This is a genomic window from Beijerinckia sp. 28-YEA-48, assembly GCF_900104955.1.
GTDB lineage: Bacteria > Pseudomonadota > Alphaproteobacteria > Rhizobiales > Beijerinckiaceae > Terripilifer.
On sequence record NZ_FNSI01000001.1, the window covers coordinates 4,216,944 to 4,273,816 of the forward strand.

At 61.2% G+C, this 56,873-nt stretch carries 53 protein-coding genes and 1 riboswitch (2 of these 54 cut by a window edge); of the genes, 20 read left to right on the forward strand and 33 right to left on the reverse strand.

The window, feature by feature from the left end; all coding sequences use genetic code 11:
* The 3 genes from BLW50_RS19750 to BLW50_RS19760 form a co-directional block, all read left to right on the forward strand.
* Window positions 1-451, forward strand: partial view of a hypothetical protein gene (locus tag BLW50_RS19750; RefSeq protein ID WP_090705706.1) — the final stretch only. Its footprint begins 497 nt before the window's first position; only the last 451 of its 948 coding nucleotides appear in the window; its start codon lies beyond the left edge, outside the window; it ends in the stop codon at window positions 449-451.
* 62 nt (window positions 452-513) lie between these two features.
* Entirely contained in the window at window positions 514-1,713 is a 1,200-nt protein-coding gene (locus BLW50_RS19755) for an MFS transporter (protein WP_244544321.1), read from the forward strand.
* Between the two features lie 212 nt (window positions 1,714-1,925).
* Complete coding sequence (locus tag BLW50_RS19760) at window positions 1,926-3,938, forward strand: carbohydrate porin (RefSeq protein ID WP_090705709.1); 2,013 nt, start codon at window positions 1,926-1,928, stop codon at window positions 3,936-3,938.
* A 7-nt stretch (window positions 3,939-3,945) separates the two neighbouring features.
* On the opposite strand, the gene BLW50_RS19765 is transcribed toward BLW50_RS19760, so the two are convergent.
* From BLW50_RS19765 to BLW50_RS19795, 7 genes are all read right to left on the reverse strand, one after another.
* Window positions 3,946-4,893: a DUF5996 family protein gene (locus BLW50_RS19765; protein ID WP_090705712.1), complete on the reverse strand. Its 948-nt coding sequence runs from the start codon at window positions 4,891-4,893 to the stop codon at window positions 3,946-3,948.
* A 105-nt stretch (window positions 4,894-4,998) separates the two neighbouring features.
* The gene (locus BLW50_RS19770) at window positions 4,999-5,508 is read right to left on the reverse strand and encodes an OsmC family protein (RefSeq protein ID WP_090705715.1); all 510 of its coding nucleotides are present in this window, start codon (window positions 5,506-5,508) and stop codon (window positions 4,999-5,001) included.
* Between the two features lie 17 nt (window positions 5,509-5,525).
* The gene (locus BLW50_RS19775; RefSeq protein WP_090705717.1) at window positions 5,526-6,308 is read right to left on the reverse strand and encodes an ABC transporter ATP-binding protein; all 783 of its coding nucleotides are present in this window, start codon (window positions 6,306-6,308) and stop codon (window positions 5,526-5,528) included.
* A 4-nt stretch (window positions 6,309-6,312) separates the two neighbouring features.
* Window positions 6,313-7,095, reverse strand: coding sequence for an ABC transporter permease (locus tag BLW50_RS19780; RefSeq protein WP_244544481.1), 783 nt, complete (start codon window positions 7,093-7,095; stop codon window positions 6,313-6,315).
* 72 nt (window positions 7,096-7,167) lie between these two features.
* Entirely contained in the window at window positions 7,168-8,148 is a 981-nt protein-coding gene (locus BLW50_RS19785) for an aliphatic sulfonate ABC transporter substrate-binding protein (protein ID WP_090705722.1), read from the reverse strand.
* Window positions 8,149-8,176: 28 nt separating this feature from the next.
* A riboswitch (SAM riboswitch) is annotated at window positions 8,177-8,255 on the reverse strand.
* Window positions 8,256-8,333: 78 nt separating this feature from the next.
* Window positions 8,334-9,296, reverse strand: coding sequence for a bifunctional helix-turn-helix domain-containing protein/methylated-DNA--[protein]-cysteine S-methyltransferase (locus BLW50_RS19790; RefSeq protein ID WP_090705724.1), 963 nt, complete (start codon window positions 9,294-9,296; stop codon window positions 8,334-8,336).
* Window positions 9,297-9,375: 79 nt separating this feature from the next.
* Window positions 9,376-9,873, reverse strand: coding sequence for a DUF2244 domain-containing protein (locus BLW50_RS19795; RefSeq protein WP_244544322.1), 498 nt, complete (start codon window positions 9,871-9,873; stop codon window positions 9,376-9,378).
* A gap of 41 nt (window positions 9,874-9,914) precedes the next feature.
* Between BLW50_RS19795 and nth the strand changes: the two genes are divergently transcribed.
* Window positions 9,915-10,670, forward strand: coding sequence for an endonuclease III (gene nth, locus BLW50_RS19800; protein ID WP_090705726.1), 756 nt, complete (start codon window positions 9,915-9,917; stop codon window positions 10,668-10,670).
* Between the two features lie 65 nt (window positions 10,671-10,735).
* On the opposite strand, the gene BLW50_RS19805 is transcribed toward nth, so the two are convergent.
* Window positions 10,736-11,545 carry an undecaprenyl-diphosphate phosphatase gene (locus BLW50_RS19805; protein ID WP_090709410.1) on the reverse strand — a complete coding sequence of 270 codons (810 nt, stop codon included), beginning with the start codon at window positions 11,543-11,545 and terminating at the stop codon, window positions 10,736-10,738.
* A 273-nt stretch (window positions 11,546-11,818) separates the two neighbouring features.
* Here BLW50_RS19805 and BLW50_RS19810 point away from each other — a divergent pair, with 273 nt between their 5' ends.
* The 4 genes from BLW50_RS19810 to BLW50_RS19825 all read left to right on the forward strand — a co-directional run bounded on the left by BLW50_RS19810 (window position 11,819) and on the right by BLW50_RS19825 (window position 15,619).
* On the forward strand, window positions 11,819-12,511 hold the full coding sequence (locus BLW50_RS19810) for a glutathione S-transferase family protein (protein ID WP_090709413.1): 693 nt from the start codon (window positions 11,819-11,821) through the stop codon (window positions 12,509-12,511).
* Window positions 12,409-13,650 (forward strand): tRNA epoxyqueuosine(34) reductase QueG, encoded by a 1,242-nt coding sequence (queG, locus tag BLW50_RS19815; protein WP_090709415.1) that lies wholly within the window; start codon window positions 12,409-12,411, stop codon window positions 13,648-13,650. Before BLW50_RS19810 ends, queG begins: the two co-directional genes overlap by 103 nt.
* Window positions 13,651-13,743: 93 nt before the next feature.
* The gene (locus BLW50_RS19820; RefSeq protein WP_090705729.1) at window positions 13,744-14,622 is read left to right on the forward strand and encodes an SDR family oxidoreductase; all 879 of its coding nucleotides are present in this window, start codon (window positions 13,744-13,746) and stop codon (window positions 14,620-14,622) included.
* Between the two features lie 10 nt (window positions 14,623-14,632).
* Window positions 14,633-15,619: a glutathione S-transferase family protein gene (locus BLW50_RS19825; protein ID WP_090705732.1), complete on the forward strand. Its 987-nt coding sequence runs from the start codon at window positions 14,633-14,635 to the stop codon at window positions 15,617-15,619.
* 57 nt (window positions 15,620-15,676) lie between these two features.
* Here the strand turns inward: BLW50_RS19825 and BLW50_RS19830 are convergent, their stop codons facing one another.
* From BLW50_RS19830 to BLW50_RS19850, 5 genes are all read right to left on the reverse strand, one after another.
* The gene (locus tag BLW50_RS19830) at window positions 15,677-16,594 is read right to left on the reverse strand and encodes a l-ornithine N(alpha)-acyltransferase (RefSeq protein ID WP_090705734.1); all 918 of its coding nucleotides are present in this window, start codon (window positions 16,592-16,594) and stop codon (window positions 15,677-15,679) included.
* Between the two features lie 136 nt (window positions 16,595-16,730).
* Window positions 16,731-18,452, reverse strand: a complete 1,722-nt coding sequence (locus BLW50_RS19835) for an ATP-binding protein (RefSeq protein WP_244544323.1) — start codon at window positions 18,450-18,452, stop codon at window positions 16,731-16,733.
* A gap of 96 nt (window positions 18,453-18,548) precedes the next feature.
* The gene (locus tag BLW50_RS19840) at window positions 18,549-19,739 is read right to left on the reverse strand and encodes an ABC transporter substrate-binding protein (protein WP_090705740.1); all 1,191 of its coding nucleotides are present in this window, start codon (window positions 19,737-19,739) and stop codon (window positions 18,549-18,551) included.
* A 216-nt stretch (window positions 19,740-19,955) separates the two neighbouring features.
* Window positions 19,956-20,531, reverse strand: coding sequence for a hypothetical protein (locus tag BLW50_RS19845; RefSeq protein WP_090705743.1), 576 nt, complete (start codon window positions 20,529-20,531; stop codon window positions 19,956-19,958).
* Complete coding sequence (locus tag BLW50_RS19850; protein WP_090705745.1) at window positions 20,528-21,184, reverse strand: hypothetical protein; 657 nt, start codon at window positions 21,182-21,184, stop codon at window positions 20,528-20,530. The genes BLW50_RS19845 and BLW50_RS19850 overlap by 4 nt, the downstream gene beginning before the upstream one ends.
* 79 nt (window positions 21,185-21,263) lie before the next feature.
* On the opposite strand from BLW50_RS19850, the gene BLW50_RS19855 reads away from it, so the two are divergent.
* Together BLW50_RS19855 and BLW50_RS19860 are read left to right on the forward strand one after the other, a co-directional pair.
* On the forward strand, window positions 21,264-22,490 hold the full coding sequence (locus tag BLW50_RS19855; RefSeq protein ID WP_139267685.1) for an NAD(P)/FAD-dependent oxidoreductase: 1,227 nt from the start codon (window positions 21,264-21,266) through the stop codon (window positions 22,488-22,490).
* Window positions 22,487-22,957, forward strand: a complete 471-nt coding sequence (locus BLW50_RS19860) for a flavodoxin domain-containing protein (RefSeq protein ID WP_090705749.1) — start codon at window positions 22,487-22,489, stop codon at window positions 22,955-22,957. Before BLW50_RS19855 ends, BLW50_RS19860 begins: the two co-directional genes overlap by 4 nt.
* On the opposite strand, the gene BLW50_RS19865 is transcribed toward BLW50_RS19860, so the two are convergent.
* Window positions 22,958-23,422: a MarR family winged helix-turn-helix transcriptional regulator gene (locus BLW50_RS19865; protein ID WP_090705751.1), complete on the reverse strand. Its 465-nt coding sequence runs from the start codon at window positions 23,420-23,422 to the stop codon at window positions 22,958-22,960. It abuts the gene before it with no gap.
* 116 nt (window positions 23,423-23,538) lie between these two features.
* Here BLW50_RS19865 and BLW50_RS19870 point away from each other — a divergent pair, with 116 nt between their 5' ends.
* The 4 genes from BLW50_RS19870 (at window position 23,539) to BLW50_RS19885 (ending at window position 27,981) form a co-directional block, all read left to right on the forward strand.
* Window positions 23,539-24,531: a TAXI family TRAP transporter solute-binding subunit gene (locus tag BLW50_RS19870; protein ID WP_170850260.1), complete on the forward strand. Its 993-nt coding sequence runs from the start codon at window positions 23,539-23,541 to the stop codon at window positions 24,529-24,531.
* Between the two features lie 153 nt (window positions 24,532-24,684).
* On the forward strand, window positions 24,685-25,422 hold the full coding sequence (locus BLW50_RS19875; RefSeq protein ID WP_139267686.1) for a hypothetical protein: 738 nt from the start codon (window positions 24,685-24,687) through the stop codon (window positions 25,420-25,422).
* Between the two features lie 7 nt (window positions 25,423-25,429).
* Complete coding sequence (locus tag BLW50_RS19880) at window positions 25,430-25,918, forward strand: hypothetical protein (RefSeq protein WP_090705757.1); 489 nt, start codon at window positions 25,430-25,432, stop codon at window positions 25,916-25,918.
* 47 nt (window positions 25,919-25,965) lie between these two features.
* A complete protein-coding gene (locus tag BLW50_RS19885; protein ID WP_090705759.1) occupies window positions 25,966-27,981 on the forward strand; it encodes a TonB-dependent receptor in 2,016 nt (671 codons plus the stop codon).
* 71 nt (window positions 27,982-28,052) lie between these two features.
* Here the strand turns inward: BLW50_RS19885 and BLW50_RS30745 are convergent, their stop codons facing one another.
* On the reverse strand, window positions 28,053-28,481 hold the full coding sequence (locus BLW50_RS30745; protein WP_170850261.1) for a hypothetical protein: 429 nt from the start codon (window positions 28,479-28,481) through the stop codon (window positions 28,053-28,055).
* Between the two features lie 282 nt (window positions 28,482-28,763).
* Here BLW50_RS30745 and BLW50_RS19890 point away from each other — a divergent pair, with 282 nt between their 5' ends.
* Window positions 28,764-29,822 (forward strand): alcohol dehydrogenase, encoded by a 1,059-nt coding sequence (locus BLW50_RS19890; RefSeq protein WP_170850262.1) that lies wholly within the window; start codon window positions 28,764-28,766, stop codon window positions 29,820-29,822.
* A gap of 39 nt (window positions 29,823-29,861) precedes the next feature.
* On the opposite strand, the gene BLW50_RS19895 is transcribed toward BLW50_RS19890, so the two are convergent.
* The 4 genes from BLW50_RS19895 to BLW50_RS19910 are packed head-to-tail and all read right to left on the reverse strand — an operon-like array spanning window position 29,862 to window position 33,310.
* On the reverse strand, window positions 29,862-30,611 hold the full coding sequence (locus BLW50_RS19895) for an ABC transporter ATP-binding protein (protein ID WP_090705764.1): 750 nt from the start codon (window positions 30,609-30,611) through the stop codon (window positions 29,862-29,864).
* Complete coding sequence (locus BLW50_RS19900) at window positions 30,604-31,461, reverse strand: ABC transporter permease (RefSeq protein ID WP_244544324.1); 858 nt, start codon at window positions 31,459-31,461, stop codon at window positions 30,604-30,606. Before BLW50_RS19900 ends, BLW50_RS19895 begins: the two co-directional genes overlap by 8 nt.
* Window positions 31,458-32,417, reverse strand: a complete 960-nt coding sequence (locus BLW50_RS19905; RefSeq protein WP_090705766.1) for an ABC transporter substrate-binding protein — start codon at window positions 32,415-32,417, stop codon at window positions 31,458-31,460. The genes BLW50_RS19900 and BLW50_RS19905 overlap by 4 nt, the downstream gene beginning before the upstream one ends.
* Window positions 32,414-33,310: an IclR family transcriptional regulator gene (locus BLW50_RS19910; RefSeq protein ID WP_090705768.1), complete on the reverse strand. Its 897-nt coding sequence runs from the start codon at window positions 33,308-33,310 to the stop codon at window positions 32,414-32,416. The genes BLW50_RS19905 and BLW50_RS19910 overlap by 4 nt, the downstream gene beginning before the upstream one ends.
* Before the next feature lie 27 nt (window positions 33,311-33,337).
* On the opposite strand from BLW50_RS19910, the gene BLW50_RS19915 reads away from it, so the two are divergent.
* Complete coding sequence (locus BLW50_RS19915) at window positions 33,338-34,471, forward strand: iron-containing alcohol dehydrogenase (protein WP_090705770.1); 1,134 nt, start codon at window positions 33,338-33,340, stop codon at window positions 34,469-34,471.
* Window positions 34,472-34,522: 51 nt separating this feature from the next.
* Here the strand turns inward: BLW50_RS19915 and BLW50_RS19920 are convergent, their stop codons facing one another.
* From BLW50_RS19920 to BLW50_RS19960, 9 genes are all read right to left on the reverse strand, one after another.
* Window positions 34,523-36,061: a YifB family Mg chelatase-like AAA ATPase gene (locus BLW50_RS19920; RefSeq protein ID WP_090705772.1), complete on the reverse strand. Its 1,539-nt coding sequence runs from the start codon at window positions 36,059-36,061 to the stop codon at window positions 34,523-34,525.
* 105 nt (window positions 36,062-36,166) lie between these two features.
* Window positions 36,167-36,940: an aldolase/citrate lyase family protein gene (locus tag BLW50_RS19925; RefSeq protein ID WP_090705774.1), complete on the reverse strand. Its 774-nt coding sequence runs from the start codon at window positions 36,938-36,940 to the stop codon at window positions 36,167-36,169.
* A 7-nt stretch (window positions 36,941-36,947) separates the two neighbouring features.
* Window positions 36,948-37,730, reverse strand: coding sequence for a 2-oxo-hept-4-ene-1,7-dioate hydratase (gene hpaH / locus BLW50_RS19930; protein ID WP_090705776.1), 783 nt, complete (start codon window positions 37,728-37,730; stop codon window positions 36,948-36,950).
* A 57-nt stretch (window positions 37,731-37,787) separates the two neighbouring features.
* A complete protein-coding gene (locus tag BLW50_RS19935) occupies window positions 37,788-38,174 on the reverse strand; it encodes a RidA family protein (protein WP_090705778.1) in 387 nt (128 codons plus the stop codon).
* Between the two features lie 3 nt (window positions 38,175-38,177).
* A complete protein-coding gene (locus BLW50_RS19940; protein WP_090705780.1) occupies window positions 38,178-39,215 on the reverse strand; it encodes an AraC family transcriptional regulator in 1,038 nt (345 codons plus the stop codon).
* A gap of 8 nt (window positions 39,216-39,223) precedes the next feature.
* Complete coding sequence (nbaC, locus tag BLW50_RS19945; protein ID WP_090709420.1) at window positions 39,224-39,766, reverse strand: 3-hydroxyanthranilate 3,4-dioxygenase; 543 nt, start codon at window positions 39,764-39,766, stop codon at window positions 39,224-39,226.
* A gap of 20 nt (window positions 39,767-39,786) precedes the next feature.
* Window positions 39,787-40,308: a flavin reductase family protein gene (locus BLW50_RS19950; protein WP_090705781.1), complete on the reverse strand. Its 522-nt coding sequence runs from the start codon at window positions 40,306-40,308 to the stop codon at window positions 39,787-39,789.
* 4 nt (window positions 40,309-40,312) lie between these two features.
* Window positions 40,313-41,878, reverse strand: a complete 1,566-nt coding sequence (locus tag BLW50_RS19955; RefSeq protein ID WP_090705782.1) for a 4-hydroxyphenylacetate 3-hydroxylase N-terminal domain-containing protein — start codon at window positions 41,876-41,878, stop codon at window positions 40,313-40,315.
* A gap of 329 nt (window positions 41,879-42,207) precedes the next feature.
* A complete protein-coding gene (locus BLW50_RS19960; RefSeq protein WP_090705784.1) occupies window positions 42,208-43,818 on the reverse strand; it encodes a GMC family oxidoreductase in 1,611 nt (536 codons plus the stop codon).
* Between BLW50_RS19960 and BLW50_RS30465 the strand changes: the two genes are divergently transcribed.
* The 4 genes from BLW50_RS30465 (at window position 43,817) to nadA (ending at window position 47,473) form a co-directional block, all read left to right on the forward strand.
* Window positions 43,817-44,008, forward strand: a complete 192-nt coding sequence (locus tag BLW50_RS30465) for a hypothetical protein (RefSeq protein ID WP_139267687.1) — start codon at window positions 43,817-43,819, stop codon at window positions 44,006-44,008. The genes BLW50_RS19960 and BLW50_RS30465 overlap by 2 nt on opposite strands.
* A 130-nt stretch (window positions 44,009-44,138) precedes the next feature.
* Entirely contained in the window at window positions 44,139-45,059 is a 921-nt protein-coding gene (gene rocF / locus BLW50_RS19970) for an arginase (protein ID WP_090709422.1), read from the forward strand.
* A 3-nt stretch (window positions 45,060-45,062) separates the two neighbouring features.
* Window positions 45,063-46,109, forward strand: a complete 1,047-nt coding sequence (locus tag BLW50_RS19975) for an ornithine cyclodeaminase (RefSeq protein ID WP_090705788.1) — start codon at window positions 45,063-45,065, stop codon at window positions 46,107-46,109.
* Between the two features lie 284 nt (window positions 46,110-46,393).
* A complete protein-coding gene (gene nadA / locus BLW50_RS19980; RefSeq protein ID WP_090705791.1) occupies window positions 46,394-47,473 on the forward strand; it encodes a quinolinate synthase NadA in 1,080 nt (359 codons plus the stop codon).
* 176 nt (window positions 47,474-47,649) lie between these two features.
* Here the strand turns inward: nadA and BLW50_RS19985 are convergent, their stop codons facing one another.
* The 5 genes from BLW50_RS19985 to BLW50_RS20005 form a co-directional block, all read right to left on the reverse strand.
* Window positions 47,650-50,988: an error-prone DNA polymerase gene (locus tag BLW50_RS19985; protein WP_090705793.1), complete on the reverse strand. Its 3,339-nt coding sequence runs from the start codon at window positions 50,986-50,988 to the stop codon at window positions 47,650-47,652.
* Complete coding sequence (locus BLW50_RS19990) at window positions 50,985-52,478, reverse strand: Y-family DNA polymerase (protein WP_244544325.1); 1,494 nt, start codon at window positions 52,476-52,478, stop codon at window positions 50,985-50,987. Before BLW50_RS19990 ends, BLW50_RS19985 begins: the two co-directional genes overlap by 4 nt.
* Entirely contained in the window at window positions 52,447-53,268 is an 822-nt protein-coding gene (locus BLW50_RS30855) for an ImuA family protein (protein WP_139267688.1), read from the reverse strand. Before BLW50_RS30855 ends, BLW50_RS19990 begins: the two co-directional genes overlap by 32 nt.
* Before the next feature lie 145 nt (window positions 53,269-53,413).
* On the reverse strand, window positions 53,414-54,325 hold the full coding sequence (locus tag BLW50_RS20000; protein WP_090705797.1) for a transglutaminase-like domain-containing protein: 912 nt from the start codon (window positions 54,323-54,325) through the stop codon (window positions 53,414-53,416).
* A 98-nt stretch (window positions 54,326-54,423) separates the two neighbouring features.
* A protein-coding gene (locus BLW50_RS20005; protein ID WP_210186104.1) for a PAS domain S-box protein crosses the window boundary here: on the reverse strand, window positions 54,424-56,873 show its 3' portion. The gene runs 391 nt beyond the window's last position; the window shows 2,450 of its 2,841 coding nt (coding positions 392-2,841); its start codon lies beyond the right edge, outside the window; the stop codon is at window positions 54,424-54,426.

Below are 56,873 nucleotides of genomic sequence, written 5' to 3' on the forward strand. Positions count from 1 at the left end.
TGGCGTCTGCGAATTCAAACAGGCGGATTGCCGGGGCTATGTCGCCGGCGTCTGGGGACCGGCGGGCAATTCGATTGGGCCAAACGAAACCCGTGAAATCGAAAAGATCCGCAGCAGAGCCGAGAGCAATGCGCGTAGCAATTTCCGCGCCCTGATCGCCGCGCAGGGGCGCGACAAGGCGATGGTGAAAGCCGTCGCCGCCGAACAGGCCGGCTTCTCGTCACGCCGCGCCGAGCGCTGCGCCGACTATGACCGCGAGGAGGTGCACGGCTTCTGCGCCTCGCGCGTGACCGAAGCCTGGGCCGTCACGCTGCGGGCCAAGCTCAATCCGGCGACCTTCCAGCGGGACGATGAGTCCGGCGAGAAACGGGCGCCGACGCGGCCACGGCCGAAACGCGCCGCCGCACCGCCGCCTGGCGAACAAGCGCCGGCCGAGCCTGCCATCAGGTAAGAAGCATCACCTGACAGATCCGCGCATTTCGCGATGCAGATGCGGTGAAAGGATATGGGAGCGTGATCGAGGAAACGTCGCCGGCAGAACTGCGCAGGCGCACATCCACCTCGATCTTGCTGGGCGGCACGCAAATGCTGGCCTGGGGCTCAAGCTATTACCTGCCCGCGATCATCGCCGCGCCGGTGGCGCGCGATCTCGGATTGCCCCAGCCTTGGTTCTTCGGCGCCTTTTCCGTCGCGCTTCTGGTCTCCGCCCTGCTCAGCCCGGCCGCCGGGCGCTGGGTCGACCGGCACGGCGGCTTTGGCATTCTGTGTTTCTCCAACGTGGTGTTTGCCGCCGGCCTGCTGCTGCTCGCCAGCGCCCACGGCCCGATCATGCTGTTCCTCGCCTGGGCCATTCTCGGCGTCGGCATCACCATCGGTCTCTACGAAACCACGTTCGCGGCGCTCGCCGGCGTCTATGGCCTGGCGGCGCGTGGACCGATCACCATGGTGAGCGTGCTGGGCGGCTTGGCCAGTACGGTGAGCTGGCCAGCCACCGCCTGGATAGAGGCGCACTACGGCTGGCGCACTGCCTGCCTTGTCTGGGCCGTTCTCCATATGACGGTCGGACTGGGCTTGCATCTCCTGTTCGCGCCGCGCGGCGTGCGCAATACCCCGCCTGACAGTACGTCAGACACGGTCGGACAGAGTGCGGCAGCACCGAAATTGACCGAACGGCGCATGGCTCTGCTCGCCTTCATCTTCGCGGCAGTCTGGTTCATCACTACGGCGATGGCCTCGCATTTGCCGGGCCTGTTGCAGATCGCCGGTGTCTCGGCGACCGCGGCGATAATCGCCTCGGCCCTCGTCGGGCCGGCCCAGGTGTTCGCCCGCCTGATGGAATATGGCTTCGCCCGCCATCTGCATCCGATGTTCTCGGCCCGCATCGCCGCGCTCGGTCATCCCCTTGCCGCCGTCGTTCTCCTGGCCTTGGGGCCGATCGCCGCCATCCCCTGCGCCATGCTGCACGGTTTCGGTAATGGCATTCTAACGACGGCGAAAGGCACGCTGCCGCTGGCGATCTTCGGATCGCATCACTATGGCTTCCGCCAGGGCCTCCTGAGCATTCCGGCGCGCCTGACCCAGGCCTTGGCGCCGCTCGCCTTCGGCTTCATGATCGAAATGTGGGGGCTTTCGGCGTTGATCGTTTCGACCGTACTCAGCCTTCTGATCCTCGCCGCATTGCTCGTACTCCGCACGGACGAAACGACACACTGAGCCTGTCCTATACTCTCGTATAGGGGCACCACCCTTAAAGACACTGTCTTGCGTCGCCTCCCGCTGGTACCTGACCGACATCGGTCGGGGGCTCCGTCCGCCAGCGAAATTAATCGGTCGCGACGCCTGCATCCCTTTTGGTGGTGTCTGGGCGTGCAGAGTGTATCTTAGGCTACACTCTGTGTATTATGGTACAAATACGTCTGGGTTTTATGATGACTTGCCAGCCTGTTCAGCCTCTCCGTCCCTCTGTCCAGAGCGCGTCCCGCCATCGCCGCATCGGCGCAGGCATTTCTCTGCTGCTCGCCATCACGCCTGTATCCGTAGCTCATGCGGCGGATATCGAGGTAAAGCCTGTGAAAAAGGCGGCGCCCGCACCCGCGCGCTGGAATGGATTCTATATCGGCGGCCACTTCGGCTATGGCGGCGGCAGCCTAGGCAAGAACGTCAACGCCATTCCCAACCAGGCCGTCATCGGACCACCGACCGTCACCGGCTTAGTCGGCGGTTTGCAGGCCGGCTACAACTTTCAGCTTCCCAGCAATTGGGTTGCCGGCGTGGAAGCCGACGTGACCTTCCCGAGCCCGTCGGACGTACCGCGCACCAAGCCGACCTTGTTCAATACGACGCTCGACGCGATGGGCACGCTGCGTGGCCGCCTCGGCTATGCCTTCGGCCCGTTCCTGCCCTATGTGACGGGCGGATTGGCTTATGGCCGCTCCAAGCTTGATATCCTCACGCCCGGCGGCGATCTGATCTCCGCCAATCATCTCTGGCATGTCGGCTGGACGGCCGGCGCCGGCATCGAAATGGCGCTCAACGGCCCGTGGAGCGCAAGGCTCGAATATAGCTATACGGATCTTGGACCCCGCACCTATCGCATTGGCGGCGTGGCGTTCCCGACCGTCCGGCCGCAAGTGCAGACGGTGAAGTTCGGCCTCAACTATCAATTCGGTGACGGCAGCACGCCGCCAACCGAAGTCTCGCCAGACTGGAATGTCCACGGCCAGACCACGTTCATCATGCAAGCCTATCCGCGCATCCGTTCGGCTTACGCAGGCCAGAACAGCCTTCCCGCCGTGGGTCAAGGCCGCGAGACCTGGACCGCCAGCGCCTTTCTCGGCCTGCGTTTGTGGAACGGTGGCGAATTCTATTTCAATCCGGAACTCGCCCAGGGGTTTGGTTTGAACTCCACCCTCGGCATCGCCGGCTTCCCCAATGGCGAAGCGCAGAAGGGCGGCGCTGTCTATGCGAAGATTCGTCCGCAGCGCTATTACCTGCGCCAGACCTTCGGCCTTGGTGGCGAACAGGAAGAGGTCGAAGATGGCCCGCTGCAACTGGCCGGCAAGCGCGACATCGATCGCATCACCGTCATCGTCGGTCGTTTCGCCGTCGGCGATTTCTTCGACGGCAACAGCTATGCCAAGGACCCACGCGCCGACTTCATGAACTGGGCGATGTGGTCATCGGGCGCATACGATTTCCCCGCCGATTTGCCCGGCATGACCCGAGGCGCGGTGGTCGAGTTGAATCGCAAGGACTGGGCCGTGCGCGCCGGGTTCTTTCAAGTGCCGCAAGGACCCAATAGCGACGACCTCATCTTCAAGGGCGGCGCTGGCGGCGTCGTCGAATTCGAGGGGCGCTACAGCCTGTACGATAAGCCCGGCAAGCTGCGCCTCGGCACCTTCCTGACGCGCGGGCGCACGGCCGACTACAATCAGGCCATCGATATCGCGGCGCTCAATCCGGCGTTCAACATCAACGATGTCGCGGCGAACACACGCCGCAACCGCGACAAATACGGCGTCTATGCCAATCTCGAACAGGCGATCACCGATGACGTCGGCTTCTTCGCCCGCGCCAGCTGGAACGACGGACGCTCGGAAATCCTGTCCTTCACCGACATCGACCGCAGCGTCTCAGCCGGCTTCTCGATCAAGGGCGCCTCCTGGGGGCGCCCCAATGACACGATCGGCATCGGCGGCGCCATCAATGGCCTATCAAAGGCGCATCAGAACTTCCTCGCCGCCGGCGGCTATGGCCTGTTGATCGGCGATGGCCGTCTCAACTACGGCACCGAGAAGATTCTTGAGACCTTCTATTCGGTGAAGGTGAACAAGTGGGCGACCGTGACGTTCGACTATCAGTTCATCTCGAACCCCGCTTACAACACGGCACGCGGACCCGCTTCCGTGTTTTCGATGCGCGCCCACGCGGAGTTTTAAACGAGGCCTACAAGGCGCGCGGATGACCGGGACGGCCGAGACTGCACTCCAAGGCCGCGCGATCCCATTTGCCGAGATCAGCCGCTGCATCATAGGTGCTGCGCAGGAACGCCATGAGCGCGGCCTGCGGATCGCCGGCGGTGCGCACTGCGTCATAGGGTAGGATGAACTCGCCGAGGTCTTTCGAGAAGAAGGCCTCGCGTGGTTCCACGGAAGCCGCGCCAAAGCCCGCGGGCGCCGGATAGGCATAGGAATAGAAAGCCGGATAATCGATAGGACCGCCGCCCGGCCAAAAGCCAGCACTCGACACTTCATGCGAATAGGCTTCGCGTGTGACCGCGTCGGACAGATAGGGCACGCCACCAGGATGCGGCGGCGCCTTCCGGCCAGAGAAGCGCGTCACCGCCAGGTCGAAACTACCCCAAAAGAAATGCACCGGGCTGACCTTGCCGATGAAGCTGGTGCGGAAACGGGCAAGTACCTCCTGCGTCGACAACAAGATGCGCCAGAAGCGATGCGCATAATCGCGATCGTAGGCGGCGTGAATGCGATCCTGATCGAAGGGAATGCAATCGGCCAACTCGCACGGCATGGTGCGAATATCCATGGCGAGCCCGAGCTCGGAGAAGGCGACCTCGACCTCTTCGTAAAATTCCGCGACCGATTTTGGCGCCAGCATGATCTGACGGCTATGGCCGTCGCTCGTGCGCACCCATAGTAGATGATCGATGAAATCGAAGTCGATCTGAAATTCGCGCGGACCAGGAATGGGCGACGTCGTCAAACCGCGCGCCGTCACATAAAGCGGCACATGCCAGGAGTGGTTCTGCCATGGCGTATACGCCAGGCGGATCTTGCCGATGACCTGGCTCCACAAATGCAGCGTTTCGCAACTGCTCTTCCAGGCGGCATAGGGTAGCTCGGGCCAGTGTTCTGCATTGGCGGCAAGCGACATATCGCTCTCCTTCCGTTCCCGAAGGAAGCCCGCATAATAGCGGGCCCGCGCACTCTGACAGGAGGCGCGGTCACCATCAAGACCAGGACCAGACCTGTGAGGCGTTCAGGCGCGCGCGACGTTGAGCGTCAGTTTCGGCGGCTTGCTCAGGGTCTGGAAGATGACGCAATAGCGCTCGGTGAGCTTGATCAGGGCGTCGATCTTGTCTTGCGGTGCATCGGTGTCGAGATCGAACGACAGTCTGATCTCACGGAAACCAACTGGCGCATCCTTGGCAACGCCGAGCGTGCCGCGAAAATCGAGATCGCCTTCGGCCTTAACCACGCCAGCCTTCAGAGGGATCTCCAGCGCGGTGGCGACCGCCTTCAAGGTGACGCCGGCGCAGGCGACGAGCGCCTCGAGCAGCATGTCGCCTGAACACAGTTCAGCGCCGGAGCCGCCGGTGGCCGGATGCAGGCCAACGACCGCTAAGGCGCGGCCGGTCTCGACCTTACACGCGATCTTCGATTCATCGATCGAGCCTTGCGCCTTCAGCGTGATCAAAGCTGTGTCGGGCGCGTCCTTATACCTGTCTTTGTAGGGCGCCTGCATGGCGCGGAGCGAGGCGGAATCCATGAATGAGCTCCCTAAAATTACCAGGATGCACCCGACGGTGCGGGCATATGCGTTGGTGTGGCATGAAGACTTGCGAGTGAGCCGTCAAGCGCGGCCAGAATGGCGCGCTTGGCCTCGGCAAAATCGTGCGACAGACGATCGCGCGGGCGCGGCGGGTTGATGGCGATATCTTTGAACACCCGGCCAGGACGCGGCTGCATGACGATGGCGCGATCGGCCAGGGCGGCCGCCTCTTCGACGTCGTGGGTGACGAGCAGCAGGGTCGGCCGATGCGCTTCCCACAAGGCCAGCAGATGATCTTGTAGGGACGCACGCGTCAGCGCATCGAGCGCCGAGAAGGGCTCGTCCATGAGTAGCACTTTCGGACGCGCTACCAGCGCACGCACGATAGCAACGCGCTGGGCCTGGCCGCCGGACAGTTCGCGCGGCCAGCGCGGGCCATAGCCGGCTAGGCCGACGCGCAGCAGCGCTTCATCAACGCGCGCATCGCGTTGTGCCTTGGGTAGATGTTCGATGCCGAAGGCGATGTTCTGCGCCACGGTCAGCCAAGGCAGCAGCCGCGGCTCTTGAAAGACGATGCCAACATCGGGATGCGGCGCGACGATGATATCGCCATCGACGGCGACACGACCGCCGCTCGCCTGTTCGAGACCGCTTGCCAAGCGTAGCAATGTGGTCTTGCCGCAGCCAGAGCCGCCGACCAAAGCGACGATCTCGCCGGGCGCAACGCCCATGGTGACATCGGACAAAGCCTGCGTGCCGTTGGCGTAGATTTTGGAGAGGCGATCGAGGGTGAGCATGCGCTTACACCGTCCTCGCGAAGGAATCCTGCCAGGTCAGCAGTGGTTTCGCCGCTAACACGAGCAACCAATCGAGCACTTTGCCGAGCACGGCGAAGCAGAGAATGGCGGCTAGAATCTGTGCTGGCTTACCGAGCTGCTGGCCATCGACGAGCAGATAGCCGAGCCCTTCGGACGCGCCCATGATCTCGGCAGCAACCACGAACATAAAGCCCAGGCCGAGGCCTGAACGCAGCGCCACGATATAGTCAGGCAGGATGGCTGGCAGCAGAATGCGGCGCGCCAATTGCCAGCGCGACAGACGAAAGGCACGGCCGACCTCGACGATCTTGCGATCGACGTTGGCGATGGCGCCCATGACGCCGAGATAGACCGGAAAGAACACGCCGAGCGCGATCAGCGCGATCTTGGAACTCTCGAAAATGCCGAGCCACAGAATGAACAACGGCACCCAGGCGAGCGAAGGAATGGCGCGCAGCGCCTGCAAGGTCGGATCGAGAAAACGCCTGATGGTAGCGGACGAACCGGTCAGAGCGCCCAGCAGGGTTCCCGCCGCCGCGCCAAGGCCGAATCCAAGCGCGACGCGCAGCAAAGTGGCGGTGACATGAATGGCGAGTTCGCCGCTCGCCGCCAATTCCCAGAGCGCGGAGAAGACGCGGCTCGGCGGTGGTAGCAGACGTGCTTCGAAAATGCCGAAACGCGCGGCGATCTCATAGAGAACCGCCGCGCCGACAGGGAGAACGAGACCAAACAGCCAGCGCGGGCTCGGCACCAATGTGCGTTCCACCGGCGCCGACTCGATCTTTTCAAGCGCTCCTGCTTCGCTCAAAGCCAGCACTCCTCCCCCGAATTTTAACCCCTATTGTCCCTTCGGCGCAAAGCTGGTGTCGACCAGGGAGGCGACAGCGGCCTTCACATCGACATCGGGCTTGATGACGCCGGCCTTCTGCAACGCGAGGCCCGCTTCCTGGATCGTCTCGGCGACCTTGCCATCAATGGCGGCGTTGGTGAGATCGGTCCGCTCAAGCTGTTTGGCGATCACGGCTTCCGACAGTTTGGTCTCGGCCACGAGCAACTTGGTCAGTTCGACCTTGTTCTGCAACGCCCACTGGCGCGCTTCCTCATAGACTTGATTGACGCGGCGCACGATGCCGGGGTGCTGCTTGGCGAACTCCTCGCGGGTGTTGAGCACACCCCAGGTGTTGGCGGCGGCATTGCGATAGAACAGTTTCGCGCCGTCTTCGACTTCCGCTTGAGCCATGATGGGATCGAGACCCGCCCACGCATCGACATCCTTGCGGATGAGTGCGGTCTTGCCATCGGGATGCTGCAACAGCACGAGGCGCACGTCCTTTTCCGTCAGCCCGGCGCTGTCGAGCGCACGCACCAGGAAGATGTGCGGATCAGTGCCGCGCGTCACCGCGACCGACTTGCCCTTGAGGTCGGCGATCCTGGTGATGCCGGTGTCGGGCCTGGTGACCAAAGCCGTCCATTCGGGCCGTGAATAGAGGCCGATCGACTTGATGGGATTGCCGTTGATCTTGCCGATCAGAGCGGCCGCGCCGGCGGTCGAACCAAAATCGAGCGAACCGGCGTTGAGAAATTCAAGCGCCTTATTGGAGCCGGCGGAGAAGACCCAGCGGATGGCGATGCCATCGGCGGCGAATTCCTTCTCCAGCAGTTTCTTTTCTTTCAGCACCAGGGAGAGCGGGCTGTAGGTCGCCCAATCGACACGAATCTCCTTGAGCTGCTGCGCAAAGGCCGGCGCGGCCAGCGTCAAAAGAGCCGCGGCCGACAAAACGAGACGACGGGAAAGCTTGGTCGGTGAAAGTGTGGTCATGGCGGTCCTCACAATTGCGCGGACGCGTCCATCAGACCGACCGGCGCTTTAGCTGCATTTTTAACCGCGCCCGCAAGCTGCAAGCTCAAATCGGCGCGTGGATGTTTTATGAGACGAAACGTTCGTTATGTCAAACAAGACATCCAGATATCGGAATAGAATATTTTCACTTATATATTTTGTTCTTATACGATGGAGCCCGCCTGGCCGGCTTCCCAGCCGATGATCGCCCGCTTGCGCGCCAGGCCCCAATGATAACCGGTGAGCGCCCCGCTCGAGCCGAGGACACGGTGGCAAGGCACGACGAAGGAGATCGGATTGCGCCCGACCGCCGCACCGACCGCCCGCGCCGCCTTCGGCTTCTCGAGATGACGGGCGATCGAGCCATAGGTGGTGGCCCGACCGAGTGGGATGCGCAGGAGGGTTTCCCACACCCGCACTTCGAAATCCGTGCCGATCAAGACCACCCGCAGCGGCCGGTCGGCCCGCCATTCAGTGGGATCGAAGGCGCGGCGGACATAAGCGGCGGCCGCCGCATCGTCACGCACATAGGTGGCATTGGGCCAGCGGCGCTGCATGTCGGCGAGTGCGCCCTCGCGGCCGCCCGACGGCTTGCCGTCGGTCCCGGCCGTGCCGGGCCCCGCTTTCTGGTCGACCCAGCCCAGACCCGCCAGACCACGCGGGGTGAACACGGCCAGGGCCTCGCCAAACGGCGAGGTGTGGAAGCCAAAGGTCAGCACCAGCCCCTCGCCACGGGATTTGTATTCGCCAGGCGACATCGCCTCGTGGGTGACGAACAGATCGTGCAGGCGGCCGGGACCGGACAGGCCAACCTCGTAAGCCGTGTCGAGCACCGAGGCCTGATCGAGCAGCAGCCGGCGCGCATGATCGATGGTCAGCGCCTGCAGGAAGGCCATCGGCGTCAGACCGGCCCAACGCTTGAACAGATGGGCGAAATGCGAGGCCGACATGCCGAGATGGCCGGCAATATCCTCGACCGAGGGCTGCGCCTTCCAATGCAGGGTCAGATATTCGATAGCGGCGCGCACGCGGTTGTAATCATTGGACTCCGGCTCGATCTGCACGCTGCCAGGGGCGCGTAGATCGATCGGGCGGGCCGCAATCGGGAGATCGCGTTGCAGGGTCATGATTTAGGTCCTTATGTCAGGCCGTAACATGGCCCGCCGCCAGCGCCCCCGCCACCCGAAAACCGCGATGCTTCGATTTTCAATTGTAGCGCGGCCCGCGCTTGGCCTCCGCCAGGGCGCGCGCCAATTCGTCGGCATATTGCTGGCGCGCCTCCGGCCCGAGCCAGATGGCGACCTCGATGCGCCGGCCGCGCGTCACCAAGGCGATGCGTTCGAGACCAAAATCCTCGTCTTCCTGCCGTTCCAGCCGCACCCACAGCGGATTGAGCCGCCATTCAAGGCGCTGGCCGCGATGGCTGACCCGCTCGATATGCAGGAGCACCGGCGTGACGGTGACATCCTCATAGGCGCGGGCGGCACGGAAATTGGCGCGGAAGGCCAGATAGAAGATCAGGACATCGACGCCCATGAAGCCAGCGACCGGCCAGGCGCCCATGATGACGAACGGCAGGGTGACGCAGAAGGAAAACACTGCGAAGACCATCAGCAAGCGGTGGAAGCCGCGCCGATCGAGCGAACGATGCGGTACGGTGCGGCGTGCGAAAATCTGTGTGTCGCTGGCATGGATCGCGGTCACAACGCTCGCGGCCTCCAATTCCCCTCTAGTATAGGCTGATCATGCCCGCGAAAAAGCCCCTCTCCGCAGCGCCGAAACGACGCCCCTCGAAAGCTCCGGTCGCTAAACCGGCAGGCAAACCAATGGTCCTTGGCAAGAGACCCGCAAAAATTGGCAAAAAGCCGGTCAGCGCTGCGATCATTCACAAAATTTTTGAGCGGCTTCACGACGCCAATCCAGAGCCCAAGGGCGAGCTGGATTATGTGAATGTCTACACTCTGCTGGTCGCCGTCGTCCTGTCCGCCCAGGCCACCGACGTGGGCGTCAACCGCGCCACACGCGGCCTCTTCGCCGTCGCCGACACGCCGCAGAAAATGCTCGATCTCGGCGAAGAGAAAGTGCGCGACTACATTAAGACGATCGGCCTTTATCGCAACAAGGCGAAAAACGTCATCCTGCTCTCGCAGCAATTGATCGATCATCATGGCGGGGAAGTGCCGCGCACGCGCGAAGAGCTGGAGACCCTAGCCGGCGTCGGTCGCAAAACGGCAAACGTGGTGCTCAACATCGCCTGGGGCGAAGAGACCATCGCCGTCGACACCCATCTCTTCCGCCTGTCCAATCGGCTGCGCCTGGCGCCGGGCAAGACGCCGCTTGAGGTTGAACTCGGACTCGAGAAAGTCGTGCCGAAGGAATTTAGGCGCCATGCGCATCACTGGCTGATCCTGCACGGGCGCTATATCTGCAAGGCCATCAGACCGGAGTGCGAGAAATGCGTCGTCGCCGATCTGTGCACGTCAGGTGATAAAAGGATTTAAGTCCAGCGCGAGTTAAAGCTCTTAGACTGAGGGTAAATCGCGTTTCGATCGAAACGCGATTTGCTTTAGCGTACCGGCACGAAGTAAAGGCCGATCCAGCCGACAATGCCGACGATGATGCGCCACCAGGCAAAGACCTTGAAGCCGTGGCGCGACACGTAATTCAAGAAGCCACGCACGACGAGCAGCGCTGAGAAAAACGCGGCGACGAAGCCGATGACGATGAGCGCGACATCGTTGAAATCCAGCAGCTTGTAGTTCTTGAACAGATCATAGGCGAAAGCGCCGGCCATGGTCGGCATGGCGAGGAAGAAGGAGAACTCCGCCGCTGCGCGCTTCTCGGCGCCCATCAGCATCGAACCGACGATGGTGGCGCCGGAGCGCGACACGCCAGGCACCATGGCAAGGCATTGGAAAAAACCGATCTTCAGGCACATCAGCGGCGGGAAATCCATCACATCGGTGAACTTGCTTTTCAGCGGCATGTCTTCAACCGCCAGAAGAACAAGACCGCCGGCGATCAACGTGGTGCAAACGATCATCGGATTGAACAGCACATCCTTGATAAAGTTGTGCAACGCCGCGCCGATGATGGCGGCGGGCAGAAAGGCGATGAGAATGCCGATGACGAAGGAGCGGGCTCTGGGATCGCTGGGCAGCGCCAGCAGGATCGACCACAGCTTTTTAAAATAGACGATGAGGATGGCAAGGATGGCGCCGAGCTGCACCAGAACCTCGAATGTCTTGCCCTTCGACTCGAAGCCAAGGAAATGGCCGATCAGCAGCAAATGGCCGGTCGAGGACACGGGCAGGAATTCGGTGAAGCCTTCCACCACACCAAGGATCAGCGCCTTGATGGCTTCAATCGTTGACATCAGGAAAGCCCCGGCGCGGAATCGAATGGTCTGCGGCCGCACGCCTGTTAAGTCCGCGAATCGCAGGCGCCGTCGCTTAAGTCTCTATAGTTGAAGCAGCCGTCATACCAAAGCTGTGGCCCAGGCTCTTACCTCAGCTTTAGTCAAAGCCCTGACGGTTAACCGGAACTTAACCTAGGGCCTGTGCATTGCAAATAATGACTGGCCTTGCGCCTATAGACTCCTGCATAGATTTCCCCCGTGCCGGCGTCACGGATCAAATCATTGTTGCTCATGCCCGTTTTGTTTCATCATCCGCTTTGTCCTCATTCGCGTTTCATCCGCATCGCGCTCGCCGAATATGGGCTTGAGCCGGAGTTGATCGAAGAACGAGCTTTCGAGCGCAGGAATGAATTCCTCATGATCAATCCGGCGGCTGAAACGCCGGTGCTAGTCGAGCCAAATCAATTGGTCGTCCCGGGGGTCGGCAATATCGCCGAATATCTCGATGAGACCCATGGCGCGAGCCTCGGCGCGCATCGGCTGTTGCCCCAGGATACCGCCGGCCGGGTCGAAGTGCGCCGGTTGATGGACTGGTTCAACGGTAAATTCTTTGCCGAAGTGTCGAATTTCCTAGTCACCGAGAAGGTCTACAAGCGCTATATGACCGCCGCGGCCGGCGGCGGCGCGCCCGATATGGACGCCGTGCGCGCTGGACGGGCCAACATCCGCTATCATATGGCCTATATCGGCTGGCTGACCTCTAAACGAAAATGGCTGGCCGGCGATATGATGACCTATGCCGACCTGGCGGCGGCAGCGCATCTTTCCTGCGCGGATTATTTGGGCGACGTGCCATGGGCGGAAGACGACACGGCGAAGGAATGGTATGCGCGGATCAAGTCGCGACCGTCGTTCCGCGCCCTGCTGAACGACCGGGTGCCGGGCATGGCGCCGGGAGCGGCTTACGCCAACCTCGATTTCTGAGTCCGTCCTTCATCGACGCGCTGCGCCAACGCGCGGCCGAGTTGGGCTTCGATCAATGTCGCATCGCCGCGCCTGACGCCATTCCACAAGCCCCGGCGCGCCTGCAGCAATGGCTTGGTGAGGGCGCCCATGGCGAGATGGACTGGATGGCGGAAACCGCCGAGCGCCGCAGCGACCCGCGCGCATTGTGGAGCGAAGTGCGCAGCGTCATCGTGCTCGCCGTCAATTATGGCCCCGACACCGATCCCCTGGCGTCGCTCGATCAGAAATCGCAAGCGACAATCTCGGTCTATGCGCGCAATCGCGACTATCATGAACACATCAAGGGCCGGCTCAAAATGCTGGCGCAGTTTCTCATCAGCCGCGCCGATGCCGAAGCGGATGTGAAGGTGTTCGTCGACACCGCGCCGGTGATGGAAAAGCCGCTGGCAGCCGCGGCCGGTATCGGCTGGCAAGGCAAGCACACCAATCTGGTGTCGCGCGATCATGGCTCGTGGCTGTTTCTCGGCACGATCTTCACGACCTTGCCGTTGCCGATCGATCCGCCTGAAAGCGATCACTGCGGCTCATGCCGGGCCTGTCTCGACATCTGCCCGACCAAGGCTTTTCCCGCGCCCTATCGGCTCGATGCGCGGCGCTGCATTTCCTATCTGACCATCGAGCACAAGGGATCGATCGATCCGCAGTTGCGCACGGCCATGGGCAATCGCATCTATGGCTGCGATGACTGTCTGGCAGCTTGCCCCTGGAACAAATTCGCGGAAGTGGCGCGCGAAGCAAAATTCCAAGCGCGCGATGATCTGGTGGCGCCGCCGCTGACTGAGCTCGCCGCACTTGACGATGCGGCCTTTCGCACCAAGTTCTCCGGTAGCCCGATCAAGCGCATCGGCCGCGACCGCTTTGTCCGCAATGTGATGATCGCCATCGGCAATTCTGCCGACGCGGCACTCGTGCCCGTGGCGCGAGCGCGACTCGACGATGCGTCGCCACTGGTGCGCGCCATGGCGGTGTGGGCACTGCAGCAATTACTGCCCTCACACCAGTTTGCCGCATTGCATCAGCAGGTGGCCGCGCGGGAGTTAGACCCGGTCGTGCTTGCGGAATGGGCAGCGAATGCTACAAGTCGGACCATGAGCTAGGCTGCAACGAGTCAGCTCACTTGCAATGGCGACCCATGTCTGGCGAACATGGCGCTCTATTAGATATTTATTGCGCGGAGACTTTCGATTGCGATGAACCTTTTTGTGTTCGGCCTCGGTTATTCAGCACTGCATTACATTCTCAAGCATCGGCCTGACTACGACAGCATTGCAGGCACAGTTACCCGGCCCGAGAAGAAGGCCGAATTCGTCGCCACAGGGATCAAGACCTATCTCTTCTCCGCCGATGTGGTGGAGGATGGAATCGCCCAGGCCCTCAGCGAGGCCGATGTCATCCTCGTTTCCATCCCGCCGGGCGAAGCCGGCGATCCGGTGCTGACCAAGTTCGCTTTGTCGCTGACGCGCACGAAGCGTCTGCGCAAAATCATCTATCTGTCGACCGTCGGCGTCTATGGCGATCGCCGTGGCGAATGGGTCGACGAAGATACAGCCCCGCTCACCACCAACACCCGCAGCCTGATGCGGCTTGCGGCGGAAAATCTCTGGCGCGCCTTGGCACGCGAAGGCAACCGCAGCCTTTATGTCCTGCGTCTCGCCGGCATCTACGGGCCCCGCCGCAACCCGCTTGTGCAATTGCGTGACGGCAAGGCCAAGCGCCTCGTCAAGAAAGACCAGGTCTTCAACCGTATCCATGTCGACGACATCGTCCAGGCGATCGCCAAATGTGTCGCGCGCGACAGGGCCGGTGAAGATCTCGTGCTCAACATCGCCGACGGACATCCCGCGCCGCCGCAAGACGTGGTGACCTACGCTGCGAGCCTGATGCAGGTCGAACCACCGCCATTGATCGACTATGAGACGGCCGACTTGTCTGAAATGACGCGCAGTTTCTACGCCGAGTGCAAACGCATCTCCATCGAAGCGGCGCGATTCGAGCTTGGATTCGAGCCGATCCATCCTACTTATCGTGAAGGCTTGCAACGCCTGTGGGAAGCTGGCGAAGGTAGGTAGGAGAAACGCGATGGGCATGCTGATCGACGGCAAATGGGAAGACCAACCGCTTGTGGCGTCCGACAAGGGACGCTTCGTGCGCCGCGACAGTTCCTTCCGCAGCTGGATCACCGCCGATGGCAGTGCCCCGAAAGGCAGCCCCAATCCCTTGTCCGGATATAAAGCCGAGCGCGGGCGCTATCATCTCTATGTCGGCTATGCCTGCCCCTGGGCGCAACGCACGTTGATCATGCGGGCGCTGAAAGGCTTGGAAGACATCATCTCCGTCTCGGTGGTGCATTGGCTGATGCTAGAGAACGGCTGGACGTTCGCTAAAGCCGACGGCGTGATCGCCGATCCGGTCGGACATGCGGATTTTCTCTATCAGGTCTATCAGCGCGCCGACTCGGCCTACACCGGACGCGTGACCATTCCCGTGCTCTGGGATCTCAAAACCGGAACCATCGTCAACAACGAATCCTCCGAGATCATTCGGATGCTGGGCAACGCCTTCGACGGCATCGGCGCGACACCGGGCGATTACTATCCACAACATCTGCGCGCCGATATCGATGCGGTCAACGATCGCATCTACAACACGCTGAACAATGGCGTCTATCGCGCCGGTTTCGCCACCACGCAGGCAGCTTATGAAGAAGCGGTGATCCCGCTGTTCGAAACCCTCGATTTCGTCGAAGCGCGTCTCGCCCAGCACCGCTATCTCTGCGGCGATGTGTTGACCGAAGCCGACATCCGCCTGCTGACAACTCTGCTGCGCTTCGATGCGATCTATTACTCGCATTTCAAATGCAACAAGCGCCGGATTGCCGACTATCCCAACATCTGGGGATTTACGCGGGATCTGGTGCAGCGGCCGAAGATTGCTTCAACCTTCCGGCTCGATCATTGTAAGAAACACTATTACGGCAGCCAGCTGCAAGTGAACCCCACCGGCATCGTGCCGATCGGCCCGGAGATCGACTTCGCCGCGCCGCATGACCGCGATCGTTTCGGCTAGCTCGGTGTCATACCGGACGCCGCAAGCGATCCGGTACAAGACGGAGGCTGCGGATGATTACGCCGCGATCTCATTGACTGGCGGGTGGCCGCCGCCGAAGTGATCGATATAGCGATCATCGATATTGGCAACCGGCAGAACGATGAGAACATCGGTGGTGCCGAACTGATGATCGATGACGGCACCGTCGCCGATCATCGCGCCAAGCCGCAGATAGCCTTTGATCAAGGTCGGCAGAGCTGCCAAGGCGCGACGCGGCGAGATGGCGTCATCGGCAAGCATCGCCATGTCGACGCGGCGGTCATCAAGCGCGCGCACCATCCAATCCTCTGGAACGCTCGCCTTATGATGCAGCAACGACAAGGGCGCGGCGATCTCGGCGGGATTGACCGTATCGAAAGAGGCACAGCCGATCATCACATCGATATTGTGATGGCTGACGTACATCCAGATGCCGCGCCATAGCAGTTCAAGGGTACGGCGAGCGCGATATTCCGGCAACACGCAGGAGCGGCCGAGCTCAAGAAAATGCTTGCCGGCGTGACGCGCCAGCAAAGGCGCCACATCGAATTCCTGAGCGCTATAGAAACCGCCATCGCTCTTGCGCGCATTCTGGCGCAGCAGGCGGTAGGTGCCGACGACTTTCGGCTTGATGCGGCCATAAGTTGATTTCGCCGCGTGATCGACGACGATGAGGTGATCGCAGGTGACATCGAAAGGACAGACGTCGCGGCGGCGCAGTTGCGTCGTGCGGTCGGGCTGCGCCGAGCCCTGATCGAAGAAAACCCGATAGCGCAGACGCTGCGCCTTGCGGATTTCCTTCTTCGTCACGGCGAATTTCAATTCCAGCGAACCGACCCGCGCCAGGGATTCCGGCAAGCCATGCAGATCGCGCACGACGCGACGTTGAACGGCGAACGCACTGACAAAACCGGCGAAACGCTGCCCGCCGGCACGTTCAGTTGTCGGTTTCATTGCAAAACCCCGATCCCATGATTCGCCCCATAGCACTAAAAGCCATTCAGATCGGAAGAAATTATGACGAATTTCCGTCGTTCCTGTTACAGCGACAAAATAGCAGGCGTTTAAGCAGCTCAATTAAGCCACTGGACTAAGCCATTTGCCGCTTCGGCAGAATGGCCGCTTGCAAGTGATCCGGATCGATCGGTTTAGTCAGGAAATCGTCAATTCCCGCGTCAAGCGCGGCACGACGATCCTCTTCGAAAGCGTTCGCGGTCAGCGCCACGATGCGCGTCGGCAACACGCCTGCTTCGCGTTCAAGCCGCCTAATCCAGCGCGATGCATCGATGCCATCAAGACCCGGCATGCGAATGTCCATCAAGATGACGTCGAAGCGCGGGCGATCACCACGCAATGTCCGGCTGACAATATCGACAGCTTCGATGCCATCGACCGCATGAATGGTTTTCGCGCCGAAACGTTCAAGATGTTTGCGCGCCACCAGCGCGTTAATCTCATTGTCTTCGACCAGCAGCACATTCAGTTCGAGTCGTGGCTTGGCGCCAGGCTCGACCATGTTCGTGGGCATGCTGCCGGCCATTTCACCGCGCAGCCGAGCAATCAGCGAAGCCGTGCGAACCGGTTTGACCAGCCAGCCATCGAAACCGGCCAACGTGTTCTGAGCCGTCGCGCGACGTTCGAACGGCGAGAACAAGATCAGGCTACGTTCAACACCGGCGACGCGCGTCGCTTCCGCGATCTGGCGCAAAACATCTTCACCCAGCGCGCAATCGATGATCGCTACATCTGGCGCGGGCTTCTGCGCCAGAACGGAGCGAACCTCGCCGATCGTCTCGGCCCGCAAAGTTTCCGCGCCAACCGCCGCCAGACGTTCGCCAAGATAACTCGTTTCAAACGGGGCGCGTCCGACGATCAACACGCGACGGCCCCACAGCGGCGGCGTATCGGCCTTGTCCTGACCAGACGCCGCCGGCAGATCGACATCGAAGGTGAAGACCGAGCCGTGGCTGCCGGTGCTTTCAAGTCGCAGATCACCCTGCATATGATCGATGATGCGACGCGAAATGGCGAGGCCAAGACCGGAGCCGCCATGGCGACGCGTGGCCGAACCATCGCCCTGTTCGAAATCCTCGAAAATGGTCTCCTGCTGATCTGGCCCGATGCCAGGCCCCGTATCGGCGACCGAGAAGATCACGCGATCGCCGGATTTCTTGGCAACGCGAATGCCGACGCCGCCGGTCTCGGTGAATTTCACCGCATTGCCAGCGAGATTGATGAGCACCTGCCGCAGCCGCGCCGCATCGCCGATCAGCCGGCGCGGCACGTCCGTTTCGATCACAGCGGCGATGCCGACGCCCTTGTCCTGCGCGCGCGGCGCCAACAGTTCGGTGACGCCTTCAACCAGAGTCACGATGTCAAAGGGTTCGTTGGCCAGTTCCAACCGGCCGGCTTCGATGCGCGAGAAATCGAGGATTTCCTCGATCAGATTGGCCAGCGCCGTGCCCGAGGTGTGGATCGCTTCGACATAAGCGCGCTGTTCGGCCACCAGCGGTCCATGGCGCAACAGATCGGCCATGCCAAGGATGCCATTGAGGGGCGTCCGGATTTCGTGGCTGACGGTGGCAAGAAAGCGAGACTTGGCTTCATTGGCGGCCTCGGCCCGATGACGGGCCGCGGCCGCTTCCTTCAGGGCCCACAGCTCGTCCTGCAGCTTTTCAAACCGGGCTTCGTCCAGCGATTTATCGGGCGGTTTGCGGCGGCTAAGAGCGGCATGGATGGCCCAGCCGACCGCCGCCCCCAACAGGGCGGCGAGGACGCCGAGAACGCCGACGACAAACACCGAGACAACCAATCCGAGCCCCCAACGCCACATGGCCTGGATAAGGCCACCCAGGGCAGGCTGGATTGCCCTGGTTGAAAAATCGTTGCTCGGATACCGACTTAACCCTTACTTCAGAGCCGGGCAACCGCCCTGGTCGATCGGCCGGAACACGTCATCGCCCTTGAGCAGGCCAACGGTTTTGGTCAGATCCCATTCTCCTTTTGATTCCGCAGGAGATTTGATCTGAGTCAGGGCGACACTGTGGACCATGCGGCCGTCAGGACGCAGGTAACCATCATTGGTGAATATGTCACGGACCGGCAGCTCGCGCATCTTCTCGATGACCTTCTGGGTGTCGGTGGTGTTCGCCGCCTCGACCGCCTTCAGATAATGTTTAACGGCGGAATAGACGCCAACCTGGAACGAACCCGGGAAAACCTTGCGCCGTTCGATGAACTTGGCGATCCAGGCCTTCGTCTCAGCATCGTCGCGATTGACCCAGGCGGAGACGTTATAGGCGCCCTGCCCGACTTCTAGGCCCATGGCCTTGACCGACAGCGGGCTGTCGAGGCCGAAGCCGACCACCTTGGCCTTCAGGCCGAACTCGCGGATCGCTTTCAGACCGTTGATCGTATCGTCGCCGCCATTGTTGAGGGCGATGACATCAGCGCCGGAATTCTGCGCCTGCAGAACGAAGGACGAGAAATCCTGGGTGCTGAGCGGATGTTTGACGGCCCCGACGATCTCGACGCCGGCCTTGGTCAGCGACGGACGAAGCCCGGCTTCCAGCGCCGCGCCAAAGGCATAGTCAGCGCTGATGAAATACCATTTCTTGCCCAGTTGCGGCACGGCGGCGGCGATCGAGGCGCTGAGCTGATAGGTGTCATAGACCCAATGCACGCTATTGCCGGGCGCACAGGCCTTGCCGGTGAAGTCGGCGGAGCCGGCACCGGCCAGCATGACCATCTTGTTCTTTTGCTTGGTCACATCGAGGACGGCGAAAGCGACGGCGGAATTCACCAGTTCGGCGATGACGTCGACCTTGTCGACGTCATACCAGCGGTTAGCAATGGAGACCCCGGTATCGGGCTTGTTCTGATGATCGCCGGCCAGAACCTCGATCGGCTTGCCATTGATCTTGCCGCCGAACTCCTCGACCGCCATGCGCACCGCTTCAACGGACCCCATGCCGGCGCCTGATTCATAGACGCCGGAAAGATCGGACATCACGCCGATGCGCACTTTATCGCCCGCGATCTGCGCTTGCGCCGCGCCGGCAGCCACCAGCAACGCCAATGCCGAAACCACAGTCCTCATAACGTCTCCCCCTCGTCCAACCGTCGCTGACGGATCGCAATATCAGTTTCACTGATCTTACCGGCGTTTGGCAATGGGTGGATTGTGATCGGGCGTTGACAGCGCTTGAAGGGGACGCTGCCCAACGCGGGCATTCTCGCCGACGTCAGGCCAGGCTTAAGGAAAGGGTAGGACGTCCGACGCCCTGCCCCTAATCTTTGAATTGCGTCGTATCGTTTACGCGTCGTCGTCCTGCGCGAGCGCTTCGGCGATGGCCCGCCAGCGAAACGCGGCGAGGTCCACGGCCGAATGGCTATGGCCGCATCGCGAACAGGTGCGCCGAGTGGTTTCGCCGTTGTGGCGCTCGCAGGCTGTGAGATAGCCAGCCTGAGACGCGTGCTCGCTGGCACTCCAGCTATGGCGATCCACTTCGGCACTGCAGTTATCGCAGTACCAGACCACGGTTTCCGATCCTGGTTCGCGCGCCTTGTAGCGAAGCTGGTTGCCCGGCTCCTTCGTCAGCACGCGATGCGCGGTGCCGCCTGGCACATAGACGAAATCTCCAGGCACCAGATCGAAATAGCGAACGGGGCCAGCTTGAAAGACGACCTGCGCGCGGCCGCTTGCCTGGGCGATCACGGTATCTTTCTCGCACACGAGAAAGAACGGCTGGTCGACAGAATTATTGCTCAAGGTCAGTTGCGGATCGACTTCCGGCCTGAGCATGGGAAATTCGTCGAAGGATTCAAGCTTCGATGCCTCGCGGAAAATGTTGAAGGCATTCTTGCGACGGGTTGTGACGGACTTGCTCATGAGCGGGTGACCTCCGCAAGCGCGCGCCGCGCGTCCGATGCGATCTTCGTCCTGCGCATGTAATTCGCCCACCCCCAGATATGCAGCGGAAATGGCGGATTGTCGTGCCCGCATGACTTGCACTTGCGCGTGCTCTGGGAGCTGTTGAGCATCATCGCCGCGTCGTTCGAGCCTTTCAGGCTCGGAAGCGGCAGAAGATCGCCTCGGCTCTCTTCTTCGGAAAGACCGCCATCGAATTCGTACTTAAACAATTCGGTGGCGCATTTTTCGCACTGGAACGTCATACCTTCCGGCTGCTCGCCGCTTTCGAGCTGGCGCTGGGTGATAACGAGAACAGCAAAGAATGCCTGATCGGAATCGCCGCCGACGCCATGGCTCTTGTGACCGACGAAGACATCGCCAGACCGCACACGTCCTGTTGAACCAAACGACACGGCCACTTCATCGACGACGTTGGTATGAACGAAATAGCCGATAGGCGTGGCTTTCCCGTCGCTCGCCAAAGCAGCCACGCAGGGCACGATGTCGCCAGCGCCAAGATAAGGAAAGAGCGGCAGCAATTGCGTGTTGCCTTGGCGGGCCGCCTCAAATGCGTTGACCTTCATGGGAATCTTCGCCGCTGGATCAAAGCGGACTTCTGATGCTGTCGACATGAGCAACCTCCCTTGCCATGATGACTAAATTCTGTCAGTTTGACCAAATTCTGTCAATCTGCTTTTGCGTGATCGCATCATGGTCCAGGATGTTCGAGCCGTTGTTATCGTGGGAGGCGGCCAAGCTGGCGCTCAGACAGCCAAGGCGCTGCGCGAGCACGGTTATGACGGCGCGCTGACGCTGATCGGCGCCGAGAAGCATCTTCCTTATGAGCGACCGAACTTGTCCAAGGCCTGCCTGCTCGATCCTTCGGCCATACCGCCGATCGTTATCGATGCGGCGTTCTGCCAAGAGCGAGAGATCGAGCTGATGACTGGGCGACAGGCACTTTCGATCGACCGTGCGCGTCGGCGCCTCGTTCTCGACGATGGCTCGGAACGACCCTACGACCGGCTGGTGCTCGCCACCGGATGCGCACCGCGACAGATGACGTTGAAGGGGCTTGATCCGGAGCGGATCTTTTATCTGAGAACCCTCGACGATGCGCGTGCGCTACAGCCGCGCCTCACGCGTGGATCATCGATGGCGATCGTTGGTGGTGGCTTTATCGGATTGGAGGTCGCGGCCGGCGCGCAATCATTGGGTTGCCGGGTGACCGTTCTGGAAACCGCACCCATTCTGCTACCGCGTCTCGGTTCTGCCAAAGCCAGTGCGCTGGTGCTGGCGCATCATCGCCAGGCCGGTATCGATATCAGGCTTGGCACGCGGATCGAATATGCCGACGGCTCGCGGCTTGTTCTCTCCAACGGCGAGGCGATCAAGGCCGACACGATTGTCGCGGGTATCGGCGTGATCCCGGAAGCAGCCCTGGCCACCAAAGCCGGACTCGATGTTGATGACGGCATTCTCACCAACGCATTCGGCGAGACTTCGGATTCATCCATCTTCGCTGCCGGCGATGTCACCCGTCATTTCAATCCGCTTCTACAGCGGTACATACGGCTTGAATCCTGGCAGAACGCCAATCTGCAGGCCGATACCGTCGCCCGTTCGCTTCTTGGCCAGCGCGTGCCCTACGCCGAAGTGCCCTGGCTGTGGTCGGACCAAGGCGATTTGAACCTTCAGGCTGCCGGTGCACCGACGCACGTCGACACGACCGTTTTTCGCGGCAGCGAGGACGAGGGCCTCTCGATCTTCCAGTTCGCGCAGGGCGTTCTTGTTGGCGGGATCACCTTCAATCGCGGCAAGGACATGCCGGTGATACGCCGCCTCTTGCGTCAGTCCACACCGATCGTCGATCCCGCGGCACTGGCCGATGACAGCACACCGTTGCGAAATTTTCTGAGGGCGGGGGCATCTTCATGAGTGAAACGATTACGATTCTTGTCGCCACCATGGGTGGAACGGCCGAAATGGTCGCCGAGACCGTGGCCGAACGCATCGAGGATGCAGGGCTCAGCGCCCGCATCCTGCGTATGGAAAAGCTCAAAGAGCCGGTTACGGCTTTAGGTCATGGCGGCCGCTGGGTCATCTGCTCTTCGACCTATGGGACCGGCGACGTGCCCGACAACGGCAAGGCGCTTTACACGACTTTGGAAGACCAGCGGCCCGATCTCAGTGGACTGCATTATGGCGTCATCGCGTTGGGCGACTCCATCTATCCCAACACATTCTGTTTTGGCGGCAAGAAATTCGACGCGCTGTTCAGCGCCCTGGGCGCGACGCGGATCGGCGAACGCCTCGAACACGACGCTCGTGGCGCCGACTATCCGGAGGATCTCGCCACTGCCTGGGCCGACACATGGCTGGAGCTTGTGCGCGATGCCGGCTGACTATTTAGCGCTGGCAACGACCTTGTCGTGCAGCCGCTTGATAGCGGCGAGCGCCTTCTTCAGCTCCGTCGCGCTCATCCCTTCGGCCACCGCATTGGACCAGACCGCCTGGCGCCCGTTGATCTCATCGAGAAGCTTGCGGCCATGGGTGGTCAATTGCACGAGCTGGGCGCGCCGATGATTGGGATTATCGACCTGTTCGACAATGCCATCCTTCACCAGCGTCTGTACGACCCAAAGCACGCCCTGGCGCGACAGGCCGAAATCGCGGGCGATCTGCGCCACCGTTTTCGGCGCATCGCCGATGCCGCCCAGAACCTGCCAGCGCGTCGACGTCACGCCCAAATCTTTCATCAGCGCATCGCCAACACGCAGCAAGGCGCCATTGGCACGGAAAATGGTGATGATCAGATCAGTGATCGTCGCGCCTTCGGGGGTGTGCTGCACCTTTTTGAATTTACTCACGGGGCTATCGATTCTGGCGAGAAGATAAAGCCTGTTCTGCGACTGAAGAACCTTATGCGCGGCATAACAGAACGGGTCTTCTCCGGCAAATGCCCAACATCTCAGGGAGGATCATCATGAATCATTCATCGACCATCGCATCGCCTCAAATCGCGCGCGCGCTCACGCTGAATTTCATCGGCGATTGGGGCCAGGCCAATTTCCATCGCATCTGTTCCTGGCTGGTGCAGGAGTTCTGCGACCGGGCCGGCGCGCGCAGCCGCGTTGCCATCTGGAACCTGCGCGACGGCGGCTTGGGCGCCATGCAGGCCGTCCAGGATGGCGAGGCGCAGATGTGCATCTGCACGCCGGTGGGACTGGTGCCGGCGGCCTTGACCGGCAAGGACATGTTTCGCGACCGCGCCCTGCCGGATCTGCGGGCGCTTGCGACCTTGCCGCAGAACGACCGCCTCGTCCTGGCGATCGCGCCGGAATTCGGCGTATCGAGCTTCGCTGAACTGCGCGCCAAAAAGCCGGCCCTGAGCATCGCCACATCGGCGGACGACGGCACCAATTTCATTGGCTTCACGGCGCGGCGTTACATGGAAGCGCATGGCATTACTGAAGAGATGCTCACCTCATGGGGCGGCCAATATCTCGATACGGTGCGGCCGGAGCAATCGCTGTTCCTGATGCGCGATGGCGAAGCCGATGCGGTTTTGCAGGAAGCGGTGCTGGCGCCGTGGTGGGCCGAGGTGATGCGTAAACGCCAGGCGATCGCGTTGCCGGCCGAGGATCAGGCGCTGACAACACTCGAAAAGACCTACGGCCTTGGCCGCAACAGCCTTCCGGCCGGTTTCTGGGACACGCTGTCGAGGGACCTTCCGACGTTGGATTTCTCCGATTTCGTCGTGCTTGTGCGCAATGATCTGCCCGACGATGTCGCCTATCTCCTCACCTGGTGCCTGTGCGAAACCCGGCAGGTTCTTGAGCAGCAATATCGCCACCTGCCGCCGGATCGCAGCCCGGTGAGCTATCCGCTGGTACCGGAAAAAATGGCCCGCACCCCAATCCCGCTCCACCCGGCCGCCGCCCGTTTCTATCGGGAAGCCGGCCACCTCAAGGGATAGAGCGCGGACAGGACGAGGAGGATCGTATCTAGATGAATTCTAGACTCGCTATATTTACTCAGATATAGCGATTCGAGCACATTCTGTTTCCTGGGTGATATGGCCTCCTCACAGCCCTCTCATGCGTCGTCCGCCACTCCGGAAGGCCGCTGCATGGTCTTGGTCGGTATCGACGATACCGACAATCTCGAAAGCCATGGGACGGGCTATCTGTCACGGCAATTGGGCGCCCTGATCACCGCCTCGGCGATCGGCGAGGTGCAGGAGATCACCCGGCACCAACTGCTGTTCGACCGCCGCATTCCCTACACGTCCCACAACAGCTCGCTGTGCCTGCGCATCGAGCTGCCCTCGGCCGACACCTCCACCCTGGCGCACACCTGCCGGAATTACCTTCTGGAAAACAGCGCCGAGGGGTCGGACGCGGGCCTCTGTATTGTTGCCTGGAACGCCGTGCCGTCGATCGCCGTGAGCTTCGGCTTCCGGGCCAAGCAAGAAATCCTGACCCTGGCCGAGGCGCGCGACCTGGCGCGGCGCGAGGCGCTGCTGCTCGAAGGCCTCACCGGCGATCATGGCGGCATGATCGGCGCGCTCGCCGCCGTCGGCCTACGCAAAAGCGGCCGCGACGGCCGCATCGCCTGGCGGCCCGGCCTGCGCGAGACGCGTGGCATCGTCACCGCCACGCATCTTCTGACCCATGCAGGCGTCGACGTCATTCGCAGCGCCCATAGCAATGAGCCGATCGAGGCGACCGCCCGCATCAACGTCCGCCCCTGGCCGCGCAGCGTGATGATCGAAGGCCAGGCCGTTCTTCTCGTCGAACCCGCAGGAAGTCCCTATGACCACTTTGACTGGCAGCTCGCCTCAAAAGACATTCTCCGGCAGTTCTGAATCGGCGATGGGCCTGTATTCAGGCCTCGGCATTTGCCTCGCGGCCGGTGCGCTCGCTTGGGCTGTCGATACCTGGCTGCGCCTGCCGCTGCAGATGCCCGGCTGGCGTGGGCTGATCGTCATGGCTCTGTTCGTGACGGCGGCCCGCATGAGCGGCAGGCCGTGGGCGGCCAGTGCTGCGGCCTGCACCGCGGCGGTGCTGGGCTTTGCCACCGGCAGCGTCGGCCCCCATGGCGCCTTGATCTATCTGCTGCCCGGCCTGGTCATCGACTCTCTTGCCCTGCTCGGCCCTGCCTGGCGCACGTCGCTTGCCCGCATCGGCCTTGCGGCCGGTGTGGCGAATGCCTCCAAATTCGTTGCCGTTTTAGCCTTTGGCGGTTTCAGCCTGCACGGCTTTGGCGGTGGCGGGGTTCTGTTCCCTCTGTTCAGCCACGTCCTATTCGGCATGGCCGGCGGCATTCTCGCCGCGTTTCTCCTGTTGCGCGCGCGCCGTTAAGGCGCGTTCGCTTCCCCTCACTCCATCGTCAAAGCGAAACTTCAACGATGTCTCAACGCGCCAGCACCGCGATCCTTGGCCTATGCGCCGCCCTCACCCCGGCCACGGCTGAGGAAGCAACCCAGAAGCGCACCGAACCCTATACGCTAGGCGAAATCGTCGTTACTGGGCAGGCGCCTGATAAGGCAAGCCCGACAACCCTCACCACTGTGACCGACGAACAGATCAAGGAAAAGGGCGCGCGCAGCCTCGACGAAGCGGTGCGCGCTGTTCCTGGTGTCGTCGTCACCAGCGGTGGCCAGGGCATTCCGCGCATCATGGTGCGCGGCCTGCCACCGCGCCACACGCAGATCTTTCTCAACGGCGTGCCGCTGAACTCCGCCATCGACGGTCAGTTCGATCCCTCGCTGATCCCGACCGAGAACATCGATCAGATTAAAATCATTCAGGGTCCAAGCTCGGTTCTCTATGGGCCGGGATCGACCGCCGGTGTCATCGACATCATCACCAAGAAGGGCGCCAACGGCGTACATGGCGATATTGGCACAGAGATCGGTGGCGGCGGGTCGCGCCGCCTCTACGGCACTGTCTCCGGCGGTTACGAGAATTTCGATTTCTTCGTCAGCGGCAGCAACACGCGCCGCAATGCCTTCGTTCTGCCCGACGGCAGCTATCGCGCCAACAGCGATAACGAACAATCGAATCTCTTCGCCAATTTCGGCGCACGTCTCGGTGACTGGCGGCTCGGCCTGAGCCTGAGCTATCTCAGGGGCTTGCAAGGACTGCCGTCAAACACGATCGCGGCAGGCTCCGGCAATCCGTTCACCCCGGGACAGAATTTCGAACGGCTGGGCCCGATCGTTGGACAGTCGGCGCAATTCGATGCCGCCTACGAGCCGGGAGGTCCGCTGGCCCTGCGCTTCACCGGCTATGTCAACCAGCTCGACACGGTGGACCGGCGTTTCGACGATGCCACCTACAGGAGCATGATCAATCCGACCTCCAAGACATTCTATGAAATGATCCGCACAACGGTCAGCGGTGGCCAGGCCGAGGCCCGCACCGATCTTGGCGCCTTCGGCAGCCTCACGACCAATATCGCGATCCGCCGCGAGGCCGACAACCTCTCCGGCATCATCCGCGACGTCGTTCTTCCGCAAAGCGGTGGCGGCGGAGGCGGTGGTGGGGGAGGTGGAGCAGGCAGCGGCGGCGGCAGCACCGCAACACGCTATGGCTGGCGTTCGCTCGGCGAATCCCACGCGCTGACGACCACGTCGACCGCCGCCGAATATCGCGTCGATCCGCTGCCGCGCCTGCATCTGACCATGGGCTACAGCTACCATTGGTTTCAGCGTCAGTCCTCTTCGGACACGGGCGCGCAATGGATGGCAAGCATCGGTTATGATGTGACGCCCGATATCCTGGCATTCGCCACCTATGCCCGCAAGGTGCGCTTCCCGACCATCGACCAGCTCTACAATCCGCAACAGGGCAACACGACGCTACGCCCCGAGCAATCGGACAATTACGAAGCCGGTCTCGCTTGGACCATCGCGCCGGGCGCGCGCCTGCGGGCCACGGTCTTCCGCAACACTGTCGGCAATTTCATTCTCAACGACCAGACCAATCAGATCTACGTCAACCGCGACGTGACCATTTCAGGCTTCCAGATTTCGGCTGCCTATTCGCCGCTGCCGACGCTGACCTTGCAGCCCGGCTATACCTATCTCGACATGCGCTACCCATCTTCGGGCTTGCCCGTGGACTATCGGCCGCGCCATGTGTTCGATCTACTCGCTGCCTACGAGCCCTATCCCGGCTGGCAGGTGTCAAGCGACATGTCCTATTATCTCGATCAATCGGTGGGATCGCGGACCAACGCCGCCACGCGGCTGAAGCTCGCCGACTACGCGGTGGTCAATGCCCGCATCCGCAAATCCTTCGCGGCTGGCGTCGACGTCTATGTCCGCGCGACCAATCTCACCAACAGCAAATATCAATATGCCGTCGGCTTTCCCGCCGCTGGCCGCACGATCTATGCTGGGCTGGACTATCGCTTTTAGTCCGTCACCGAACGAGTTGGCTCACGCTCCCTTATCTTAACGATACGGGGGCGGAGCTATAGCGGAGCCGCTTACTGCTGATCCTCGGGTACGTTGAAGAGCGGTATCACCCGCGTGGCTTTCGGTTGCGCGACACCCGAAGGCCGCTTCTGCTCGCGGACTTCCGGTGCTCGCAACGGGTTGTTCAGCCGCGTCCGGGTAACATGCGTTGGCATGGCCCGTTCTCCAGACAGATCGCTTGACGGATCAGTTGGCCGATAAACACTCACCGCTTCCCGATACCGCTCCGGCCGCGCAACCTCGGCCGGTGCGCCGCCCCGCGCCATGGGCGTCGTCCACCCATAGGGCTCGCCATAAAACTGGAGGCCCGGCAAGCGTGTTTGATAAGACCGCGTGGGTGGAATGGATTTCCGATGCCCTTGCGCCTGCGCGACATCGGCGCAAACAAACACAAAACTCAGTGCCAGCGGCACGGCGTAGGCAAAGGCCTTGGCTTTCATCGGACGATCCTCGATACACAACTGCGCGCCGCATACAGCGCGAGACGCCAAACTCATACTGACGCTGCCGCGAAAATCACCTGCGATCCAGGCGATTGCTTAACAGCGCACCTTAGAATGCGCCACGCGATCAGCATCTGCAACGACGTCCCACCTCTGCCCATCCATCATTTGCGATCAGACGGAATTGACGAGTGTGCCCAGAAGCTTACGATGCTCGATACATTTCGAGCCGGCGTTTCCTATCGTGACCCCCAAACGCCAATCAAGGGAGGCCTCTCAATGAAAAAACTCGCCATCACGCAATGGGGTGAGCCGCTGCAATTGCTCGAGGCCGAAACGCCGGCGCCACAGGGACGCGAGGTTCTTGTGAAGACGCAAGCTTGTGGCGTCTGCCATAGCGATGTCCATGTCTGGGACGGCTATTTCGATATGGGTGCGAAGGGCAAGATGCGCATGGCCGATCGTGGCATGAAACTGCCGTTCACTCTGGGCCATGAGATCGTCGCCACCGTTGCTGCTTTAGGGCCAGAGGCCTCCGGCGCGACCATCGGTCAAAGCTATATCGTCTATCCCTGGATCGGCTGCGGCACGTGCACGGCGTGTCGCGCCGACAACGAATTGATGTGCGTCAATGCCAGATCGCTCGGCTTGCGTTGCGATGGCGGCTATGCCGATCACGTCGTGGTGCCGGACGCCAAATATCTGGTGCCCTATGATGGCCTTTCGCGCGACGTCGCCTGCACCTATGCCTGCTCGGGCATCACCGCCTACAGCGCCCTGAAGAAAGTCCAGCCGCGTTTGGACAGCGATTGGATATGCATCATCGGCTGCGGCGGACTTGGCATCGGTGCGATCCGTATATCCAAGGCGATCTCGTCGGCGCGGATTCTCGCCATCGATGTCAGCGACGCCAGGCTCGATCTCGCGAAAGCCGCCGGCGCCGATATGGTGGTGAACAGCAGCGCAGCCGATGTGCTCAGCCAGATTCAAGAGATCACTGGCGGCGGCGCCCACGCGACGATCGACTTCGTTGGCTCGGGCGAGACGTTCAGCCTGGCCGTCGACACAGCACGGCGCGGCGGCCAGATCGTGATTGTCGGCCTGTTTGGCGGCTCGACAACCATCGCGCCCCTGGCGATCACCACCAAGCTCCTGCGGATCGAAGGTTCTTACGTGGGCACGCTGCAGGATCTGAAGGATCTCGTCGCTTTGGCCCAGACCGGCAAGCTGCCGCCCATTGCCACCGTGGCCCTGCCCTATGAGCGGGCCTCGGAGGCTTTGAACGCGCTGAAGCAGGGAAAGGGTGGCGAGGGACGCGCTGTCCTGCAGTTCAACTAGAAGAGTGGCGCGCCGGCTAACATCCGGCGCGCCTCGTATTTAATGGCGAAGAAGCTCCGAGAGCTGCCGGCGGTATATGTTGAAGCGCGGTGAAGACACGTCCCGTGGCCGGGGATCCTCAATGCGAACATCAGCGACGATCCGCCCCGGACCCGGTTGCATCACCAGGACCCGGTCAGCCAGGACAACCGCTTCTTCCACCGAATGGGTGACGAATAACGTGGTAAGATTGTCGCGTTGCCACAGGTGCAGAAGCTGATCCTGCAGTGTCTCACGCGTCATCGCATCAAGCGCGCCAAACGGCTCGTCCATGAGTAAGATTTCGGCGCCGTTCGCGAGAACGCGGGCAATTGCCACGCGCTGCTTCATGCCGCCCGACAATTGATGCGGATAGGCGTTAGCAAATTTGGTCAGCCCAACGAGTTTGACAAAATTCTCGACCTTACCGGCGATTTCGTCCTGCGGCAGCTTACGCTGCTTGAGGCCGAAGGCGACGTTCTGCGACACAGTCAGCCAGGGAAAGAGCGCATAGTCCTGGAACACCATGCCGCGATCGGGGCCGGCGCGATGAACAGGCCGCCCAGAAACCCGGATGGAACCGCCACTCGGTGCTTCAAATCCAGCGAGCGCACGCAGCAGCGTCGACTTTCCGCATCCCGAAGGCCCGATGAGGCAAACAAACTCACCCCGGGCGATGCTAAGATCGAGCGGCGCCAGAACTTCGAGCGGCTGACCGCCCACGACGAACGTCTTCGAGACGCGTTCGATCTCGATGTGAGAATTAGCCATGTTGTGGAGACCAGCGAAGGAGGCGTTGAGATGCCATGATGATGAGGCGGTCGGTAATATAGCCAGCGCAACCCATGACGATCATGCCAACCAGGATCATATCGGTACGGGAGACGGAGCGCGCCTCCATGATGGCTGCGCCTAGCCCCATCGGAACCCCGGTCATTTCGCCAACCACGATGATGACCCACGCGATGCCGGCACTGAGGCGGAGACCGGTGAAGATGCTGGGCAGAGCGCCCGGCAAGACCACCTGCCAAAACAGGCTCGGACCGCGACAGCCAAGCATTTCGGCCGCCTCGATCAAGCGCGGATCGCCGCCGCGCACACCCAGCACCGTGTTCATGAGGATCGGAAAGAAGCAGGCCAATGCGATCAGCGACAGCGCCGCCTTGGCGCCCAGCCCAAACACCATGATCGACAACGGCAACCATGCCGTCACGGGGATGGGGCGGATCAACTGGAGCGTCGGATCAAGCAGCTGTTCGGCAAGCTTGCTGCGCCCGATGAGCAGGCCGAGTGGGATCGCCGTTATCGCCGCCAACCCAAAGCCTTCGACCACGCGTTGCAGGGACGCCCAGAAGTGCAGCAGGAGCGTGCCCGAGAAGCCATCATCGTTGATGCCGCCAACCGCGAAATCGACGAAGGTCTCGACCACCGTCCATGGCGCCGGCAGCAGCACCGACGGTGCGATCTTGGCGCTGATGGACCAGGCGGCGAGTACGCCGACTGGAATGATCAACGCCAGGAGCCACGCCCGCAGACGACCGTTGCGCTTGACGGCTGGCAGCACAAGGGGGGCCGTGACCGGCTGTTGCGCGCCCGGAGCGACGCTATTGGTCGTACTCACGGCTTTTCGCTGCCGCTCTTGGCGATGTCATCGGACACCGACGTCGTGATCAGCTTGTCGATGTCTGGCACGGCGCGGATCTGCTTGGCTTCCATCATCGCCTGCGCGAAGTTCTTGGCCAGCTGCACATAATTGGCGTCGATCTTCCAAGCGGAGCTGATGTTCTTGATCGCAACTTCCATAGCATCGGGCTTGACGCCGTAGTTGGCGACCGCTGTCTGGAGGAAAGCTTCCGGATGCTTGTCGAGATATTCAGAAGCGCGCGCGTGCGCGATCATGAAATTGCGCACCATCTCGGGCTTTTCACGGAAGGTCTTCTCGGTCACCATAATGGCGGCGTTCAATTGGCCCATCGGCGTCGAATAAGGATATTCGATCACTCGACCGGCACCGCTCGTCACCGCGATACCGGAAGACGGTTCTGTGCCAACGAAGGCATCGATGTCGCCGCGGATCAGGGCGCTCGTCATTTCACCGAACGTCAGACGCACGACGCTGATGTCGCGAATGGACATGTTTTCCTGACGGAGACGCGCATTGAATACCAGTTCCTGCGTGGAACCGGCCTGCAGGCCGACGCGCTTGCCCTTCAAATCCGCGATCGTCTTCAAATTCTGATCGGCGCGGCCGGTAATATTGATCGAGCCATTGAGAAAGGCGCCAACCACGACGAGCGGCTCGCCGTTGGAAAAGCCCGAGATCGCGGTGCCGATACCCGCGTTGGCAATATCAACGGACCCCGACAAAAGCGCATTCTTGGAGTCGGCAGGCACATCGACGCCGACAATGTCGATCTTGACGCCGGGAGGCGCGAAGCGATTGTACAGATAGACCACGGCCGCTGCCGGCGCTTTCACATGCACAAAGCGGATGGTCATGTCGGCGGCAACGGAGCCGGTCACGGAACCCAGCAATAGGCCGGCGACCAAAACGGCCGACGAAAAATAGGTCTTCATTTTGCAAGTCTTTCTTTTTGGGACAAACGGTTGGCCGACGGGCCCGAGGGAAAAGTCTGGGCGATCGCGGCACTGATCCGGTCAGCGGCGGCAATAACCTGCCCTTTGTAGAGTCTGTCGATCTGCTCGCGGCCGACGTGGAGCGCCGCACCCGACATATTGATCGACGCGACCGTTCGCCCCGATGCATCAACAATTGGTGCGGCAACACTGGCGATACCGGCTTCGAACGACGAAATCTGCGATACGAAGCCGAGCAGCTTGTCGGCCTCCATCTGCTTCAAAATGTCGGCAAGGACGGCATGCGGCGTCAGTTCCCCCTTGGCCATCGCCGCCTGGAAACGGCTCGTGACTTCCGCCTGTGACAGACCGGCGAGCAACACGCGGCCCATCGTGGTGGAGAAGGCCGGAAGACGAGCGCCCACGACGATCGTGCTCGCAACCGGACGATGGGTGGGGACGCGGGCCAGATAGACGACGTCAAAATCGCTAAGAACGCCGAGGTGAGCGGACCAGCCCGACTCGTCGCGCAGATCCCTGAGGATCGGCAAGGCCATTTCCGCCAAATCGAAATCGAGCGTCCCAGCCGACCGACGCGGCAGATCTTTAACGATCATTTTGCGGCCGTCGCTGTCGCTGCCCAAATAGCCAAGCTTTTCCAAGGTGTAGACGGCCCGATAAGCGGCCGAGCGGGTCTGGCCGATCCCATTAGCGATTTCGACCAGGGTCCGAGGCTCCCCCTCAATGCTAAGCCATTGAAGAATCTGCAGGCCTCGGACTAACGCCGGCACCATGTAACGGTCGTCTTCGCCCTCTTCATCCGGGATCTGGACCATCATCTCGCGTGTTCCAACAGCAATTGATGTGTTGACCGGTAAATAGATCGCGTTCATGTGTCAACAAACCTGAGGAATGCGCCTATGCTGAGTGTCCTGCCCCTGCCTGAAATCATCTGCCGACCTGGCGCTCTCGCCGACCTGGCCCATCGCCTGCGCCGGCTCGGAAGCAGCCGACCGCTGATCATCACCGACCCAGGCGTTCAAGCCGCCGGTCTCGTCGATCGCCTCACTCAGGTTCTGCGGGACGCCAATATTTCTCACGCGCTGTTTGCCAAGGTCGAAGCCGATCCACCGAGCCATGTGGTTGAAGCGGCGGTGGCTTCCGGCAGGGAACATGGCGTCGACAGCGTGATCGGCTTCGGTGGTGGCAGCTCGCTTGATGTTGCCAAGCTTGCGGCCCTCCTGCTGCGCAGCCCGCAACCGCTGACGGCCATTTTCGGTCACAGCAAGGCCGTCGGACCTCGGCTGCCGCTCATCCAAATCCCAACCACCGCCGGCACAGGGTCAGAAGTGACACCGACCTCTGTCATCTCCGTCGGCGATTTCGACAAGCGAGGCGTGATTTCCCGCACGCTGATTTGCGATGATGCCCTACTCGATCCGGAACTGACAGTAGGGCTACCGCCCTCCGTCACCGCAGCAACCGGCATGGATGCGCTGACTCATGCCATCGAGGCGCTGACGACTAGACATCTCCGCAATGCCATGTCCGACGCCCTCGCCATCAAGGCCATCGCGTTGATCGGTGGCAACATCCAGCGGGCGGTCACGGATGGCCACGATATCGACGCGCGCATGGCGATGATGGAAGGGGCGACGATGGCAGGCATCGCCTTTGCCAACGCGCCGGTCGGCGCCGTTCATGCCCTCGCTCATCCGCTTGGAGACAGCCGTTTTAAAGTGCCCCACGGCCTCGCCAATGCGCTGCTGCTGCCCCACGTAATCAGTTTCAACACACCCGCAGCCGAGCAAGAATATGCACGAGTCTCGCAGGCTCTCGGCTGGAACGGCGACGCCCATGATCTTCCCCAGCGCTTGATCCAACTTAATGCAATACTGAAGCTACCGGCCGGCCTCCAGGCCATCGGCATACGCGAAGAAGATCTTCCGACTCTGGTTGATGAAGGCATGAAGGTCGATCGGTTGCTGGCAAACAACGTGCGCATAGTAACGCGGGATGATGCAGCGACCATTTTTCAAAGCGCATGGCGTTGACGGATTCGCTCACGCGAGTTCACCAACGGCCAGCTATCGAACAGTTCGCACCTAGGCCGCCTGGGTCTGCAACGGCGACTGGCCGCGATGGCTCAGCGCCTCGGCCAGATGGATGCGGGCCACCGTGTCGCGGCCGTCGAGATCAGCGAGCGTGCGCGCCAGTTTCAGCACGCGATGGAAGCCGCGCGCCGTGAGGCGCAGGCGCTCCGTTGCGTCGCGCAGCAAGGCTGAGCCAGAACCATCGAGCTGCGCCACCTGCTCGACCATACCGGCGGGCGCCGCCGCATTGGTCGTCACCTTCGGCAGGCCGAGCGCCGCGTAACGCTGCGCCTGGATAGTGCGCGCAGTAGCGACACGGGCGGCGACCTCGGCCGAACCTTCGGCCGGCGGCGGCAGGAGGAGATCGGCGGCGGTGACCGCCGGCACTTCGATCGTCAGATCGAAGCGATCGAGCAAAGGACCTGAGATACGCGTCTGATAAGCGGCCATGCAGCGCTCGTTGGGCATGCGCCGACAGGCAAAGCCCGGATCAGTGGCGTGGCCGCAGCGGCACGGGTTCATCGCGGCGACGAGCTGGAAGCGCGCCGGATAGAGGACGCGATGATTGGCGCGCGCCAAGGCGATCTCGCCGGTTTCCAACGGTTGACGCAGGCTATCGAGGGCGGGGGCTGGAAACTCCGGCAGCTCGTCGAGAAACAATACGCCATGATGGGCGAGCGACGCCTCGCCCGGCCGCGCATTGACGCCGCCGCCGACCAGCGCCGCCATGGAGGCGGAATGATGCGGCGCACGGAACGGCCGCCGATCGGTCAGCTCGCCACCGGCCAAAATGCCGGCCAGCGAATGGACCATCGACACTTCCAGAAGCTCCGCCGGATTGAGCGGCGGCAGGATCGACGGCAGCCGCGCCGCCAGCATGGATTTGCCCGAGCCTGGAGGTCCGTTCATCAACAGATTGTGCCCGCCGGCGGCGGCGATCTCGAGCGCCCGCTTGGCGCTCTCTTGCCCCTTGATGTCTCTGAGATCGGGCAGCGGCGGCCCCTTGGCGCGCACCGCCGGGTGCGGGCGCGCCATCACCTGGGTGCCGCGAAAATGATTGGCAAGCTGGATCAGCGAACGCGGCGCCAGAATATCGAGATCGGCCGAGGCCCAGGCCGCTTCCGGCCCGGTTTCAAACGGGCAGATCAGACCATGGCCCCGCGCATTGGCGGCAACAGCAGCGGGCAAGACACCAGCGACGGGGCTGATCGCGCCATCGAGCGCCAGTTCGCCTAGAACGGTGTAGCCCGCGAGCGCATCGGACGGGATGGCGCCGATGGCCGCCATGACCGCGAGCGCTATCGGCAGATCGTAATGACTGCCCTCCTTCGGCATGTCGGCAGGAGCCAGATTGATGGTGATCTTCTTGGCCGGCAAAGCCAGGCCCGAGGCATTCAGCGCGGCACGCACCCGCTCGCGCGATTCGCCCACCGCCTTGTCGGCGAGGCCGACGAGAACAAAGCCGGTGGCGCCGCCGGATAATTGCACCTGAACATCGATCGGCCGGGCCTCGACGCCTTCAAATGCCACCGTCGCGACGCGCACCACCATGTCGGCCCCCGCAGATCAACGGCGCGACATTAGCGGGCTACCTTGCCGGAAGCAAGAACATTTCATGAACATTCGCAAGCCTCCGTGGGACCCCACGTCGTCGCATTAAGCGCTACTCTTCTTGAAGCGGCGTGCCAGCGCCTCCGTCGCCTGCGCCAATATCCCGACGTCGACCCCCACCGCCGTGAATGAAGTCCCCATTTCGATGAAGCGCGCGGCGTGTTCGGGATTGCCCGTGAGAATCCCGGAAGGCTTGCCGCAGGCCTTTAGCGTTTTGATCCCGTCCTCGACCGCCGACATCACCGTGGCGTGGCCGGAATTGCCAATATGGCCGAGACTGGCAGCGAGATCGGCCGGCCCAATGAAAACGCCATCCACGCCGTCGACCGCAGCGATGTCTTCCAAATTATCGAGTGCTTCACGCGTTTCGACTTGGACGATCAGACACAATTCATTCTCTGCCAATGTGCCGTAATTCGCCACGCGGCCAAATCTCGTGGCCCGGGTCAGAGCCGACACCCCGCGTATTCCCTCCGGTGCGTAGCGCATCGCCGCGACCGCCTGCGCCGCTTCCGTTGCGTTCTGCACATAAGGGATCAGCAAAGTCTGAGCCCCTATATCAAGGAAGCGTTTAATCAGCACCGGATCGTTACTTGCTGGCCGGACGACCGGAGACACTGGATAGGCCGCCAGTGCTTGGAGTTGCGCCAACACCGTAAGGGGATCGCCGGGAGAGTGCTCCGTATCGAGCAAGAGCCAGTCGAAACCCGACATGGCCATAGCTTCCAACCCATAAGCGCCGGGAAGACTGCACCACAGTCCGAGTTGATGACGACCTTCTTGCAAGGCCCGTTTGAAATGGTTCGGAGGAAGTTCCATCAGCGGCTCAGATGAACGAAACGCCGATAGCGCCAAGCGGGCCATAGTCGGCCTGCATGACGTCACCAGCCAAGACATCGACAGGGCGGGTGAACGAGCCAGCGAGGACAATCTGCCCCTTCTCCAGCTTGCCGCCCACGACCGACAATTTATTCGCCAGCCATGCAACCCCGCTTGCCGGGTGCCCCATGATCGCGGCCGAAACGCCCGATTCCTCGATGATACCGTTCTTCGACAGGGTAGCGCCGACCCAACGGATATCGACATCGAACGGTCGCACCATCCGGCCGCCGACAACGATCCCGCCGGAAGCCGCGTTATCCGCGATGGTGTCGGTGATGGCGCGAGGCACTTCCGTTCGATAATCGATGATTTCCAATGCGGGCACGATAAATTCCGTTGCCCGCATGACATCATAAATTTGAACGCCCGGTCCCTGCAGATCCTGCCCCATGATGAAGGCGAGCTCGACCTCCAGCCGTGGTTTTAGAAAGCTGGCGGCCGGAATTTGCGCGCCGTCCCGATACATCATCGTATCCAGGAGGTGACCATAGTCCGGCTCAGTGATCTTTGACGCCATCTGCATGGCGCGCGACGTCAGACCGATCTTATGGCCAATCTGGCGGGCGCCTTTCTCCATGTGCAGCTCAGCCCAAAGCCTTTGGATGACGTAAGCATCCTGCAATTCGATATCCGGAAATGTCCGGCTCAGTTGCGGAATGACCTTCTTGTTCTTCTCGGCGGCATAGAGATCAGCGGCACCTTTGCGGCGTTGTTCATCAGTCAGCACGTTTCTTCCCCGTCGGATCGAAAACTTCGGCTAAACCATGGGATCATCAGTCGAAAGTCATGCTTCCGCGACACAGTCGATCTCGAGCAGGAATTCCTTGCGCGGCAGGCGCGCCTCCACTGTCGTCCGCGCCGGCCAACCCGATGGGTCCTGGCCAAAGAATTCCTTGTAGATCTCGTTCATCTCCTCAAAGTCCGCACGACGATCGAGGTAGATGTTGACCTTACCGATCTTGTCGATGGAGCTGCCCGCATATTCAAGCGTCGCTTTGATATGCTGCAGAGCAAAACGCATCTGTTTGCCGAAGTCACCGGGGGGTACCTGCACGTTCTCGTCATATCCAGGGAAGCCGGACACGAAGATCAGGTTGCCGATCTTGACGGCGTTGGAATGCGGCGCCTTCGACCGCGGAAGGTTTGGATTGTTGTATATGGTACGTGCCATGGCTCAACTTTCTTGTGATGGGAGGTCAGTGTTTCCCGATTCTGGCGCGACCAGAGCCATCTCGTCGGGAGAGATTTGAGACGCGAACTGCTGCCGGAAAAGGTCTGGCGTCGTGCCACGATGACGCTTGAAGAAGCGCACGAAATGAGACGGGTGCGAATAGCCGAGGCAATAGGATATCTCCTTAACAGATCGATTTGTATAAAGAAGAAGACGCGTTGCCTGGCCCAGCAGAGCAGATTGAATGATCTCGTGTGCTGATCTCGAACAGGCCCTGCGACAGGCGGAGGTCAGGCTATAAGGGGTCGTCGACAGCCGGGCCGCAAAAGCTTCTGTGCTGTATTGCCGATCCTCGGCGCTGCTCGACAGGCCCAGCTCTCCAATCTCCCGCTCGACGCTTTCGCTGAATCGCTGAAACAGATCGTCGCCTGCAACGTTCGACGCGGCATGCTCCGCCACTGCTTTCCAGGGGCCCCTGTTCACGGAATCGATTTGCAGGAGGAAGGCCGCGAACAGATGCCGGAGCGTTTCGCGGCGATGTTGCTCATCCGATTCGAAGCATTCGATCATCAATGTCGCCAGGCGCTCGAGCGCCGATGCGGACTCGCGAGAGCCGAATTCGATCAGGCGGATATTCGTCAGGCGCTGAAGAGCCGTCTTCGCGGCACCGTCGCCCAAAGTCAGACTCTCGGTGAAGTCAGGCGACACACTTATGACGTAGCCATGACTCCCGGGACTGTATTTGAATTGATGAACGACTTTGGCCGGCGTGAATACGCAGCATGGCGCAGCAACATGACGCCGCTTCCCATCATGCTCGAATGCGCATTCGCCGGTGAAGTTGATGGAAAGCTGATCGAAATCAGGATGCGTATGAAGCCCTATCTGCCAATTATTTGGTTCGTTGCGGGCCGATTGCGTCTCCATATGGAAAAAGCCAAAGGTCGCGACCGTCCAATCCTCTCCATAGAGAAAATAGGCCGGAACGTTGAGAACCGGCTGGAGAGGATTGGGCCGCGCTGTCGATCGTGACAGTGGCATTCGACTTTCTACCCTTCGCTGCTCGATGGGACGCGCCAAACAGTCGGTATCTGGCGATTGGGATTCGTGCGCCACTCTTTCCAAGCCATCTGAACCTTGCTCAGATCTCTCTCGATATTTTTTACCAGGAACTCGCCACGGAATTCCAGGTTGCCATCATCATCATACCATTCCAAGGCGTCAACTTCTCCGGGTTGCCGATAGCGTTCAATCACGAGGCCAACGCATCCCTCCGGCCGCTGCGGCGAGTGGCGCGTGTGCGCTGGAAGCAGGTACATCTCGCCTTCTCGTACGATAACTTGGGATTTCTGCCGCGTTACCGGATCAATCAGCTTCAGCGTTACGTCACCGCGAATCTGAATGAACAATTCCTCACCCGGATCATCATGATAATCGGGCCGGTCATTTGGGCCGCCAACCATCATGACTAAAAGATTTTGCCAGCGGTCCTTCCAGAACTGAAGATTTCCGATCGGCGGTTTAAGATTATGTCCGTTCTCATTGATCCATGCCTCGATATGGATGGGAAGGTCATCTGTTTTGCTTGACATGCTCATCTCCAAAAGGGGTGCTATTGACGGTTGGAACCGGGGGAATTGGCCGGGAAGAGCTCCAGGCCGTGATAGCCGCGATTGAAGTACATCAACGGCAATTGTTCAGGCCTGGCCTCAGCCGAATAAACGCGTGCGAACAAGATCGTGTGCGTGCCGAATTCCTTGATCTCCGCAATACTGCAGTCAAGCGAAGCGACCGCATTTTCAAAGACTGGCGATCCCGTTTGTCTCGTTGACCACCGCACGCTCTTAAAGCGGTCAGCCATATCGTCACCGGCCTGGCCAGCGAATGTCGCGGAAATTTCTTCTTGATCACGATTCAGAAGATTGACGCACAGAACCAGATTCGTTTTGAACGCGATGTTGCTGCGACTGTCCCTATGAACACAGACGAGAACCGTTGCCGGCTCGTCGGTCACCGCGCAGATGGCCGTGCAGGTAAATCCGAACCGACCCGCGGGCCCATCCGTTGTTACAACGGAAACGGCCGCACTGAAACGAGACATCGCGTTGCGGAAGGTACTCCGATCGACGTGCATGACATCACCCGTTCAGCCTATCGAGAATGTTGATATCTTGGTTGCTGTGATAGCCAGACGTCACCCAACCATCCGCGTCATAGTCGGCCATGCAGGCGCTTGCCAGCGCTTCCATTTCGGCCAGCGCGCCGGAGCCTTTGGCCTGCATCAGCGCCTGCATGCGGATCGACTCGTGATTGCCCGCATAGTTGCGCTCATAGAGTTCATGACGCGATCCAAATTCAGAACCGACCGCATCCCAGAGCGCCTTCATAATCTTGATGCGCTCCTTGTAATCGATCCCATTCGAGCCACGCGCATAGCGTGATAGGTAAGCATCGACTTCCGGATTCTTGAAATCGCGAGAACTGGAGGGGAGGTAAATGAGCCCCGACGCAACGATCTGCTGAATGATCGACCGTATGGCCGGGTAAGCTTCCGTTGCGAAAATCCGATAAGCCGAAGCGGCCTTTATACTGGGCAGATAAGCGTCTCCGATCCACTTATCTGGAGCCGATGCCATGGCATCCGTAAGTGACCAGAAGAGATTGCGCCAACCGATGATCTCGCCAAGCTGCACCTGAACGCCACGAAATTCATCCGTTCCACAAGCGCGCAGCGCTTTTTGCAGGAGACCGATGATGAAATCGAGTTTCACCGAAAGCCTGGTACAGCTCTGGAAGGTAAAGCCATTCAGGAAGCCGGACTGCGGATAGAATTTGCGCAACATGTTGATGTCGCGATGAACGAAGACATTCTCCCAAGGGATGAATGCATGATCGAAGATGAAGATCGCGTCATTCTCATCGAAGCGACTGGTGAGAGGATAATCGAAGGGCGAGCCCGTCGCCGCAGCCGTCAGTTCATAGGAAGGGCGGCAGATCAGCTTGATGCCGGGCGTGTCCATCTGGGCGATGAACATGACCGCGAGACTATCGTCGGTAATCTCCGCCGCCATGTTTTGGGCGAGAAAGTTATAGTGCGTCAGCGCCGACGAAGTAGCGACCACCTTGGCACCGGAAACGTAGATCCCAGCATCGGTTTCCTTTTCGATGCGAACGTAGACATCTTTCACATCGTCGGCTGCCTTGTTGCGATCAATCGGTGGATTAACCAGCGTATGATTGATGAACGGCATCGCCTCTTGCGCGCGGCCATACCAGCTCCGCGCATTGCCTGCGAATTTTCCATAGAAGTCGGCATTCGCGCCGAGCGTGTTGGTGAAGCTCGCTTTATAGTCAGGGCTGCGGCCCATCCAGCCGTAAGTCAGGCGCGACCAAGCCGCGATCGCATCGCGTTGCGCCACTAGATCGTCGCGCGAACGCGCGTAGCGAAAGAAGCGATGCGTATATCCGCCGGAGCCGGTGTCCGTTTCGGTGGTCAGCACGCCCTTCGATCGCTCGTCGTGCAGAGCGTCATATAACTTGGCGATGGAAACGGCGGCATTACGGAAAGCTGGATGTTTTGTTACGTCCTTGACCCGCTCCCCATAGATCCAGACCTCACGGCCATCACGCAGGGATTCGAGGAATTCAGCGCCTGTAAATGGCCTGTTTTTTCCCGCAAGGATATCTTCCGGCTTGGTGCCCATAACGCTCCCTCTCGCAATGTCTCACCCGATCCGTCGCTGGCAATGCCATGGACATCGGGTTTGACCATTTGGATTGTCACAGGAGTCCGGCGGTAATCCCATCCCTTCTGATGACCCTTCTGCGAGAATGGATAGCCATCTAGGCGAAATATTCTGATCGGGTCCGTATCAGCTGCCGTTTTGCCGGGTGCCCCGTAGCCGGCCTCAGTAGCTTGACGCTGCTTTGGCCGCCGATATCGCGCAGATCAGGCAGCAGCGGTCTCTTGCCGCGCACGGTCACTTTTCCCCGTGCTCAGGCCAGGCGGTGAGGCAGGAGCATTGGGCGAACATTATCCCGCAGCCGTCGCCTTGATCATATCCGCCGCCTTCTCACCGATCATGATTGTCGGCAGATTGGTGTTGCCGCTCGGCAGTTCCGGCATGATCGAGGCGTCCGCCACCCGCAGGCCTTCGATGCCGCGCACGCGCAATTGCGCGTCGACGACGGCCCGATCGTCGATCCCCATCTTGCAGGTGCCGACCGGATGAGAGCGATGACCGGCATTGGCCCGGATGAAGGCAGCGATCTCGGCGTCGCTTTGCTTGGCATCGCCTGGCGCCAGTTCGCCTTCGATCATGTCGGCCAAAGGTTTCTGCGCATAGAGATGACGGCAAGCGCGGACGCCGCGCACCATCGTGTCGAGATCGGCTTTCTCGGAAAACATATTGAACATGATGCGCGGATGATCGGCGGGGTTGGCCGAGCGCAATTTGACCCAGCCGCGCGAAAGCGGATGCAGCGCGCCGACGCGGATGGAGAAACAATAGTTCGGCGGCGCGGTCGCGCCGGGGAACCACAGGTCGGCGGAATTGCTCAAGGTCATCGCGATACATTGTACGTCGGGACGATCGAGCCCATCGCGCGTGCGCAGGAATAGATTGGCCGCCGCGCCATTGGTGGCGAAGGGGCCGCCATGGTCGACATACCAGCGCGCCACCTGCGCCGCCGCGCGATCCAGACGCAGGAAGCGGGTGAAGCCGACCTTGCCGCGCGCCTTGTAGATATTGAGAATGTTGGGATGCTCGCCGAGGTTCTGGCCGACGCCCGGCAGATCATGCACCGGCTTGATGCCGACGGATTGCAGATGCGCGGCGGGACCGATGCCCGAGAGCATGAGAATCTGCGGCGAATTATACGAGCCACCGGAGACGATGACCTCGCGCTCAGCGCGCGCCTGGATCAACCCGCCGCCTTGCACATATTCGACACCGACGGCGCGTCCTTTCTCAATCAAGACGCGCGTGGTCAAAGCCCCGGTCTCGATGGTCAGATTGCGGCGAGACAAGGCCGGATGGAGATAGGCCCGCGCGCTTGATGAACGCGCACCGCCGCCCGTGGTCTGCTCCATGCGGGCCAGCCCTTCCTGGGCCGTGGCGTTGGGATCATCATTAAAGCCATAGCCAGCGGCAATCGCCGCCGCCTTATGGGCTTCAAACAACATTTCAGGATAGATCGTCGGGCTTACCTGGATCGGCCCCTGAGCACCGTGAAAATCACTGTCGCCGCGCCAGGAATTTTCCAGCTTGCGGAAATAGGGCAGAACGTCGTCGTAGCTCCAGCCTTCCAAGCCCTGCTGCCGCCACAGATCATAGTCAGTGCGGTTGCCGCGAATGGCGATCATGGCGTTGATCGACGATGACCCGCCCAGCGTGCGCCCGCGCTTGATTTCGAGCTTTCGATTGTCGAGACCCGGCTCCGGTTCGGTTTCGAAACGCCAAGTGCCGAAGCGGCTCTTCGCCACCTTGATGAAGGCGAGCGGCATCACTTGGAACGGATGCCTGTCGCGGCCGCCAGCCTCGAGAAGCAAGACGGAAACAGAAGGATCTTCGCTCAAACGGCTGGCGATGACGGCGCCGGCCGAACCCGAGCCGATGACAATGTAATCAAACGAACGCTGCATGAATGTCCTGAACGGCGATGCGGCAGAGAAGGACAGGCTGCGGCCATTGCGGTTCGATCTCCGCGATTGTCACAGCATCCTCCCCGTCGCGGATATCCTTGAGCAACAAAGCCCGCGCCAGATCCCCTGTGTTGATACACGGATCGGCGCCAGACCTGTTGAGGAAGTCCTTGGTTTCTTTAAGTCGTGAGAATGTCTTTGAACCAACCGCTCGACTTGTCAACGATGGGCAGGCCCCCTCTGTCTTCATGGGCAAGTAGAAATTGCCACGAAGCGGCTGGCGGGGGATGATGCCGCCATGGCTCCATGAGGTTTGGACAATGCGGTGCAAGATACTCGGCGTGCCGGTGCAGGCGGGAGCGGGTCGTATGGGGTGCGACATGGGGCCGAGCGCGCTGCGCACGGCGGGGTTGATCCCGACCTTGATCGACCTCGGCCATGAGGTGGAGGATCTCGGCACCGTGCAGCCAGGGCCTGTCCGCCCCATCGTTCACGGCAATTCGACAATCAAAGCACTGCCGGAGATCGTGGCCTGGACAGAGGCCATCGCGGAAGCGACCTATCGGGCGAGCGCCGAAGCCATGCCGATCGTTCTGGGCGGCGATCATTCGCTCTCGGCCGGTACGCTGCCGGCAGCGGCGCGGCGCGCCGCCGAACAGAAGCGGCCCCTGTTCGTGTTATGGCTCGACGCGCATCCGGATTTTCATACGCTCGACAGCACGCAGAGCGGCAATCTGCACGGCGTGCCGCTCGCCTATGCCAGCGGCCAGCCGGGGTTCGCCGGCTATTATCCTGACCTACCGGCGGTGATCGACCCCAAGAACATCTGCACGCTCGGCCTGCGCAGCGTCGATCCGGCCGAGCGCAAGGCGATCGCTGTGGCGGGCATCACCGTCTATGATATGCGCGCCATCGACGAACACGGCATCGGGTCGCTGCTGCGCACCTTTCTGGCGCGTGTCACCGCTGCCCAAGGCCGGCTGCATGTCAGCCTCGACGTCGATTTCCTCGATCCGCCGATCGCGCCGGCGGTCGGCACGACCGTGCCCGGCGGCGCCACGTTCCGCGAGGCGCATCTGGTGATGGAAATGCTTTGTGACAGCGGGCTCGTCACCAGCCTCGACCTGGTCGAGCTCAACCCGTTTCTCGACGAGCGCGGACGCACCGCGACCTTGATGGTGGACCTGACGGCAAGCCTGATGGGCCGGCGCGTCATGGATCGCCCAACGCGAAGTTTTTGAACCATGACCGCGCCCCGGCTGAACATCGTTCCCTTCGTCAGCGTCGACCATATGATGAAACTGGTGCTGGCGATCGGCGTCGAGCGGTTCGTTACCGAACTCGCCGGCTATATCGAGGACGACTTTCGCCGCTGGGACGCCTTCGACAAGACGCCACGCACCGCTTCGCACAGCCCTGAAGGCGTCATTGAGCTCATGCCGACGAGCGACGGGCGGCTCTATGGCTTCAAATATGTCAACGGCCATCCCAAGAATACCAAGACAGGCCTGCAGACGGTGACAGCGTTTGGCGTGCTCGCCGATGTCGGCTCGGGCTATCCGATGCTGCTCACCGAGATGACCATTCTGACGGCGCTGCGCACCGCCGCGACGTCGGCGCTGGCGGCGAAAGCTCTGGCGCCGAAAGCGGCGCGCACCATGGCAATCATCGGCAATGGCGCGCAATCGGAATTCCAGGCGATCGGCTTCAAGGCCTTGGTCGGAATCGATCGGTTGCGGCTGTACGATATCGATGCTTCGGCCTCTCAGCGCTGCGCCAAGAATCTCGCCGGCAAGGGCTTCGACATCACCCTCTGCCGCTCGGGCCAGGAGGCAGTGGAAGGGGCTCAGATCATCACCACGGTCACCGCTGACAAGAATTATGCGACGATTCTGACCGACAACATGGTTGGCCCTGGCGTGCACATCAACGCGGTCGGCGGCGATTGCCCGGGCAAGACCGAACTGCACAAGGACATCCTGCTGCGCTCGAGCATTTTCGTCGAATTCGCGCCGCAGACCCGCGGCGAGGGCGAGATCCAGCAATTGCCGCCTGATCATCCCGTCACTGAACTGTGGCAGGTGATGTCAGGCACGGCGGCGGGGCGCGTCAGCGCGCAGCAGGTGACGCTGTTCGATTCCGTCGGCTTCGCCGTCGAGGATTTCTCGGCGCTGCGCTATGTGCGCGACCAACTGCCGACGACCGGCCTCTATGAAGAACTCGACCTGCTCGCCGATCCCGACGAGCCGCGCGATCTGTTCGGCATGCTGTTGCGGGCGGCAAAGACATAAGAGGCGCTGGTAGTCTGAAAATTCAAGACTCTGATATATAACGTTTTTCTACAGTATAATGAGAGTCGTTGCCGCCGGCAGGAACCGTGCGCCGCAGCCGGCGTTAGCCTCAAAGCCGGAATTGGCCTGTCCTTCCGGAGACGGTGGATCACCCATGCGAGACGCGGCCCTTTACGAATGGACAGAGACCGATTATATTTATGCTCGAATAGAGCATAAGGGCGACCGGCGAGAGCCGGGTTTTTTGCCCAAGGATATGCTCAGAACGAGTAGAAGAGGACGCCATGTACAACGCCAGCGACAGCCCCACTCTGACTCGCCCCGCGCCGGCACTCACGGGCGCGGCCGCGCGTTTTGGCATTCTGCCGATGCCCAATCTCGCCTGGACTCCGGAAGTCGAGCGAGAGACGGCGCATCTCTACGAGAAGGTGAAGCGCGTTATTCCCTCGGTCGAGTGGCCGTTCCATGCGCCCTATGTAAAGGCGATCAACGACCTCAAGAAAGAGCGCAACGCCGTCATCCTGGCGCATAACTACCAGACGCCGGAGATCTACAATTGCGTCGCCGATGTGGTCGGTGACTCGTTGCAGCTCGCCCGCCTCGCCACCAAGACCGATGCCGAGATCATCGTGCAAGGCGGCGTGCATTTCATGGCCGAGACGTCGAAACTGCTTAATCCGTCGAAGACCATCCTGATTCCGGATTCGAAGGCTGGCTGCTCGCTGGCTGAATCGATCACCGGCGCCGATGTGCGCCTGCTACGTCAGCGCTATCCCGGCGTGCCTGTCGTCGCCTACGTCAACACCTCTGCCGATGTGAAGGCGGAGGTCGACATCTGCTGCACCTCGTCGAACGCGCTGAAAGTGGTCGAGAGCCTCGGCTCGGATCGCGTGCTGTTCCTGCCCGATCGCTATCTGGCGCAGAACGTCCAGGCACAGACCAAGGTGCAGATCATCGCCTGGCACGGCGCCTGCGAAGTACACGAGCGCTTCACCGCCGAGGAACTGCTGCGCTATCGCGAGGACGATCCGTCGATCCAGATCATCGCCCATCCGGAATGCCCGCCGGAAGTGGTGGCCGTGTCGGACTTCGCCGGCTCGACCGCGGCGATGATCGACTTCGTTAAGACGCAGAAGCCGAAGCGCGTGTTGCTCGTCACCGAATGTTCGATGGCCTCCAATGTGGAAGCGGAGACGACCGGCACGGAATTCGTCAAGCCGTGCAACCTCTGCCCGCACATGAAGCGCATCACCTTGCCGAAGATCCTCGAAAGCCTCGTCTATATGCGCGAGGAGGTGATCATCGATCCGGAAATCGCCGAGCGCGCCCGCCGCCCGGTCGAGCGGATGATCGCGCTGGGTTAGTCTTCGTTGATCTGAAACCTTGGTGTCATCCTGGACACTTGCGCAGCAAGTGATCCGGGAGCCAGGGGCAAGCGCTTCAGCGCCTGATCACGTTCAATCACGTAGTATTCCACCACACGCTCCTGGTTCCCGGATCGCCTTCGGCGTCCGGGATGACACAGAGATTTGCGCCCCTATCAATGAAAGTCCCGCGACTTCGGGATGATGCGCACGTTGCGCGGGTGATGCGGCCGGCGCAGCGGCTGCGGATGAACGAATTCGTCGGCGGGAGACAGGACCGGTTTGGTTTCGTGATCTTCCGACAGGCGGTTCAGGTCCACCGTGCGGTCGATCAGCCGTTCCGTCATCAAGTGAATCACCCCTTCCGGGCTTTTCTGCACCCGTCCTTCAGCTAAGAGCAGACGCGCGCCCATGGTCTCCTTGCGGAAGCGTTCGAAGGTGCGCGCCCAGAGCACGAGATTGGCGACGCCGGTTTCGTCCTCCAGAGTGATAAAGATCGCATTGCCCTTGCCGGGGCGCTGGCGCACCAGAACCACGCCGGCGACCCGCACCCAGGCGCCATCCTTGCAGTTGACGAGATCACCGCAACGGATCGCCCGCTCGCGTGCGAAAACCTCGCGCAGGATCTGCATCGGATGACCTTTCAACGACAGATGGATCGTCTGATAGTCGGCGGCGATGTGTTCGCCCAGGCGCATCTGCGGCAGATGCGCTTGCGCATCATGGCCCAGTTCGCGCGCGTCGGCGGCGAGAAACAGTGGCAACGGCGCATCATCGGGCAAACGCCGCACCGCCCAGAGCGCCGCGCGCCGGTCGAGATGCATCGAGCGAAAGGCGTCGGCATCGGCGAGGCAGCGCAACACACTGTTGGGCAAAGCGGTGCGCGCCGCAAATTCCTCGACCGACGTGAACGGTTTTGAGCGATTGTCGGTGATGCGCTTGGCCTGCTCCTCGCACATACCGCTGATCTGGCGGAAGCCGATGCGCAAGGCCGGCGTTCCCTCCCCTTCCAACGTATTGTCCCAGGCGCTGTGATTGACGTCGACTTCGCGGACCTCGACCTTGTTCTTCTGGGCATCGCTGATGATCTGCGCCGGGGCGTAAAAACCCATGGGTTGCGAATTGAGAAGCGCGCAGGCGAAGGCTGCCGGAAATCGGCATTTGATGAAGGACGAGACATAGACGAGCTTGGCGAAGGACGCCGCATGGCTTTCAGGGAAGCCATATTCACCAAAACCCTTGATCTGGTTGAAACAGCGCTGCGCGAAATCGGGATCATAGCCGCGCATGATCATACGACCGACCATCAGTTTCTCGAAATTCTGTATGGTGCCATTGTGACGGAAGGTGGCCATGGCCTTGCGTAGGCCGTTGGCCTCGTCTGGCGTGAATTCGGCTGCGACCATGGCAAGGTCCATAGCCTGTTCTTGGAACAAGGGCACGCCGAGGGTGCGCCCTAAGACACCGATAAGCTCGTTTGGGTCATGGGGTGATTTCGGCGCAGGGAAAACGACAGCTTCTTCTCCATTTCTGCGTCGCAGATAAGGATGCACCATATCGCCCTGGATCGGGCCAGGACGGACAATCGCCACCTGAATGACAAGATCATAGAATTTGCGTGGCTTCAGACGCGGCAACATATTCATCTGCGCGCGGCTCTCGACCTGGAAAACACCCAAGGATTCGCCGTCACACAACATGTCGTAAACGTCTTCTTTCTCGGACGGTACGTCAGCCAGCGTGGTGTCGAAACTATAGTGATCCCGCATCAAGTCAAAAGCCTTGCGGATGCAGGTCAGCATGCCGAGCGCCAGAACATCGACCTTCATCAGGCCGATTTCATCGATGTCGTCTTTGTCCCATTCGATGAAAGTGCGGTCGTCCATCGCCGCATTGCCAATCGGCACTATTTCGTCGAGACGGCCGCGCGACATCACGAAGCCGCCGACATGTTGTGACAGATGACGCGGAAACCCCAGCAAGCGAATAGCCAGATCGACCGCTCTCCGGATCAAAGGATTTGATGGATCGAGCCCGGCTTCCTTGATCTGGCTATCTCTGATGGGTCCTCCCCAACTGCCCCAGATGGTCGAGGAGAGTTTCGCCGTCACATCCTCCGTTAGGCCCAGCGCCTTGCCGACATCGCGGATGGCGCTACGCGAGCGATAGCTGATCACCGTCGCGGCAATACCAGCCCGGTGTCGACCATATTTTTCATAAACGTATTGAATGACTTCTTCGCGCCGTTCATGCTCGAAATCGACATCGATATCCGGCGGTTCACCACGATTTTCGGACAGAAAACGAGCCAGCAGTAGTTTGTGCTTATCGGGGTCAACAGCCGTGATCCCAAGAATGTAACAGACCGCAGAATTTGCCGCCGAACCACGCCCCTGGCAGAGAATGCGGTTATCATTGGCGAAGCGCACGATGTCATGAATCGTGAGGAAATAACGCGCGTAATCAAGCTTGCGAATTAAGGTCAGTTCATTCTTGACCAGCTCTTGCACTTTTTCTGGCATGCCGTCCGGATAACGCATGAGCCCGTGCTTGTGCACCAGATCTTCCAGCCAGTCCTGCGGCGTCCAGCCGGGCGGAATCGGCTCATCCGGATATTCATACCGTAACTGATCGAGAGAAAAAGAAATCCGATCGAGGAAATTGCCCGTTTCATCGATAGCCGCCGGCGCATCCTTAAACAGACGCGCCATTTCCTTCGGTTCCTTGAAATGACGTTCGGCATTGACCTCAAGCCGCCGACCGATGCTTTCCAAGGTTTCGCCTTCGCGGATGCAGGTCATCACATCCTGCAGGTCGCGCTGTTCCGGCGCGTGGTAGAGCACGTCATTGGTGGCGAGCAGCGGCACGTGCGTCCGGCGCGCCAGATCAATCAGCCGGCTCAAACGGCGACGATCATCGCCGCGCCGATGCATGGTGGCGGCCAGCCAGACCGCGCCAGGCGCGGCGTCATCCAGACGTGTCAGCAGCTCAGCCAGGCCATCGAGCTGGCGCTCGGGCATTACCACGAGAAGCAGATGCGATGTATCGACGAGAAGATCATCGAGAGTTAGATCACATTCGCCTTTCTTGGCGCGCCTATTGCCCACAGTCAGCAGGCGGCAGAGCCGCCCCCAGCCGGCGCGGTCTTCCGGATAGACGAGAATATCTGGCGTGCCGTCCATGAAAGCCAAGCGCGCGCCGACCACGAGCTTGAATGCTTCCGCCAGAACTTGAATCTCTTCCGTCTTGAGAACAATGGGTGTGGGGTGTTCGACCAACACATATTCGCCGGGGCCGGAGCCTTCGCGTTCAGGAGTCGCGGGTAATGTACCCGTCTTGCGTAAGTGATTGAGCGCCGCATAGGCGCGCACGACACCCGCGACCGTATTGCGATCGGCGATACCGAGACCGGCATGACCCAGGCCCAGCGCCTGCGCCACCAGGTCGCGCGCATGGGAGGCGCCGCGCAGGAAAGAAAAATTGCTCGCCGTGGCGAAGTCCGCATAGCGCGTCATGCGAATAGTCCATGCAAATACCATTGCGGCTTTTCGACTTCTCGTTCGTAGAGACCGTCGCGGAAAATCCAGAAGCGGCGTCCTTCCATGTCCTCCACCCGGTAGTAATCGCGCGTCGGCACGTCGTGTTCGCGCCGCCACCATTCCGAAGCGATACGCTCCGGCCCTTCCGCCAAGACGATCTCGTGGGAAGCGCGACGCCAGACAAAGCGCGCCGGCGGCCCATCGGGCACTTGCGCTGTCACCAGCACCGGCTGCGGCGGATTGAAAATATGCAAGGGTCGCAGCGGCGGCTCGTCCGGCTCCGGCTTATCCCAATGGGCAGGTGCGAAGGTGCCGGTGGCGGGCACGGTGAAGGCGCGGCGGTGCGGATCGTGCGTGTCGCGCGGCACGAAATGTTGCACGCGATCACGGCCGAAGCGTGCGACGAGTTTATCGACAAGATCGGCCACTTCACTGTCGGCGTTGGCCTTGCCGTCGAGGCTGACCTGCGCCGCATCAAGGGGCTCGGCCACCGGCACCAGGATGCGGATGAGATCGAAGCCAAAGCCCGGATCCAGCGGATCGGCCAAGGCCTCAAGGCGCTCGCGATAGAGCCGCAGGATGGTTTTGGGATCGCGGCTGGGATGACCGGTTTCGACCATGATCGTGCGCACCGCGCCATCGGCGCGAAAGAAACTGGCCTCGAAGCGGCGGCCACCTTCGCCACGTTGCTGCAACAGATCGGCAATCCGCTGCAGCAGGCGCTCCAAGGTCGCCTCGATATCTTCCATGCGGGCGATGGGATCGGCGAACGGCCGTTCCGCCATGCAGGCGGGCGGCATGCGGCGCGGCGTGATGCGGATATCGACACGCCCGCACACACGATCGAGCCGCGCGATCAGGTCGTCGCCGAAGCGCGCCGCCAACGGCGTCGAGGACCTTTCAGTCAAAGCGGCAATGGTTTTCAACCCGGCGCGCGACAGGCCGTGCACGATCTGCGGATCGACCCCAAGGGCGGCAATCGGCAGGGCGCCGACGCTCTGCGCCTCCACCCCCGGCGCGATGATGCCGCCGCGTCCGAAGCGCGCCAACGCGCGGGCCGCATCGGGCGTGCCGGCAATCGCCAGGCGCAGATCAAGACCGCTACGGCTGAAGCGCCGGCGCATGTCTTTCCCCAGTTCCGCTTCGCCGCCGAACAGATGGGCGCAGCCGGAAATATCGAGCAGCAGGCCATGGGGCGGATCGAGCGCCACCAGCGGCGTCCAGCGATCGCACAGATCTGCCAGCCGTTCGAGACAGGCTGTATCGATGTGCGCATCGAGCGGGGTGACCTGCAGGTCTGGCACACGAGCGCGGGCATCGGCCAGCGCCAGGCCCGGCGTCAGCCCCAGGGACAAGGCGCGCTGATCGACCGCCACGAGCCGCAGCGCCCCTTTGATCTTATCGATGACGACAAGTGGCGCTTCTTGCAGCCCTTCAGGCGCTCTTGCGCCATTCGCCGCTGGCAACGGCGGGCGCCGGTGCCGCAGCCGATCGGTCGACAGAAAGGGAGCCCAAAGGGCGAGATAGCGCCGGGTAGTCTCTGATTTGGCGCTTTCTGATCCGGAAACATTCTGCGTCACGGTTCCACTCCACACGCCAGGCCCGGCCGGCCATGCCGGCGCGGTGTCGCAACAAACTCATTTCGAAAGCGGGAAAGCCCGGCGCATCAGCCGCCAGCGCCCGCGACTGCAGGGCGCGGACGGACCAGCGCGTCGTGGCAGCGCTAGGCAGCGGTGCCGCTGCCGGGCGCAACATCAGGGCCGGCACACCGGTAGCGGCGGCGGCCAAGGACAGGCGGCGCGTCGCGACAAGATCGATCACGCCGGGTTGGCCCCAGGGTTCGACCAGCACGGCACCCAGCGGGGCGCAGGCCAAGGCTTCGGCACTGGCACGCAGAACGCCGAGGGCATCGCGCGCCTTCACCAGAATGATCTGCGACGGGTCCAGTCCCAGTTCAGCCAGGCCAGCCGGGCTCAAACTGCCGGCCTCCGTCTCGGCGAAATCCTGCCGGACCCAGACCACCGGCCGGTGCGCCGCGGCCCGGATGGCCAAGGTGGCGGCGAAGCCGGCAGCGGAAACGATGTCGCGCAGGCTATGGGCATAGACCTCATGCAGTGCGCCGCGCACCAAGCCACCGCCCAGCGCCTCGTCGACGTCCGGTAGGCCAAAAGAGAAGAAATCGACGGCCTGCGGCATGCCCGTCCGCTCAAGAGCGGCAAGATCACGCCGCAGTGCCTGAAGGCTTTCGCGGGCCATTTTCATGTTCCTGTTTTGTTCTATATAAACGACTCCGTTTCGCGCCAGAGTCAAGCGATCCCGTTTGCAATCCCGCCCGCCCACGACCGGTGAGACCGCCCGCAATGGGCGGCCTCTGCGGCAAGCGATTGGGTTTGCGGGGAAATTATCCGTAGACGGCCGATCTGCCCGTCACTGCCGGATTCGCTTGGGCCGGATAAACCTGAGCCGGCATGGGATTGTGCAAGAACAAACGGGAGGCAACCGCGGTTTCAGCGACTTGATCCGTCCAGACCTGAAAATTGAGCAGAGTGTGAAGGCCGAAACTGCTGATCATCGCCACGTCGGCGGCGTCGCGGCCCCGCGCCATGACGATGCGGCCGATACGCGGATGGTTGTGCCGGGCGTCGAACGTGTACCAGCGGCCATCGAGCCAGACCTCGAACCAGGCGCTGAAATCCATCGGCGCGGGATCTCTGGGCACGCCGATATCGCCGAGATAGCCGGTGCAATAACGCGCTGGAATGTTCATGCTGCGGCAGAGGGTGATGGCGAGATGAGCAAAATCTCGGCACACACCCTGCCTGTCATTGTAAGCGCCCAAAGCCGTGCGCGTCGCCTGGGCGAAGGCATAATCAAACGCGATATGGTCATGGACGAAAGCGCAAATCGCTTCGACACGCGCCAAACCCGTGGGGCCGTTGCCGAAAAGCTTCCAGGCGGTTTCACCCAACTGGTCCGTTTCGCAATAGCGGCTGCCCAGAAGATAGACGAGGACTTCGGACGGCAAATCAGCGACCGGCGTTTCACGCGCCGCCGCATCCATGAAGTCAGGCAGCCCGGTATCCTGCACCAGGGAATCGCAAGTCAAGCGCACGGTGCCAGGCTGGCCCATCACGCGATGCACACGATTGCCGAACATGTCGGCATGTTCGGACGTGACAACACCCGACGTGACACGCAAGCCCGTCGAAGACCGTACATCCTTATCTCGGGACGGATGAATGTTGAGCAGCAGCAGGAGCGGCGTCGCTTGCGCACAGCCGATCGAAATATCAAATCCCGCACGAATAAGCATGGTGAGCCTATGATGATTAGGGGGATAGACCGGACGTTTTCCTCTGTTTAACGCGACCTTCAAACGATCGTTCCACGCCCCTTTAAAGGGCAGTCTACCTAGCCAAGCACCAGATTGGACGTCGGGAAGGAAATCGCCCACCGCAATCCCGCCGGCGCGAAATCAATCTCCACATGGCCATCGAGCGAGCGCCCGGCCATGCGCGTGATGACGACATGGCCGAAACCTTGACCTGCTGGTGGCTTCACCCTGGGACCACCGGATTCAGCCCACTCAACCCGCAGCCGCTCCTGCCCGTCCACCGTCACAAAATCCCAAGTCACCGCCACGCGGCCGCCTGCCGCCGATAGGGAACCATGCTTGGCCGCATTGGTGGCCAATTCATGCAGCGCCAAACCGAGAGCCTGTGCCGCTTCTGGGATCACTGCCACCATCGGTCCGCCGACCACGAGCCGGCCGCTGTCCATATCGACAAAAGGTGCGAGCTGCTGCTGCACCAGATCGGTGAGCAGAACATGTTTCCAGTTCTGATGAACGAGCAGATCGTGGGAGGTCGCCAATCCCTGCAGGCGCAGGGAAAAACGATCCAAAAAAGTATCGATGTCGTAGGAAACGCGCGCCGTCTGCCGCGCCATGGCCTGAATGACGGCGAGAAGATTCTTCGAGCGATGCGACAGCTCCCGCATCAGGAAGAACTGGTGCTGTTCGGCCTCCCGATGGGCGCTGATGTCGCGCACGACATGCAGGAAATAAAGCGGCTGGCCAGCGCTGTCGCGCTCCAGCGAGACGGTGATGCCGACCCAGGTGGTGGAGCCGTCCTTGCGAATGAAACGTTTGTCGAGGGCGAAAGATGGGATCTTGCCGTCGAGCAGATCCCGCATCTGGTCCTCATCGGCATAAAGATCGTCGGTGAAGGTCAGATCAACGGCGCGGCGTCGCAGCAACTCGGCTGCGCTATAGCCGGTGATCTCCGACATGCGTGCATTGACCATCAGCCAGTGGCCATCGAGCCCGGAGCGTGCCATACCGACGGCCGAATTATTGAAGACGCTGCGGAATTGCGCTTCACGGCTGCGCAGTTCCCCCTCGATGCGCTTGCGCTGGGTGATGTCGCGCGCAATGGTCGAGACACCTATGATGGCGCCACGCGCATCGTAGATAGGCGCCGCTTCGATATGAACATCAATCAGACTCCCATCTTTGCGGCGGCGCACGGTTTCACGCCGAAAGTTTTCGCCATTCGCTACAGCGGAAATCTTTTCCTGCAACTCGCCCCGGCGCGATTCAGGAATCAAGATGCTGAGAGATTGGCCAACGATCTCACTCGCCTTGTAACCGAACAGACGTTCGGCGCCCTCGTTCCACGAGACGACATTGCCCTCGAGCGAGATACTCTTGATCGCATCGGCGGAGGACGTGACGATCGCGGCCAGATGGGCATTCATCGCCTCGGCGCGCAGACGTGCCGAGATATCGACCATCGTGCAGACGACACCCTGCAATTGCTCGTCCTGGTAGATCGGCCGCACCCAATATTCGACGGGGAAGGCATTGCCGTCGCGTCGAAAAAAGAACTCTCCCTCGGCGTGGCGATTGAACCCGGTGCGCGCCGCCGACAAGATCGGATCATCTATATTCGTGAAAAGCGTTCCGTCGGCCCGGGTGTGCTGCATGATGTCGAGCAAGGGCCAGCCAACGACCTGGCTCTCATCGGTGGCGCCAGCCAATCTGACAAAGGCTGCGTTGCAGATGGTGATCGTTCCACTCTGATCGATGCTGAAGATGCCTTCCGCCGCGGAATCGATCAGCAAGCGAAAGAACAATTCATGGGAGCGCAGCCTGGTCTGGGTCTCGCGATGCTCATGAGCGATCGAGGCGGCATATTCGAAAGCGCGCTGCACTTCGGACAATTCCCGGATGCCAGGGTTTTCAATCTGAGGGGCGCCACCATCGACGAGGGCCACGGCCGCGCCACTCAGACGGCGTAGCGCAATGGCGATACGCCGCGCCAGGATGGTTGCCAGCAGAAGTCCTAATCCGATGAGGACGGCGCTGGCGATGGCCATCAGCATGAAGATGCGCGTCAGCGGCGCATTGATCACCGTTTTGGGAATAGCGATGACCGTCGTCCATCCGGTCAGAGCGGACTTGCGAAAAATATTGGACGCGGCGACGCCCTCGAAATTGACGCCATCATAGACGCCGCCTTTCTCGGACTCTTGCACGATGACCTGAGTTTCCGAACGCGACGTACGACCAAGAAATTTTTCAGGATCGCGACTACGCGCCAGCATGACCCCATTGCGATCAAGCAGGCCCGCGGTCCATTCGGGCGGCACATTGGCTTCGGCGAACATTCCATTATAGCGCTTGAGCAGAAGCACGGCGCTGAGCACGCAGCGCGCGCCAGCGGCGCAAATGGTTGGAACACTCAGCGTGAATTCCGGCTCATTGTCGGGTCCACGCAGAAATCCAGAGACGGACAGATCTTGTCCGGCCGGTATATCGGACAGGCGAAACGACACGGCGGGCGCGGGCCCGCCATCGG

What these genes read in the sequence shown, in the direction of transcription:
- BLW50_RS19760 (WP_090705709.1), top strand. Translation starts at nt 1,926, where the DNA reads ATGATGACTTGCCAGCCTGTTCAGCCTCTCCGTCCCTCTGTCCAGAGC.
- BLW50_RS19765 (WP_090705712.1), bottom strand. Translation starts at nt 4,893, where the DNA reads ATGTCGCTTGCCGCCAATGCAGAACACTGGCCCGAGCTACCCTATGCC.
- BLW50_RS19770 (WP_090705715.1), bottom strand. Translation starts at nt 5,508, where the DNA reads ATGGATTCCGCCTCGCTCCGCGCCATGCAGGCGCCCTACAAAGACAGG.
- BLW50_RS19775 (WP_090705717.1), bottom strand. Translation starts at nt 6,308, where the DNA reads ATGCTCACCCTCGATCGCCTCTCCAAAATCTACGCCAACGGCACGCAG.
- BLW50_RS19785 (WP_090705722.1), bottom strand. Translation starts at nt 8,148, where the DNA reads ATGACCACACTTTCACCGACCAAGCTTTCCCGTCGTCTCGTTTTGTCG.
- BLW50_RS19790 (WP_090705724.1), bottom strand. Translation starts at nt 9,296, where the DNA reads ATGACCCTGCAACGCGATCTCCCGATTGCGGCCCGCCCGATCGATCTA.
- nth (WP_090705726.1), top strand. Translation starts at nt 9,915, where the DNA reads ATGCCCGCGAAAAAGCCCCTCTCCGCAGCGCCGAAACGACGCCCCTCG.
- BLW50_RS19805 (WP_090709410.1), bottom strand. Translation starts at nt 11,545, where the DNA reads ATGTCAACGATTGAAGCCATCAAGGCGCTGATCCTTGGTGTGGTGGAA.
- BLW50_RS19810 (WP_090709413.1), top strand. Translation starts at nt 11,819, where the DNA reads ATGCCCGTTTTGTTTCATCATCCGCTTTGTCCTCATTCGCGTTTCATC.
- queG (WP_090709415.1), top strand. Translation starts at nt 12,409, where the DNA reads ATGGTATGCGCGGATCAAGTCGCGACCGTCGTTCCGCGCCCTGCTGAA.
- BLW50_RS19820 (WP_090705729.1), top strand. Translation starts at nt 13,744, where the DNA reads ATGAACCTTTTTGTGTTCGGCCTCGGTTATTCAGCACTGCATTACATT.
- BLW50_RS19825 (WP_090705732.1), top strand. Translation starts at nt 14,633, where the DNA reads ATGGGCATGCTGATCGACGGCAAATGGGAAGACCAACCGCTTGTGGCG.
- BLW50_RS19830 (WP_090705734.1), bottom strand. Translation starts at nt 16,594, where the DNA reads ATGAAACCGACAACTGAACGTGCCGGCGGGCAGCGTTTCGCCGGTTTT.
- BLW50_RS19840 (WP_090705740.1), bottom strand. Translation starts at nt 19,739, where the DNA reads ATGAGGACTGTGGTTTCGGCATTGGCGTTGCTGGTGGCTGCCGGCGCG.
- BLW50_RS19845 (WP_090705743.1), bottom strand. Translation starts at nt 20,531, where the DNA reads ATGAGCAAGTCCGTCACAACCCGTCGCAAGAATGCCTTCAACATTTTC.
- BLW50_RS19850 (WP_090705745.1), bottom strand. Translation starts at nt 21,184, where the DNA reads ATGTCGACAGCATCAGAAGTCCGCTTTGATCCAGCGGCGAAGATTCCC.
- BLW50_RS19855 (WP_139267685.1), top strand. Translation starts at nt 21,264, where the DNA reads ATGGTCCAGGATGTTCGAGCCGTTGTTATCGTGGGAGGCGGCCAAGCT.
- BLW50_RS19860 (WP_090705749.1), top strand. Translation starts at nt 22,487, where the DNA reads ATGAGTGAAACGATTACGATTCTTGTCGCCACCATGGGTGGAACGGCC.
- BLW50_RS19870 (WP_170850260.1), top strand. Translation starts at nt 23,539, where the DNA reads ATGAATCATTCATCGACCATCGCATCGCCTCAAATCGCGCGCGCGCTC.
- BLW50_RS19875 (WP_139267686.1), top strand. Translation starts at nt 24,685, where the DNA reads ATGGTCTTGGTCGGTATCGACGATACCGACAATCTCGAAAGCCATGGG.
- BLW50_RS19880 (WP_090705757.1), top strand. Translation starts at nt 25,430, where the DNA reads ATGGGCCTGTATTCAGGCCTCGGCATTTGCCTCGCGGCCGGTGCGCTC.
- BLW50_RS19885 (WP_090705759.1), top strand. Translation starts at nt 25,966, where the DNA reads ATGTCTCAACGCGCCAGCACCGCGATCCTTGGCCTATGCGCCGCCCTC.
- BLW50_RS30745 (WP_170850261.1), bottom strand. Translation starts at nt 28,481, where the DNA reads ATGAAAGCCAAGGCCTTTGCCTACGCCGTGCCGCTGGCACTGAGTTTT.
- BLW50_RS19890 (WP_170850262.1), top strand. Translation starts at nt 28,764, where the DNA reads ATGAAAAAACTCGCCATCACGCAATGGGGTGAGCCGCTGCAATTGCTC.
- BLW50_RS19895 (WP_090705764.1), bottom strand. Translation starts at nt 30,611, where the DNA reads ATGGCTAATTCTCACATCGAGATCGAACGCGTCTCGAAGACGTTCGTC.
- BLW50_RS19905 (WP_090705766.1), bottom strand. Translation starts at nt 32,417, where the DNA reads ATGAAGACCTATTTTTCGTCGGCCGTTTTGGTCGCCGGCCTATTGCTG.
- BLW50_RS19910 (WP_090705768.1), bottom strand. Translation starts at nt 33,310, where the DNA reads ATGAACGCGATCTATTTACCGGTCAACACATCAATTGCTGTTGGAACA.
- BLW50_RS19915 (WP_090705770.1), top strand. Translation starts at nt 33,338, where the DNA reads ATGCTGAGTGTCCTGCCCCTGCCTGAAATCATCTGCCGACCTGGCGCT.
- BLW50_RS19920 (WP_090705772.1), bottom strand. Translation starts at nt 36,061, where the DNA reads ATGGTGGTGCGCGTCGCGACGGTGGCATTTGAAGGCGTCGAGGCCCGG.
- BLW50_RS19925 (WP_090705774.1), bottom strand. Translation starts at nt 36,940, where the DNA reads ATGGAACTTCCTCCGAACCATTTCAAACGGGCCTTGCAAGAAGGTCGT.
- BLW50_RS19935 (WP_090705778.1), bottom strand. Translation starts at nt 38,174, where the DNA reads ATGGCACGTACCATATACAACAATCCAAACCTTCCGCGGTCGAAGGCG.
- BLW50_RS19940 (WP_090705780.1), bottom strand. Translation starts at nt 39,215, where the DNA reads ATGCCACTGTCACGATCGACAGCGCGGCCCAATCCTCTCCAGCCGGTT.
- nbaC (WP_090709420.1), bottom strand. Translation starts at nt 39,766, where the DNA reads ATGTCAAGCAAAACAGATGACCTTCCCATCCATATCGAGGCATGGATC.
- BLW50_RS19950 (WP_090705781.1), bottom strand. Translation starts at nt 40,308, where the DNA reads ATGCACGTCGATCGGAGTACCTTCCGCAACGCGATGTCTCGTTTCAGT.
- BLW50_RS19955 (WP_090705782.1), bottom strand. Translation starts at nt 41,878, where the DNA reads ATGGGCACCAAGCCGGAAGATATCCTTGCGGGAAAAAACAGGCCATTT.
- BLW50_RS30465 (WP_139267687.1), top strand. Translation starts at nt 43,817, where the DNA reads ATGAATGTCCTGAACGGCGATGCGGCAGAGAAGGACAGGCTGCGGCCA.
- BLW50_RS19960 (WP_090705784.1), bottom strand. Translation starts at nt 43,818, where the DNA reads ATGCAGCGTTCGTTTGATTACATTGTCATCGGCTCGGGTTCGGCCGGC.
- rocF (WP_090709422.1), top strand. Translation starts at nt 44,139, where the DNA reads ATGCGGTGCAAGATACTCGGCGTGCCGGTGCAGGCGGGAGCGGGTCGT.
- BLW50_RS19975 (WP_090705788.1), top strand. Translation starts at nt 45,063, where the DNA reads ATGACCGCGCCCCGGCTGAACATCGTTCCCTTCGTCAGCGTCGACCAT.
- nadA (WP_090705791.1), top strand. Translation starts at nt 46,394, where the DNA reads ATGTACAACGCCAGCGACAGCCCCACTCTGACTCGCCCCGCGCCGGCA.
- BLW50_RS19985 (WP_090705793.1), bottom strand. Translation starts at nt 50,988, where the DNA reads ATGACGCGCTATGCGGACTTCGCCACGGCGAGCAATTTTTCTTTCCTG.
- BLW50_RS30855 (WP_139267688.1), bottom strand. Translation starts at nt 53,268, where the DNA reads ATGGCCCGCGAAAGCCTTCAGGCACTGCGGCGTGATCTTGCCGCTCTT.
- BLW50_RS20000 (WP_090705797.1), bottom strand. Translation starts at nt 54,325, where the DNA reads ATGCTTATTCGTGCGGGATTTGATATTTCGATCGGCTGTGCGCAAGCG.